The sequence below is a fragment of the Paenibacillus sp. Soil787 genome, assembly GCF_001429545.1.
Taxonomy (GTDB): Bacteria; Bacillota; Bacilli; order Paenibacillales; family NBRC-103111; genus Paenibacillus_E.
This window is the reverse complement of record NZ_LMSP01000022.1, coordinates 1-55,493: the sequence shown is the minus strand read 5'-3', so window position 1 is coordinate 55,493 and position 55,493 is coordinate 1. Positions and strand designations below refer to the sequence as shown.

Genomic DNA, 55,493 nt, shown 5'->3' with positions numbered 1-55,493 from the left:
CCTATTTGATCCGAACGCTCAAATTACAAGACAAGATGGTAGGTACCAACTAGGGTCATTAGCATTTGCTAATAACTGATCGGATAAAATATCTTTTACATGAAACATACTTTCCACACTCCTTCTTAATGATATGCGGCGGAGCTAACGTTTCCGTTAGCTTTAATCATTCATTGTGCTATCCAATCAATCTACTTATTTCTTGCTTGGCAACTTCTTCGACCCAAGCAACAAAGTTTGGGCAATCATTCATTCTGTATATAGTATATTCTGGATAACCATCAAGGGGTGATATGTGCTCAAAACAATGATCATGAGCAAGCATAATTATTGATGAGTTATTTTTATGATATAATGTCATATTGCCGTTAGCCTCAAAGGCGAATGCTATGTAGTCGTTGGGAATGATATAACTTTCGAACTCCTCATCATTACTCATATCTGCGATATAATCTTCCCATCCATGAAAACCTTCTTCTGCGTCTTCAAGAGTCAATGCTGAATTCAAATTTAACAGCCAACTTACTCCTGTCTCGTTCCATCTTTCAGTTATTCCCCCGAAGTATGTTAAAAGTAGTTTGTGTTCATTGCATAATGGCTTATTAATATTAAAGTCATTCCAATCATTTTTTGAAATTTTCAGTTCCACTTTTACACTTCCTTTAAGGGAAATATTCTTTGCAGGATATATATATTTCCATAAAAAATCCCATTTCCCTTCTTTTGAACTTTGTTCAACCACGCTAATCTGCCCGTTACTTCAACAAACGAAAATGCAGATCAAATTTACTCATGACATAACTTAAGAATTTCATTTGCTAATAATTCTGTTGTCAAGTCACGATTTTCTTCATTCATTGCATAAAGTTTTATCCCAGTCAGTTCTTTTATCTTGTAAATATCTGGATGTTTATCTACGCAGATTGTCCCTAGAATAATATGTTGAGAGCTCGAAACAACTTCATGGATCATTTCTTGAAAGGGAACGGATAACATTTGCATGAAACCAATTTCATCGATAACTGTAATCCTCTTCGTATCTAACGATAGCCTCACTGCCTTTAAAGCGATTTTCTCAAAAGTATCTACTTCAACCCCATATCTCCCTACTCTTACCGAACTTTCACTATCAACACTCGCAATACGTTGACTCTCACCACTAAGAGTTACACAATTAAATCCAATTCGATTCGTCGAGTTACGTACTTCTTCTGTGTAAAAACCACCAAAATAATCTGGACCAATTCGGTTAATAATTCGTTTTATTGCTGTTGATTTCCCCACGCGAGGTTTCCCAGTTAACAAATAACATGTATCCAAATCATCAACCCTTCCGTTATTTCAATATGAAAGGGAGCCCCCTTAACGGCAAGCTCCTTCACTAACGTTACTCGTTAGCGCAATGATAAGTTAGGCGAACTCAATCAGTTTCTTGTCTACCTCGCTAATCTTTCCAATATCCGATGTGCCATCCCATAAAATAATACACCTAGCTTCATCATTCTCAACAAAATCATCAAGTTGACTTAGTTGACCTGAAAACAAAGCTCCATACTCTGTCCTTTCAGGGCCATGGTAACTTGGTTGAAGTCTAAATTTCATTAAACCTTTGAAGTAAACTTCATCGATTTTTTGATTGGTTTCCTCAAATAATTCCCTAATTACGCATTGCTTAGCAGTTTCTCCATCTTCAATAATACCTCCAGGCAATTCCCAGCTGTTTCTCCATTTATTATGCATGAATAGGTACTTCCCTTGGTATTCCACTACAATTAATGCATGTGTTAATGGGGCATCGAGTTCGGTAGCATTGAGTTGATCCTCTTCGATTTCAAAGAATTCCAAGAAAATATTTCCTTTTGCATCTGTCATGATTGCCATTTCTGAATTCCTCCGTTTTCTATTTTTGCTGAAACAAAAAACGCGTAGACCCTTGGTCCTGCGCGTTGTATATCGCAGGATGGGAAGCGCGAAGAGCGTTAACCCATCCCTATTTTTTAGGAATGTGTTAACGCTTCTCATGATGATGTGATTGTATCAAACTTAAAATATACATTCGATTCTCTCCATATAACCAATATTATGGTAATAATAACCACCACCCTGTATTTCCGTCAAGGCTTAATTATCCTGCCCTTTAGCTTAATGAGGCTGCCGATCACCGTTAGATCAATCAATTTAAACGCTTTGACGCTTGTGACAATAAGGATTTGTAAGCTAATTGATATTCTTTTAGATGCCTCAAGGCAATTTATTTAATCAGTTTTTTGGCTTGTTTTAAAAGGATCAGTTAATACTTCCCCTTTAAGATCCATATACATAGTCCCTATTCCATCGGAAAACGACCAAACTAGCTCATTATTTATTTCAAATAAATGTAAATTTTCTTTCATTATATCTCTGTGTCCTTCCTCTTTAACTCGGGCAAGAATACTTTCGTAGGAAACAGGCAACTTCGTGGTGTCCACTTTTTCAGCAGAACGAAATACAACTGCATATTGCGCCCCTATCTCATCTTTAGCCACACAAATGAACGGTTTTGTGAAATACGGAAGTGCAGCAACCTCTGTTAATTTCAATCTTATTAGTTGCTGTTGATAACCTTCTTCAATATAGATTTTGTCTCCAGTTACAGCGCTTATATCCTTACATGCTGTAGAAATGAGGAGTAAAGTAAGTACGAAGATTAACATTCTAATCATATTCTAATCATATTTAATATCATCTATTTAACTCTCTCCTTCCATTTTAAAAAAACAAACGGAGCGACCATAATATTTAAAGACAGTATTAATTCCCAAAAAGTTTCTGTTACACATAAGTGCTGCCCGACTGAACAACTAGTCCTGTCAAAATTACCGATAGCCTTGTTCCACTACACAATTCTGCCCATTCGCGAAAACAGGCTGCCGCGATTAATTTCTACGGCAGCCTGTATGTTCACCTTCATTAAGAAATTTCATTGTAATTGATGGCCCCCCTGCTTTCTTCAAGGGAGTCGCGAATTTTCCGAAAAGCCGTAAAGCTGATGGAGCGCTTCTGCCGCAGCCGGGAAGTTCGAATGCTTTCGTCCCGTATCCGAGCATAACGGTTAAGTTACCGTCAGGAACGGTTTCCACTGGCAGATCCGGCACGCTTCCTTTTTTTAGATTCTCATAGAGCTTCCATAATTGACCAAGCGTTTCCCCCGCTTTTATAGCGTTAATCCCCTTTGGAGCACGGAGAAAAAGAACCGTATAGAACTTCCCAGGTTTCATTCCGGGTGCGTAAAAAATTCCCTCCTGTAAATCAGGCATCCTTTCGCACTCTCCTTATTCAACTGTTATTGGGCTTTGGCGCTGTTTCGTACTGATGAATTAGTTTACGGAAGCTAAGGCAGTCCTCCGACTTGACACAATGAATGCTGCCACTATAAGGCGTCAGCCTGACCCACTCTTGTTCGGTCACCGCGCTTGGTTCACTGAGAAGGACAAGTGGCCCGATTTCCATGTGCCGCAACAGCTGGTAACCTCCTGTCAATGGTTCTTTATTTTCGCCTATCAAGATAGAGATGTCATCTAAGAATATCTCTTCCTCATCGTCCGGACCGAACTCCAACCGTTGATAAATGCTCGGTTTTCCTCGACTCCAACGAACCCAACGATCGGAAACGGGCATATTCTGAAATAGGAACAACTGCCGGGCGAAGGAACGGATGTAAATACCGAGCGGATTTTCGAATGCCACCGTTCGCCCTTCCGTGGCGGCCGAATGTCCAGCCAGTACAACATTGGGATCCGCATGATGGCAAGCCAAATATTCGACTTCATAATAATGAAGAATTTCATCGCGTGTCGCAGGCTGTATTCCTTGTTCTTTTTCCACTCCATAGGGCTTGACGCCGAAAACAACGATATACATGAGATCAACTAACCCGTTGATAGGGCTCTTCATAAACAACGCCTGCTCTGTATTCAGTTGCCGACCGGATGAGACGGCACTTTTTTCTTAATGAGTGTACGATCATTTCCATGTCCGGCTGTGTATGTCGAAAGGAGATTTCTCTTTCCTCTTCGTTTAACGCGAAAGGATCTTTAGTGCCATAAAGTTCTTCCCAAGAAGGCTGTTGTCCTAGTATCTCTTGGGCCATTTTGCGCAGTTTGTTGGGGTCGTGTATAGCGACGCTTACCCAATACTCACGCATTTCCGTCGTCACTTGTACTCTTTTAGGGCGCAGTTGCCCGTAAGAATCCGGTTTATGAATCACGACGTATTCACAATATTCGTGATGTAGACTTCGCCGCCCTAGATCCCCCCAATCCGCCAGTCTCTGTGTCCATTCATCACCGATACAGCGCCTAGGCTGCAACGAATCTCCAAACCACTTCATAGGTGCGCGAACGGGATTATTGAACGAAGTTGCTTCCAACTGTATGAACCGGCTTTCTCCGAAACTTTTTATTAACCTATCAAAAGTCTTCCTAATCGTTTCATTCCACTTATCCACGACCAGCTCGCTTTGCTCGTCTGCCATTCCTGGTACGTCAAATGGCATATGTTCCACTCCTTTGTTGTCACACCACAATCTCTAACTTACTATAATACACCAGTAACTGTCATTTATTACTAGTACTAGTTCTACTTTTTCATAATTTCCCCTGCACTATTTTTTGATAAAAACTTCCAGTCCTTTAGCCTGAAGACGGCAGTCGATCATTGTGACCGACTGCCTTCGTGTATGGGACGTAATATATTCATTAGCGTAATCAGCTTCCCAATGCATTATTCCTCGAGTGAATCCATTAATTGGTCGCGCACCTCAGTCAGTGCAAACCCAAGCAAGTTTTTCCCACGCCATTTCAATGGATTTTCAACGCTTGGATCATCTTTTGCTAACCCAATGCCCCAGATTCGATCAATTTATTCTAAGTAATTTTTTTTACCAATAAAAAGCAATGCAGAAACCTTAAGTTTCGGCATTGTGTCGACGTCGCCAAACGGGTAGGCTATCAGAAGCACGTCATTTTCCGCAAATTTATTTCGCAAAAAGTACGGCCTGGCGCAAACGGATTATCGCCAGCAGATGTTGATCTTGATCGGTCCTTTTTCCAGAACTGCTTGATTTGCGCGCAGCAAATTGCCTAACACCGTCGAAGGTCGCAACTTAATTATTTCTAGACAATTTATCTTGTCGAATTATGGTATTACGAGGTGATCCAATGTACTATTGCATCCAGTGTAAAGAACTCCACTTGCGTTCTAAATCGAAACAAATCCTAATTTTTAGATCAGGGTTCTATTACTTTGATTCAACCCTTTATAATGCAGGAGTTTGTAATATTGAAAGAAAGTGAGTAACGAATTACTTAAGCTTAAGTTCAGATATACTTGATCAAACTGTACTTTGTTTTTAGGTATGGAGGACTGTGCACCCTTTTAAATCAATGATAATGACTATCTGCTTGAAAATGTGGAGGCAGCAATTATGATTTGCCAAGCTTGCAATGCTCATTATGATGCACTGTGGAAAGAGGGTAAGACTCAAGATAATCTTATACAATTGCCTTATTGCACGAATTGTTATGTAGACGAAATGATTAAGAAGCATTGTAATACATTTTTCAAACGTATATTTCACAAAGAGAATTATCGTAGAGAGTATGCAGCCAAACTAAGACGGATCTTAGAGAAACACAATCGTATACAGGCCAGGCGCGAAGAAGGGGTTTTTAATCATAATAGCTGGCATAAGGCACCAGAAGTAGCACATAGCAATGAGGTTCGGGAAAAAAGCGTTTTGAAAACTGTGGAACCCGCTCATGAATCTCAAAAACAAAACTATAAGAATAATAAAAAAAAGATAACAGATAAAATGCGAAAAAAAATGGCGGCTCGTATCGAACATACTCGTAAGGTTCACTTGGATAATAAAAGACTAGCATTTATTTAGAAAGTGAGCTCCATTGGTTTAAACAAGCTGCTGGAGGAAATGACTGGGAGGGAATTTGAAATGGCCTTGGAACAGCTATTTACCTATAAGGGATATCAAGTTGAGCTAACACCTCCTAGTAATGATCAAGGTTTGGATCTCATACTTACTCCCTTGTCGACGAGTTTAGCCTTATAAGTGAGCATACTAGGAATATCTCTAGCAGTGATAAAGCTTTCCCAACCATCCTTTGTTTCATTAACAAAGGCGCAAAAACGGTCGCCATATAAGCCATATGTATTAATTGTGCAAGTCTCCAAACTCTCTCCCGCAAACGATTTTACAGGATATCGGTTGATTTCACTGATTTGACCAACTAGTGATGTCAAGCTACTCCGAAAATAACAATATTTCCTTATTATAGATGATATTGCCTCTATTGAACATTACTGCCCGTGAGCACAGTAAGGCTGCCACCTAAACAGGCAACCTACCCTTGGTGTTATTGAACAAACGTTTCCGTTAGTGCAACGTTTTCATCTTGAATATTTAATTCTTACTAGCATTTTATCAATTGCTAAACCGACTAAACACCAAAACCCAATAGCCAATAAAACTGTTATTAACCTGAAATTATAGTTTACGATATCATCGTATCTAAGGAAAAATTTAATGAAAAACTCAATATTACTGACAAGATTGGCTCTAACTTGATTTACTCCCTCACCAAGTCCATGATTGAAACTTCGGTCTATTATTACGGACGCAATAGTCAAAATGATTTGGACACCTGGTAAAATAAATTTTAATTTGAAAATTTTACGCATACCATAACTCCTCACCAGTCTATTTCAATTTACTTATTTCTTACAATAATAGACGATCAACACAAGGCATTGTTGCATTATCCTGCCCTTAGTTCAATAGGCTGCCGATTTTGCCGGCAGCCTGTCGTTGATGTGCTCTTGTTCTCCGTTAGCGAGATACCTGGAAGTTACAGTTTTTCAAGTGGTTCTCTAAAACAATGGGTCCTAATGTATTTTCTTTTGAATTTGAAAGACGAACTTGAATAGAAGCATTTTCTAAGTATGGACCAGAAATTTCATCCAACCTTCCAGCCCATGTTAGATCGTTTTGATAATCAGATACTGGGAATAATGTGAATCTCCAACTGATAACACCCTGCACTTGAGCAAAGCCTTCATAACGGTCATAATTCCCCATAGAAGAGGGATCTGGCAAGTATTGGGCATGAATGCTTAAGCTTATTTTTCCAGAGCTAAACAACCTTTTGATGGGATAAGCAAGAGCCACGCCTTTTGCATTGATAGAAGGAACATTATCTTTAGCACTTAAAATAAGACTGCAAGCATTTGTTCCTTCGAGGGGCTGTGCGTGGGATATAGTCATACGTTCTGGCGACGGACGACAAAGAATAAGGCTTGTGGCGAATCAGATGCACGTTATCCTGAAGAATTGATACCCGAAGTTTTGTTGTTTTACCGCAGAAAAATAGCTGAATCGATTGAGATCTTGCCTAGATGACGAATTTTACGAATCGGCTCCGCATATTCAAAGCGGTCTTCTTCAAATAATGCTTCAAATTCCATATAATCCTCGATACCATCCACTTCAGTCAAATGTAGAAGATCCATTATAATCGGCTCTTTTACCGCACCATAAAGAATGACTCTTTAAAGGTTTAACATAATTTTTTAAGATTTACTTCTTCCAAAATTGTTGTTTACACACAAAAAAAATCAAAGGGGTGAACCCCTTTGATTTTCTATTTAGCCAGCCATGTTATTGACTGAATGTTTGGTATCAAAAACAGAAATGTGGTCTACTTTTCCGGTTGATTTGGGAATAATAAATTTAAGTTGAAACACATCGGATGCTTTATAAATATAAATCATGTCATCCCCATTTACCTTCGTATCCACTTGCTTTCCTAGCACTTGTTCAATTTGATTCAATGTTAGTACTTGCAGCTTTGGATCACTGGAACGAATATCAATGATTTGCTCACCCTTATTGAAGCCAATAACTGCATTTTTCTTGGTGTAGGTCGCATATATTCCGCTTCCCACCGCTTCTTTATGATCCGCATTCCCCCATGCTTTCTCCACATCTTCAATGACTCTTGTTTCTGCAGCAAATTCTATGCCAGCTACTTTACCTAATTTGGCTAGTTCAAAAATATCTTTAATTTGCTTTGTAACGGACGTTGTTTCTGATGATATTGGTTGTATATTGGTACTGCCACTAGGCGTTGATGCTGGCTTTGTTGAAGTAGTTGAAGTTGCACTAGCTGCAGCTGAAGGCGTTGATGAAGGTTCAATTACTGAGCTTGGTGTGTTACTAGCTATTGGAGCAGCTGCACTCGCGGCTGGTTTTTCAGTTGATGTACATGCTGTGAACATAAGCATACTCACAATTAACATTGGGAGTACCGTTGTTTTTTTACTTAAACTTTTCATAGTAATACCTTCTCTCCTATATGTTTGAGTACTTACAATATTCAAACGATTAAAAGAGATCTATTGTTGCAGTTTAATACGCATGGATAAACATAACAATGCAGCATTCATTTGCTTGTTTTTATACACAAGCATATTCAGCAAAACCGTAACGCTCTCTCTCCACATAACGTATCCCGTTAGATTGAATCAAACCAGTTGCTTAATTTGGAGGCAGCATATGATAAATAAAATCCACGCCACCACGCGTTTTGTGGAACGAGATGCCGCCGAGTCCATATTGATTGTTCATATGAGCGAATACGGCGTCGCACTCCGAACTCCATTTCGCGCCGCCTTTTTTCTCTTCATCAAGCTTAATAACGGATTGACCTGCACCTCTTTCACTGGATCTGGCAAAGTATCTTCGCGCTGAATGCTCGCCGGGGTACGCTGTACGACCGTTCTTGCATCCATGCATGGAGGTGAGCAGCTTGACTGAGGCCTGATTGCCGATCGTTCGCTGCAGCTGCAACACTTGAGAAGCGGAAGGCAAAATTCCTGAACCTCCGAACGCGCTTTTACGCTGGACGCTGCCGTTGAGCAAAGTCTGCTCAGATGAGGAGCCGCGGCTGGCAGGGTCCAATTTCGATGCCGAACCGTGTTCTGCTTCCTTGCGAGTTTGTGCGGTTATCTGGTATTTAATCGTCATCACCTTCTAATTCTAGTGTTACATACATATATATCCATTCATAAATCCATCATAATAAAGTAGAACCTAGCTTATAATTATTTACGAAGAATCAAGCGTTTTTAATGTCATAGGGGATAGACAAAGAGCAGATAGCCGCGGCATCTGCTCTTTGTCCTTTGATTTTGACTTGTTCCATCTATTCGGCTTTTTATTTCATAAGGATGCGATGTATTTGTTCCAAGACTTTTGGTAATAAATCAATACCCATAACTCGCTGATATTGCATCGCACCTTTAATAGCTGAGAGTATCATAAGAGCAGTGGATTCCTCGTCAACATCACGTTGTTGTTCATTTTCAGACACAATTTGTTTCATTAATGATATTTCGATTTGGCTTAGCTCAAGTACTTTTTCTTGAAGTGCTTTTGGTAATGATTCAAAATCAGTTTGCAGGGAAGAGACGGGACAGATTCCATCTGTTAATTGCTTGATTTGTGTTGTTGCGAAAAAAGTAATCTTATCTTCAATAGTTATCGAGGGATCGTTTATTTTTAGGAATAAAGATTGAAGTTTTTGTTTAACCCGGTCAGTAACGGCAACCCCTAAATCCTCCTTCTTTTCAAAATGATAATGGATACTTGCCTTGGTTACGCCAAGTTGTTTCGCAAGATCGTCGTAACTGATCGCGACGTAGCCCTTTTCTTGAATGAGTTTCAGCGCCAAATCCGTGATTTGTTTTTTTCTATTCTCCATGCCTACATTTTATCTGACCAACTAGTAAGGAGTCAACTTGTGCGAAGCTTTTCATTGATATGAATTTCTTTCGAGTAATCCATTGACACTTACCAACTAGTAGGTTAAAATCTAAATGCGGATGATCGAAGAATAGAAAGAGCTTTACATTGGAAATTTAATTATGAAATGATAGATGAGTTGCGGTACTTATCTACTAGTAAGTAATCTCACTTAGATAAAGGAGTGTGTTTTTATGAAAAGAATGCTTTGGGTTATTCTTATGATGTCCTGCGGGGCTACTTATATTTCCTCCTTGTTCCCTGTATATGGAAAGCATTATCAGCTAAGCAGTCTGGAAATCACCATCTTGTTTGCCGTATATGCCGCTATCTTGCTACCAACCTTGCTTGTTGTGGGAGCCAAAGGAAGCACCTGGGGTTGAAAAAGGTGCTTCGCATAAGTATATGGATATCCATCGCGTCGACGTTGCTTTTTATATTAGGTCAAAACGTCTGGATGCTTTATGCGGCAAGGATTTTGGAAGGCATTGCCTATGGTGCTTTTACAGGTACCGCCACGGCTTTTTTATTAAAACAAACCGCTCAAAATAAACTGGGTACTGCAATCAAATTTTCGGGTGTTGTTGCGTTGGTTGGTTTTGGCATGGGTCCTGCCATTTCTGGTTTAGTCGTGCAATATGTGCACGCACAACCGCTTCGTATGCCATTTTGGGTTCTGCTCGTTATGCTTTTGAGTTCCTTGGTTATTCTCGAAATCTTACCAAAGCACGAAGATTCACAGAAACCGGCACATACAAAAATTTCGCTTGGTGTTCCCGATAATATTCGATCCCACTTTTTTTCTATTATCGGACTTCCGGCCTTTACTTTTTTCATGATAGGCGGAGTTGTCTTATCTTTGATCCCGTCTTTCGTCAAAACCGTCATTCACTCTAATAATCTCTCTATAGCAGGATTGCTAACGTTTATGCTTTTAGGCGTGGCAGCCTTGATGCAGTTATTTCCTTGGGTGCAAAATCCCGTTACGCGCATGCGAATTGGCGTCGTGTGTATGGCCATTGGACCGTGGATCATTGTTTATTCGGGACAGTCAGAGAGTTTATTTTTACTCTGGGCTGGCATGCTTATTCAAGGAATAGGCGCCGGATGGTCATTTCAAGCTGCTTTACGATTTGCCAGTCAATTGCCGAAGCCAGAAGAACGTTCGCGTGTCATTTCTGCATTTTACTTTTGTGCTTACGCCGGATTCGTTATTCCTCCTATCGGAGTCGGAGTGCTGACTCAATTTTTCAGTTTGAACTTTTCCTTGATTATTCTAAATTCGGTTGCTGTACTAATCGTTACCTATGTATTGATTTATTCAGTCAAATTTAACCGTTATTATTTAAAATTGACATCCAAATAAGATTCGAGATTAAACACCAATCCTTACCCCTTTTATAGATCCAACTTGTATAAGACTTTACGTATAAATCAATTACAAAAAGTCAATACTTGGTAAGATCTCTATGGGGTAAGGAGCGTGTTTGTAGTTGCAGAAAATAGAAAAAATCACTGAAAATCAATTAGGCTTAGTCCTATTTACTTTTATTATTTCTACGATAATCTTAACCCTTCCCGGACTAATGGTGATGTTTGCCAAGCAAGATGCTTGGCTATCGGTTATTCCATCGATTTCAACAGGATTATTAAGTATTTGGGTAATGACAGCACTTGCGAATCGTTATCCTGGATTAACAATCATACAATACAGTTCAAAAATCCTCGGAAAATGGTTAGGAACCCTATTAGGGTTATATTATATTTATTTTTGGTTTATTTCTATTTCGGTTATGACGATACAGCATACTGTTTTTATTAATACGCTTCTCTTACCAAATAGCCCATCCTTAGTAGGAAGTTTGACGATGTTACTCTTATGCAGTGTAGTTGTATATACAGGAATAGAGGTTATCGGGAGATGTACAGAGTTCCATACCCCACTATACTTAGTCTTTGTGATTCCGCTCTTTTTATTGATGATTGCAGAAGCAGATCCAAACCAAATTAAGCCGATATTATCTGAAGGTATACAACCCGTTTTACAAGGAGCTGTCATTCCATCAGGAGCATTTATGAATCAAATGTTTATATTGGGCTGGCTCATTCCTTATTTAAATCATCCTGAAAAGGCCCGGAAGGTCTCACTGATTGCGCTCCTGGGCATTTCTGTTTTTGTTTTTACCATCGTTTTACTCACGATTATGATCCTCGGTCCGTTAACAGGTAAACTGAACTATTCTTTTTTGAGTGTTATTCAATATATTGGAGTTCAAGGATCATTTGAACGTTTGGAGGCAATTGCTGTTTCGATGTGGGTGATGGGATATTTCACGAAGGTATCGGTGTCGTTGTTTATATTATGTCTTAGTATAAGCCAAATTTTTGGTTTGCGAAATTACCGTGAAATCGTATATCCGACAGCACTTCTATCCCTTATTGGATCGGTTTGGGTTTTCAAAAATAGCGCAGAGCTTCAATCCTACCTAGCTTTCATTTACCCTAGTTCGGGTATTTTAACGCAAAGCCTCATCCCCCTGTTACTTCTAATGGTAGACACTATAAAAAGAAGAATGGGTTATTCACTGCATTAAAAGGATTTTACCAATAGGTTCAAATATCAATTTGAAAGGAACAACTGCGCTTGGTACGTCAACCCTAGCAATTAATAAGGAGCCGATAACAGAGGATACCCCCATTAAACCACCGTATACGGCTGCTTCTTTATTTTTATGCTTGCTAAGCAAGGATTGTATTCGAACAAATGACCAAACACACGTTATGAGTGAATATCCCACGACTTGAAAAATCATTTTTTGATCTCCTCTTCTTTTAGTTGTAGAGGCGGACCTGCCATTCCAGTTCCAACCATTAATTTAACTTTAATCGAAACGTCTACGTCTGGAAACTGATCTTCCCAATGTTCTTTCAACAATTTCCACTGTTTCGGGTTATTGCGGTAAATTTCTCGACCAAAACCCAGACTATCTACTTTGTATCGCTTTTGAACTTTCAATAATGCATCCCGGACTTGTTGTTCAATTGTTTCCTTGAGTACATTCTGAACAATCTCAAGATTCTTCGGTAGACTGACATCCAACGGAGAATTATTTTCGGACAGACTTCCTTCCCCAGAAAGCTGAATGAGCATTTTGATCTTAGAACCGTTTATTTCTGTTGTAATTCTTCTATTTGCGTGGTTTAAAAGAATACCTACATTACCATTACCATCTGGTAAATTGGCATTGATCCTGCCATTCTTCATTCGATCTGTGAGCCAATTATATCCACTTGTTTCTTTTTCGTTTAAAAAACCGACTAATTTTAAATCTTTAAAAATAGCTGATCCAGCGAGCTTAAATAGTTGTTTTTTGTTTTCTGAACCTTCAGAAGAGACATCTGATTCAATAACACCCATAACTGGGCTGATGCCTTGACTTGATGAAGCTATAAAAAAGTCTCGCAAAGTAACTGCCAACTCGTTCTTTAAATTTTCCATTTCCTTCACAGCCTCGATTGGCACCTGTTCAAAGGGATATTTGGTTCGCAGAATTTCTCGTCCCTCTCCTCCTTTTACAACCATAATATAGGTTTTCAATCGTTGACGCGGATCGTGAATATAAACATCAAGAATATCTTTAATCCCATATTTGGCTAATGATTCACCTATAAAGATAACGCCGCGATGTGCGGTGAATAACCTGCGGGAACTATTTTCTGTAGCTTTTGAAAGGCTTCGTTGGCATTTTTCCCTGTTGCTGATATGACAAAAAATTTCTCATTCTGGTTGCTCCCTCCACTTCCCGGGCCACCCTGACCTGAAGCGGGAATTGCGATTTGAAGCGATAACATATAGTTCCCGTTCTCCCTTAAGTCAAAGGCTGCACCCGAAATGAATGCAATGTCATTAATCTCCGTACGGTCCCAACAACCACTTATGATCAATACGATAAAAAGTAAGCCGATGTATAGGAATGGTTTCATTCTGATGCCTTTTCCTTTCCTCAGTCCTTTACCCACCTAATTGTTCTCAGATGTCTGCTTCCCTTGACTTGGGCCTGGTTTTTGACCTGCTGGTTGCCGGACCGAATTGCTAGATCCCGTTGCTTGTGGACGACGTGTTTTTGCCCATATTGGCGCCCGGATGATTACATCCTTTATATTCTTGATTGCAAGCGGGGCAATTGGTGTAAAATAGGGCACGCCAAACGATCGAAGTGCTGTGACATGTAACAAGATGCACATAAACCCAAGTACAATGCCATAAAGTCCAAGCGTTCCAGCCATGAATAGCATTGGAAAACGAAGCAATCGGATTCCATTCGCAAAGCTATATCGTGGAATTGTAAACGCGGCAATACCAGTGATGGATACGATAATGACAATCGGAGCTGATATAATCCCCGCTTGCACAGAAGCCTGACCGATGACCAATGCCCCTACAATGCTTATTGCTTGCCCTATCTGTTTGGGTAACCGTATCCCAGCCTCACGCAATGCCTCAAATATAATTTCCATTAATAAGGCTTCGATGAGAGCAGGAAAAGGAACAGGCTCCCTTGAGGAGGCAATACTCAGCACAAGATTAGTAGGAATCATTTCCTGATGGAAAGTCGTGATTGCAACATATAAGGGAGGGGCAAATATGGCGATGAAAATGAAAAGGAAACGTATCCACCGTACAAAAGTTGCGATGGGCCAGCGAATATAGTAGTCCTCACTTGCCTGAAGTCCATTCCAAAATGTCATGGGAGCAATTAAAACAAATGGACTAGTATCGACTAGAATACCTATTTTCCCCTCCAATAACTCTGCAGCTACAACGTCTGGTCGTTCCGTACTGTGCACAAGTGGAAAAGGAGAGTATGGATTATCCTCAATAAATTCCTCGATGTAACCTGAATCCAGGATCCCGTCAATTTGAATCCTTGTTATTCTATTTCGAACTTCTTCAACGACGGCCTTTGAAGCAATTCCCTCTATATATGTAATAACGACTTGCGTTTGAGAAAGCTCCCCAATGGTGTAGGACTCCATTTTGAGACGTGATGTTTTAATCCTGCTGCGTATTAAACCAATATTCATTGAAATATTCTCGATGAATCCTACCCTAGGGCCGCGAATAACTGGTTCTGACGGAGGTTCTTCAAGACTTCGTTGTGATTTACTGTTTACATTGACCAACATGGCATCGCTGCTACCTAGTGTAAGCACAGCGGCATGACCAGTAAGCACCTGATTAACAACATCAGTTATTTTACATGTAAGGTTAGTATTCCCTATGGAGATTATCTGATCATCTAGGTCCTCAGCTTTTTCATTCGTCAACTCATCTAGTTTTGTAGCTACAGATATTAATGGTTTCAATATATGATCATCAAGCATTTGCTCTTCAACCAGACTTGATATATAGATAACAAGCCAATGATTTTCTCCAGCCTGCCTTACTTTACGAAACACGATATCAAAACTATTATGAAATAGTTGTTTAAAGACCAATTCATTCTGTTCTAAATCCGAGGTTAATACTGTGTTTGCTACTTCTTCAGAATTATAATCATCCGGAATAGTTGGATACACGGGGCTAATATGCATCCATTTCTTAAAACAATTCACAGAATAGCCTCCTAAAGAAAACACTGATAGAACTATATTTCCATTTTGTATCAAAAAATATTCTTAAAGCTACACCTTTAGGAATTTCGATATTCAAAAATGAACCCAGCGCCTAAACGGCACTGGGTTATGAATAGTCATATTCAGAATAATCACTTCATTTTAGAAGCAAGCTTTTGACGGTAGTCTAATACAGGTAGTCCACCCCAACCCCAATTTTCTGTATCCACCTCTTCGATCACTACGAAAGTTGATTCTAATGGCTTGTTCAGGACATTAAGTAGAAGTTCGCTTACCCCTTTAATTAGTGCCGCCTTTTCTTCAGCAGTTATAGACGGACGTTCTGGTACACTTCCCTCTTATGCCAGTTTTTTCATAAATGTAGGATCTTTGTAGACTAACCATCCCAACAACTTTACCTTTAACTTCTGCAAGCAATGTACAATAGCTTGAATCAGAAGAGATATTATTGAAGCGTGCTTTCATATCCTCATAGCTTGTTGGGTAGTGTGCACCGAATTAAGTGGCAATTAGATGATTTGAATTTCCAAAAGCAACTCATCGAATTTTAGATGAACGCCCATAACTCCATGATCATAATTAGATAATACCGCTAAAGTATAACCGCTGTGCATATACATGGCTAGAACCGCACTGATACCCTCGAATCCGCCAATATGTCCGATGATCCTTTCTCCTTGCACTCTGTTTTCCATAAAACCATAACCTAATCTTTTTTGTTTATCCGGGTTTTCATATGGAAGAAGCTTGCCCGTTGTGGAAAGATCTGTATGCTCAGGGTTGAGTAACTTATTTGTTCGGAGAGCAATGTCGAAATTCAACAGGTCCTCTACGGTAGAGTATCCTCCCCCAGCTGAACCTCCTTTTACGACATGAATAAATATGTTGTTGCGCCAAGGTCCTCCATCCTCAGTACCTAGGCGGGTATATCCGGTTGCTAGATTCGGAACATCATATTCTAAATCGTAACAGTCCGTATTATGCATATTGGCAGGCGTGTAAACGTTCTCCCTAACGGCAGCCTCCCATAGGTGTGTTATTGAACAAACGTTTCTCATTAAGCTGGACGTTCAAACGACATCAGAAGATTACACGTATTCTATTTCTCCCCGGCCTTCTGTTCGCTCGTAGCGGATCCAACTCATCTCTTCAATCCCCAGCAACTCCTTGAACTTCTCGACCGCGACGAACTCATCCTCACCGAACGCCAGATTGCCGGCAAGTAGCGCTTCAATAGCCTTAATCTGCTCATCCTTCAGTGCGAACAGCCTGAACGCCTCCGCGCTCGGATTTTGATTCAAAAATCCACAGAGCATTTGGATCGCTTCCTCCTCATGGAAATAGGCATGATAGATCCTATCTCTTTTTTCCAATTACTTATCTTAATCAAGTACATTCTTCCATAAAGATAGAAGATCAAAATATTAAATAATCCAAGTTCAAATGGCAATTTAAAGGGAGTTAATAGTACGATTATGATTGTTAACACAGAGATTACTACTGTAAAAATTACCATAAAAAAAGATTACGAATATTTTTATTTTATGATATTTGCATTAGATGAGAAATAGTAGCAGATCATCTGGACGGCTGCCTTCATACTGTTGCGTACCACTGACAGTTAGGTGAGCAAAGACTGCCGACCGATCCACCGGCAGCCTTGTTTTGATCGTCTATTTAGCTATCGTTTCCGTTAGCTTATTTTTTATCTGGAACTTGCGTACTATGTTCTTCAATTGAACCATCTGTAATAACTGCACTTTTGTATCGAATAGTCCAAACCGCTGATTTTTCATCATAAACTACTTCATTGATAACAAGGATGTTGATACTTGAAATATCCTTGTTTAAGAGGGCTTTGCGTATTACTTCGTCTTGAGACAGGATTGCTTTTTCAGGTCTTTGTGTTTTGGTTATGGTGACCTTCGATGCTTTTCCTTGAGCAGGGTATGAAGTTGCTATGGCACCTTCAAACCATACATTAACGTATTGCCCAACCTCTACACCTAGGGGTATATTTGAAACCCATATTGCATCGTAGAACTCTTTTCTCGTTTGATTTATTTCTCTACTTATCGGACTAACTACTAAGGCTCTTTGATTTTCAATCTTGGTAATATAACCCACAAGTTCTGCTGAACTGGATTTATTAGTTTCCACTAATGGAGATTGCTTAGGTTCGACTTTGTTGGTATAAGCAGTTGAATATGCTTTTTTCAATGTGCTTTCGTTAATCCCAAATTGAGATACTAATCCGTTCTGCAAGTAATAACAATCGATACTTATTAATTTCCCTTCAGTGTCCCATGTAACAAAGACCTGCCCTTTTATGATTTGAGATTTCAGATTTTCTATATCGATTATGCCATTCTTATAAATGTCGTAGTCTGATTTATATCCATTTTTAGGTTCAATATCAAAACGCCATATTTTCCATTCGCCATTCATTGCATCCGTGACTTCTGTATATTGATCACCAAACATTACCTTTATCTGCGCTTTGGTTAATTGATATGCCAACGGATTTCTTGCATCATTACCGACTGTTTCATTTTCAACTGGCTTTTTCTCAGGTTCGGCAGAGGGGGTTGTAGTGTTTTGCGGTTGTTCTTTCATACCTTTAAGTATTTCTAATTGTTTTGAATAAAGTTCAATAAGTGCATCCAGGTTTTGAGGTCTAGCATCAGTACCAGTTGTGGGTTGCAAAATAGCGACCTTTTTAGAATTATCCCAATCAGTATTCAGGCTTAAGATGTTGGCTATTTCACGTATAGGTACATATTGAGTTCCTTGATAATTAATACTTTGAGGAAGTCCGACCTTATCGCTCTCACCATAATAATTATCGCCCTTCAGTGTGTCTCTGTTTTCACCAGCAAAGTGATAAGCAAAGGGAACAACTTTAGCTTCTATTTTGTATTCTAAGAATTGTGCTGCATAAACAGCAGTAGTGGTTATTAATGCAACACCACATGTCAAGCCAACGATCAACCTCTTCAACATTATCAACTCCCATTGTTTCTCTTATAAATTACAGACGCTTGGCGCAAGTACAAAGTTCCGCATTTTGGAAAATTTTTACTTGCAATAGTTTGTATTCACCATTTGCGTAACTTAACGGTGCATTATGGACGATATTAAATATTACAAGTAAATCATATTGCAGAAACCATGAAATAGCCGTTTACCACCACGCACTACTGCCAGTTACTTGAATGAAGAAAAAAAGGAATTGCTGCGAGGCAAGCCCCTCAACTGGTGTTCGCTGTTACGCACTTTTTACTTACTGTAACCACGATTATGTTTGTGCCGCCGAACAAGAAAAAAAACCCGCAGCATGAAGCATGCCGCAGGTCTCTAACTCGTATTACTTTGGATTATTCCATGCCGAAGCTCAACTTAGGACTGACATCCGTATCAATGATTTTATCCAGTTCTGAACTATGTTCGTTTGCGGCTGCAATAATTTCTTGATCGACCTTATTACTTCCTTGAATTTGCTCCGCGGCTTGGGCTTGATTGTTCAGTTGCTTAACAATTTGTCCTGTGCCATGAGCTCTTGATGTCCTCTACTGGATGTCATTGTATTTATCCTCCAAATTCGAAAGTTGAGCTCCCTACTATATTATGATGCTATTTTCCACCCTTATTCCACATAAGCCTCATTGGTTCGTTTTCGCCTTATGCAATTGTGTAATCAAATACCAACAGATTTAGTACTGTTAATTGAATGGTACGCTGAAATGTTTTTAAGCATCACCTGGTTGATCGTGTGTATTATTTTGTGCAGACTGGTCAGGCGATTTTCGAGTTCGAGATTGCAGTTCCTTTTCAACGGTTCGCTGAGATTTGGTTATCTTAGTTTTAGTTTTATCGGACATTGAGATTACCTCCTTTCTATCTTGATGAAATAAGCTATAAAATTCAGCCTGTTCTGTGGGAAAGTATCCTTAGGCTTTTTTAGGGCTTTATATGTGAACCATTTTGTTAACTAACCACCTTAATTAATATTTGCCTCATCAATTTTACCCTTTTGATTTGGTTTTTGGTTTTTTTGCTTTTCGGATTTCACGCTTTTCTTTTGATTAGTCATAACTTTAGCACACCCCTTTGAGTAATTTGAAACATATATATTGTACTCACTTGAGAAGTAATATAAGCATGACACATTGTGCCAATCACTTAGTTGGTCGGCGAAATTAAACAAAAATTTCTTACTGGGAACTAAAGCTTTTTAATTGAGATTATTCTTGCATAATCCTCCCTTAATCTTCACAAAATAAAGCACATTGAGAAAAGGAGTGATTTATCCCATGGCAAATAACAGCACTTTACTCGTACCACAGGCTAAAGCGGCAATTAACCAACTTTGGAATTTCAAATCGGCAGCCTTCGTAAACTTATTTTTATACAGAACCCAATAATAGAAACAGCAGTAGCCAAGGACAAGAGAATATAGTCCTAGACTGCCGCTGTTTTATTAACTATCGTATCCGTTAGTTTAATCTACTACGATCCTATGGCTTGGGTAGGTCTATAGAAAAAATTACTTGTTCTGCATCAAAACGAATAACTCTCTTTATTTCATAAAACCCAAGCTTCTTTATTAAGGCACATGACGAAGTGTTTGCGGATTGCGCCTCAGCAAATATCTTCTTATATGTTTTAACTTCAAAGGAATGGCATAATACTTGACTTACCGCCTCAAATGCAAAACCATTACCCCAAAAACTTGATAAAAACATATATGAAATTTGAGTATATTCTCCATCATAATGTGGTGTTAATAAGATGCTTCCTACGAATGCACCTGAAACTAATTCTCTAACTGTCCAATAATGGCAATTTTCTTGGGGATTTATCCATTCTGTAATTCTATCTTCAATTTGCTGTGAACTTCTTTGACCGCCCAAGTAATCCCATACTTTAGTGTCATTGTATAATTTCAACAAATCAATATAGTCAGCTTGATTTGTTATTTTAATGCTACAACGTTTTGTTTCCAATCTGTATTCTCCTCGTCAGAAGTTTAGCTTTCGATAAAATAGTTCAATAATTTATTCAATATCGAAACCACGCATCAAAATGTTTTGGTTATTCTTGGGAAACTAACTAACCTTGTCTTATTCTAACACGACTTACTCAACTATTGCCCGTTACTTTAATAAACAAAAGAGCAGCCCTGCCACGAAGCATGCTCCTCAACTAAAGTTCCTCAGTAGTTCATTGGTTAACCATCAGTCTAAATTGTTCTTTTTAGTTGAGTTGAGAAAAGATTCAGTTTCCGCGCCAAATTAATCGCATCTATTTCACTACAAGTACCATCTTGTTTAATAAAATCTATGCCTTTTGTTGAGCAATCGCTTTTTCGAGGAATAAAATGTGCATGAAAATGAGGAACACCATCAATTGTTACTAGTGAGTACACCCGTTCTGCTTCAGTGACCTCTTTGATTGCAGGNGCTTTTTCGAGGAATAAAATGTGCATGAAAATGAGGAACACCATCAATTGTTACTAGTGAGTACACCCGTTCTGCTTCAGTGACCTCTTTGATTGCAGGGTACAGCTTTTTTAGCAAAACTCCGTAAGAAGAAGCTTCTTCTTCTGTCATTTGTGAAAAGTCGAGGAAGTGGCGCTTTGATTCTAAAACTATCCTCCCTAAAATAGATTGCTGGGCAGGAAATTAGGGACCACTACCTGAACTAGCTATAGACCATCCTAATAATTTCTTTTGTTTCCTTTAAAACAATATAACTAATAATGCCTATTACCAGAATCATTACAAATAAAAATCGGGACTTCTTTGTTGTCATAAAAAAGCCGAGCCTCTTTTCTTCATTGAGATATCAGATTCTCCCCAACTTAATCATTCTGAAATATTAAAAAATAGGTAATTAATTGTGGGAAATTTCCTGAAAATGAGATTTATTACTCCGCTATTCAGCCCGTTAACGTAATGAGGCTGCCGATCTTACCGGCAGCCTCGTAGTTAGCTCAATAAATGTAGTTCTAGATTCCACAATGAATCAAATAAAATGAGCCAATCTTAAATTCTTGGAAAAGATTTATAAACGCTGAGTTTTCCCTTTTTATTTTCCATGTACAATTTTAAAAAAATAATTAAAAAAACAGTCTTGCTCACAAGACTGCTCCAGAAAATACACACTTATTTATCATTTTTTGCTTTAATATCCCCATCTAAAGATGGAAACCCAGCAAAGTAACCTACATATCCAGGGTTTTGTGAACTGTTCATTAGATAAGTAAATCCATCTAGATTATCGATCATTTGTAATCCAGTAGACTCCCCACCACCTGGAATTGAAAGGATGCGAGAAAGCTTCTTAGTATCCACATTGTAAGCCCATGTATAACAATTTTCATGCTTATCAGAATCTTCAGCAATAAATAAGGTTCTCATTTTTGGTGAATAGACAAGGTTGTCTGGGTTGGCAATTTTGTCTACGTTCGCTCTATTACCGTCTGCATCCGGGGTAGCCATATCCTCACCCATCACAAGACCAGCCATGCTTACAGGAACATAATGGCTATCAATCTTTTCGCCATCTTGGGTTTTACGGTTTGGTTGGAAGGAAAGCTCATAAACTCCACCTGCACTAATTTTTTGCAATTGAATGTCATCGGCAGGTGCTGTAGGTTCAGCTAGCATCGTGTTTTCCTGATAGGAAATGGCTAAGTATGCCTTATTATCTTTTTCGTTGAAATCAAGACCTTCCATTTTATTAAATTCTACCGTTGAACCAACGTAAGCTGCATACCGATGTGTTTCCAAGAAAACAGCCGCTTTTTCCATTCCTGACTTCATTTTCAGCCATTCCACTTTTTTTCCGTTAGCTGGTGTTTTTACTGGTGTGTATCCCTCAGCTTTCCCTTTAATAGGGTCATCCGTCACGTCGAAAATGTCACTGAATTTCTTGGTTTCCGCCAATTGCTGAATTTCTGCATCGCTTGCATGGCCAAGCTTGATCCATTCAAGATTTGCAGAAACTTCGTTGTCTGCACTAGTCTGAATCCACTTTGCGGCATACAATGTTCCTGCTGATAAATCTTGAGCTTTGTCGGCTACATACATAAAGAATCCACCCGGGTTGCTGTCAACACCATATATCACTGTTCGGTTATCAGGCATGACCTTAACACGCTCAAATGCCATCCGACCCATGCTGTAATGTTTGACAACACTTGCATCTCCATTCGCTTTCACCATAACTTCAGGTACATGTCCATAATAATAAGGATTTCCGATCATTGTCGGATCGTTATAATAGTTTTTCATATAATTTGTAACTGATGATTTAGAAGGATTCGCTTCATGAGCTCTAGCATCCGGATCCGTTTCTTCGGAACCAAGATGTGTATTCCAAGGAGTTAACAATCCAGCACATGGCTTCCAAATACCGTGTACGGCTGAAAAGTCGATGGGTTTGATATCCACAACCGTAAGTCTACCAGTAGCCGGATCCATTTTTACCGTACTCAAGCTCATTGTTCCTGGGTTTTCAAGCCCATTTTCATTCTTCGGCATCGATTCATAGTGACTGATCATATAATAGGTGTTTTCCTGCAACCCAGGCACCTTCATTAAACTATTCATATCCGGCGCAGTTGACACATAGGGAGTACCGTCTGCTTTAGTCATTATCTCACCATTTGCATTCATTGTGATACCGGCTGTTTTGCCATTAATCACATCTCCAGGTCTGAACAATGTTTCATAGCTTAGCGGAAGTGTTTTTTTGCTCCCATCTACATATGTAACTTCTACCGATGCTTTCGAATACATCAGATTATTCTTCTCTTGATCAGTTTTCGGTGCATCCATTCCTATGAAATCTACCGATTTGATTTTCTGCGGGTCATGAGGTGCAGCCAAAACAGAACCGACGGATGAAAGTACAAATGATGCTACAAGTGCAGGTACGATGAATTTCTTCACTCTCTTCACTCCTTTTATATTTGTGCCACAGTAAGTTGTTACAAATACTAGTTTAGACAACTACCATTAATTAAGTGTTTTGTAGAAGTAAAGTTTTGGTAAATACGAAAATACAGTTCTTTATTGTATCACCCATAGCATATGTAATTTTCTTTCTCAAGAAAAGTCACAAGGAGCATCGTATTATTCCATACTTTATTCCGCTATACTTCCCGTCGTGCAGTCTGCTTTCCATGTACATACCAAACAAGCGGATGATGCCCAGAAAAAGGCTAAGTCCGAGCAGAATAAAGCTAAGAGGCTGCCTCTAAGTGTTCAAGGGCTCATCAAGAATTTTACGCCGGTAACGCTGCAGTCTGTAGACAGTATGCTGATTGACATATTCGAATGGTTGTCCGAGGAAGCCAAGGACAAAGCGTATACATCTCCGAAAGTATTGCCGATATAGGAAACCATTATGAAAGTTGCCGAATTGGTAAGCCTTTCGTCGCTGCCTGAACCGGACAAGTCGTTTCCGAATTTCAAAAGAGTCACCCTATAACCAGCAATGGCACGTAAGAAACCTTTAAGATCAATTTGAGGTTTTTTTGCATGAGAAAAACAGTACTCCGTTCAGCACTCGCTGCTTTCCTAAAAAAATCTTCCGCAGTGGTTCCCAGTTTCTTTGGGTCCGAAAGTCGCATTTTTCCCAATGCACAATTTTTTTCTGTCAATCTTATGGTTGCTGACATAATCAAAAGCTGTTGTTCCAACGTCAGTCTGGACATCTGGATTGCACTCCTCAAAATAGAGTAAGTCCTGAAGTCGTCAGCTATGTTCGCTCCCTTCTGCTCGTTAGCGTGGAAAAACAAAAACGGCTGCCGAAGCAACCGCTATTTCACTAACGTTCCCAGTTAGTTCAAATAACACTCTATTTCTAATCGATACTGTAAAAAGCCCATAATCCGAGCCAGGCCTCTGACTTTTCAATTGAATATCTTTTTTTGATATCTACGTCTCCTTGTGAGCCTCGGTTTTAGACCATAACATAACAGCTCGATAGGTGATATTATGGCATATTCGCTTCTCCCACGATTTCTTTTGTAAGGGGGTCAATACCCTTTGGATGTATACCCAATAATTTAAGGCCTTCGTTTTCCATTGCTTGCGTCACAATCTCTAGCGTCAGCTCTTTTTCTACGATTCCTCCGCCCGAACAAGCGGATAGCACAATCAGAAAAGCTAAATACATGACTGCGATTTACCTTCATCATATAACCCTCCCCAATTGTTACTAGTTGTCTCTCCTTAGACGAATTATGTATATGAACTAGTTGCAATGAACAGTACGTAAGTTCTAATTCCTATGCTAATCTAGCCGTTAGCAAATCGAAGGGCTGCCACACGGCAGCCCTTTCGGAATTGAACTATAGTTTCCGTTAGCGTAATGAACTTATTGGAGTAGTAACAATCTAAACTTAAGCATCCATGCAACCTACTCGGTTAGCAGTCAGACATCTAAATATTGTTTCTTTATGAGTGATTTCGTTGTTAAATCATATATGATAATTCCTTCGTTTGAGTCATTAAGCTGATCAACTAAATGTCCTTGNACATCTAAATATTGTTTCTTTATGAGTGATTTCGTTGTTAAATCATATATGATAATTCCTTCGTTTGAGTCATTAAGCTGATCAACTAAATGTCCTTGATTATTCCATACTGCTGTTTGCCCAACACTATCAAAATTGTCACAAAGCCCAATACAATTCGTCATCAAAACCGTCATTGAATATGTTTTTGCAATATGAGGGTAATGGCTCATTGCTTTGCCAACTCCATTTTGAGACTTAGCTACGCTTGTAAGATAAACGTCTGCCCCCAGCTTATTTGCTTGTTCTGCATGTTCGATCTGCAGAGACTCATAGCAAATAGCAGGAGCAACCTTTGTACCATCTAGAGTCAAAACTATTTGTTCACRKCCACCAACGAAGTATGGGAATTCATCGGCATGTAATTTTTGCTTCGAATACGTTTGTCTGGGTTGGTTCGGTTGAAARATTACCATGCTGATTAGAATTCCTGAAATGGATTTCGTCGGTACGCCGAWCCCGATCGTAATAAGATCTTTATCGCTAATGTGCTGAAAATCATCAAATCTGTGATCATATTGGTCTGTTGCTAAATCCATTGCAAGTTCGGGTTCATAGCCCGTNTCGTAATCTGCATTGCCTGCTCCGGCGTAATAAACCAACGATGCAGCCGCTCAAAATGGATTTCGTCGGTACGCCGAACCCGATCGTAATAAGATCTTTATCGCTAATGTGCTGAAAATCATCAAATCTGTGATCATATTGGTCTGTTGCTAAATCCATTGCAAGTTCGGGTTCATAGCCCGTTACAGATAGCTCCGGAAAAAAGATTGCACTTGCTTGGCCAGATGCTGCAAGAGAGATAAGTGCTTTGTGTTTTTCGATATTTTTCAAGATGTTACCCTTTTGGGGCATCATTTGAGCAACCGCTATTTTCATGCGAAACTACCTCCGTTTTTCGTAACGTTGATGGATGTGCTCGAAAATAATAATCGTTATAAATATCCAACTTTCCCATACCAAGGTATTCGCCAAGTGACCAAACTATCCTGCCAGTTACTTCAACGGACAGCGGCAGCCGCAGTGCCAGTATTCAACTAACGTATTCGTTAGTTCAACAAAGCGATTTGAAAACTCATAGTTCATGAATTATATGACTAAATAATGACCGTCTTCTATTCTGGTTAATTTGATGTTCTCCTTCATTTCGAGATCTACCAATGTCTGCTCCCGCCCATGGTATCTGTTGTGATGCGGCAAAATGATTTCTTGAATTATTCCAATGGCATCAAAATCAGCTAATCCAATATTATTCCATTCAGGGTGCAAAATATTTGCATGTATTATTGTCTTCCCGAGTACAGCAGCTCCCGAACTGTGACCCATGACAATACTGCCACCTCTCTCTTTTATATCAATGAGAATATCGTCAACCTTAGCTTTCTTAATTTCATCCAATAAGTAAAAGGGATCGCCTCCGAAAATACATACGATGGGGTAATCATATAAAATTTGAGGATTCTCGCTTGTAATATCAATATAATCCACCGCCGAAAACCCTGCGTTAGTTAATTGTTTTGGATAAATACTGCATCGTCGTAAAGACCATTTGAAGTTAGAAAAACGGGTAGCATTTAAGTAAAGACACCTCCGTATATTTTTGTTGACCGTTAATAGACGGTCAGCAATGAAAAACTATTGTTTCAATGCAATATCCTTATATGAAATATACTTTAAGGGTTCAAATTCTTGATATACCCTAATTTGATCTACAACAAATGTTGGATAAGGTGTTAGTAATCTCCGCGCTTCTATTGCCATTTCATTAAGTTCATTTGAACTCATGCCAAAAAAAGTCTTACCTAAAGTTAGATGTGGTACAAAGTCTTGAAGTTCGAAATACTTCTTGATAAGTTCATTCGATGGGTTAATTAGTTTAACTATTTTATTGTGAAGTTGATACAACTCTTCAGATTGCATACTTAAATATACAACATAATCGCCAAAAAATTTTGGTTCTGTCAGAATAATCCGAAAAGGTGAGATTTCCCTACACAGTTTTTCTAAATCACCTAGCCATCTTATGTCTGGAGTTAATCCTCCTTGTGCTTTAAGAGTTATGTGAGGCTCTACAACATTAATCACACCATTACTTTTCCAATTTTTTTGAAAGCAAATGATTTTCTCCATATATTCCAGCGGTGGCACTACCCCAATGAAATACTGCATTTTCTTCCTCCTTTATACCTCTCTCGATTTCCATTTTTCATAAGTTAAATTTGACATTATTTATTACGCTATCCTGCCCGTTGTACGAAGGGCTGCCACGACACGTCAGCCCTTCTGTTATTTAACTATCGTTTCCGTTAACGAACTACACCTTAACTGCCCACTCACTTTTACCAAGCTTGTAATAATTATATCTCTCGTTATCTAACTCGATAACGCCTTGAAAAATAAACCCGCATTTTTGTATCACTCTATTTGACGGTACGTTCCGTATAAGTGCAATCGCATTGAGCATCTCAACGTTCGTATTCTCAAATAAATACTTGATTAACCCTTCTGTAGCTTGCGTGGTATAACCTTTGCCTCTATGTTCATTGGAGATTGCAAACATAATTTCTCGGTTTGGAGTCGGCAATTCCTCTTTAATTCCTGTACAGCACCAACCGATAAAATCTCCCGTTGCTTTCAATATGATTCCCAAACGAAGACGAATCTCACCTATGACCCCACCTTCGGATACGGTATTTAGAAACTGTTTGTTTCCAGGTATTTCATAATTCATTAACCAATCTTTCCGTTGTTCTTTAGATACGTTCCAACCAGGCAAATATTCATGTATTTCAGGTTGCCATGTTAAAGAATGAAATTGATCCAGATCATCAATTATGTACTCTCTAAGGTAGACATCCTTACAATCAATAGTAAAGATATTTTGTTCGCTCAACGTCTTCACCCCATCAACTGGTATTTGTATCCATGACTACTATAACATGTCGTGTTACTGTCGTAGTTGATAAGGATTAATTATTGCTAAACTATCCTACCAGTTATTTTACAAGAAAATGAGAACAATCTGCCGGTCGCGGCGAACTGTTCCCTGGTTAATTACACTATCGTTTTCCGTTACTTTAATAAATTGAATGAATTTTATCTGCTTATGATATTTCCATGCCGCGTCGTAGAGGCAATAATTGAGATGAAGTTCATATATTTCCCATCATCCGCTCTCAGCAACTCTAAATTCTCACGCGCATAATCGTTGTCGCACTGCAGCCATTCGTTCCATGCTTGCGAGAAGCAATTCATCTCCACTACCACTCATATTGTGTTGAGCACACATGCGAAGTTTTTCCTGATCCTCTAAGAACTTCTGACATGCCTCAGTTACCGTGGAGTGATTTTCCATAATAAATGATTTTCCAAGCCTCGCTACAAGGAGCTGCCGCAGCAGCTCCTTCTTCGTTTGTATAAGGTCATTCATTGAACTAACGTTTCCGTTAGCTTAATGATGTGATGCGGTTAGGTGGTGCAGGGTTATCTGCCCTGATTCGGCTTGGGCAGATCAAGGGGCGTTAGCCCCTCAGTTAATCCCGATACCTTCCATTCATTACCTTCCCTTACCCCATAAATAAATCTCGCATTAATGCCTTCATTCCAAGAACCATAATCAATAGGGGGCAATCAAAAACTTGATAAATTGATTGAACGCTTGAAAAGGCTATAGTCGGTACTCAGGGAAATATTGAACAGCTTGAAGAGATTAAGTCTGCTTTAGAAAATTAAAAAACAGTCGGTATTATAGGCAAATTACGATTTCTATGGAAAAGGACGCTATTGCATCGTTCTATTTTGCGTTGTCTGATACGTGAAGATTCCGTTACTCAATCTTAATACCTCCTGCTGCATTGTTGGTATGCGTAATGTGGTATATTTGTATGCAATCGGTATTTATAACAGGAGGAATAAAGCTGGAGAACTCAAACAAAGTGGTATCGATATCGTGCAAAGATTGCGACGTGTGGGGTTACATTGAAAATATTGCACCATCTGAAGTGTCCTATTGCCCAAAATGCGGAAGTAAGAATATTTCTGTTATTGAAGAATGAATTATAGGCTATAAAAGAAAAAGGACCCCTTTTGGAGGTCCTCTAAGAGAGAGAATCATTTATTATCCCTTACTGAACATAACTGCCCGTTTAGCAGAGAAGACTGCCGATCTATTACTTTCGGCAGCCTTCTGTTTATTGAACTATCGTTTCCGTTAGCTCAATTAATGAAACACAAGTTCTGCTACCCCAGCTCTTCTTGAGAAGGTGGCTCAAAAATCAATACCCGCTCTTTCAGCATAGTCTCGGGAATGCAAAATGCTTCCTGAGGAAGTTCAGCATTTCTTGCCACAAGACGTGCCAGAGTCACTTCTTAAGAAGCATCAGCAATGTGGATTTTAAACTCAGCTCCTAATTTCGCCGCTCGAACACGTATATCGTCTAGCTGGCTACTACGCACCCAAAATCCAAATCTATCCCCATGGTCATTTTCATCAACATCTAACTTTTAAATGATAAATCACAATCCCCAATTTACGGGAATATTAAAGCACCTATATTTATGTCTTCCGAAATCATTACAACATCCCGCCATAAGGCGGGCCTGCGCTGTGACGGGACTCTTGCCGCAAATTTACTTCCCTTTGCTCACCCAGAACGTGATGCGGTCGCCATTTTTGACGGCAGTTCCGGGAGTGAGGTCTTGCTTGAACACGACCCCTTTAACGGCAACGTTCGATTCCAGGAAAAACTGGTATCGAAGCCCAGAGGCAATTGTCATCTTTTCGGCATCCTCCCTTGTATGAGCGACCAAATCCGGGACGACGCCCGCCTTGGCTTGTACCGCGCCATCGTCTGCCGGCTGAACTTCGGCGTCTAAAGGTTTAGCCGTCGGTGCGGCCGTTCGAGTCGGCATCGCGGATGCTGATGCGGAAGGCTTCGAAGTCTCGGTACGATTCACCGATACCTTCGTGGAGTCTGGCGTCGGAATTGTCTGCAGCTTAGAACCGTTCACATGTTCCGAGTGCGGCAGTGACAGCCAGAGCAGCAGAACGAGCACACTGAAGCCAGCGGTAGCAAACAGATGCCATTTTCGCAGCTGGAATGACTCGAGGAACATCTCGCGTAGTTCCGCTATTTTGCGGTTAAAAGCCGCATTGATGCGCGCCTGAGGCTCCCCGGGCTTACGCCCTTCTGCCGTTCGGCCCTTGCCCTTTCTCTCCCCGGTTTTATGCTCTACAAACGCATGTGACTCAGGTACGGCGGATTTCCGCTTTCGCCCGTTTGAAGCCATCATATCGTAGGCCGGTAAAGCAGATGTAAGAAGTGGCTCCTTCCTCTCACTGCCGATACCGAGCAGTATTTCCAGCTCCTGCTGAAAATCGGCAAGCGTGCAAATCCCTTCATATGCCTTGCAGGCCAGAGCTACGGCACGTTCCCGAGTTACATCCGACAAATCCGCAAACGATCGGTTCAGCTCGAATGAGTAGGCACTAATAGAGGATGTCGGGATATCCGTTTTGGCACCCAACTGGTACAGAAGCAGAGCCAGCCCCGGCACACCGCGTCGTCCGTTCTTCCCTTCCGTCCAAAAGTTCATGATCCGCAACCGGCCGTTATCTTCAATCCACAGATTTTCCGCGTCAACGGAGCATTCCAGCAGCCGTTGACGGCGAGTTTCTCGAATGCCCTTGGCTAGCTCGTGCACATACGTGAGTGCCTTGTGACCGGTTATCTCCAAATCACTCAGCCGATCGGACAAAGGACTTCCCGTTACCGCCTGAAGAACGGCGAACAACGTTCCGTCTTCCGAACCGGCATCAAGAATGTGCATGAAATGCTCGTCGGACATCTGGGACGCTTTTCTCAGCCAACGCAATGCTTCCTGATGCGCTGATTCGTCGGTCTCTTGGAATGTATATAGAAGAACATCACGATTGCAGGTCAAATCCATACCTTTTAACAACAGCCCGTTCGTCAACCGCTTAAGCGGTTGATCGAGCATATAGCGGTTTCCGATGTTATCCATGGACGTGTTCCCCCTTATACTTATAGTGTATTCGCCTATTATCCATTTTTTGAGTCACTAATGGTTAAAATTCCCACAAATACCTTTAATAACATGAGTTATACAGTAGTAACGCAACTTTCGAAACTCTACCTCTCATGATTTACTTACAAAATCCCCTGCAATACTCTATCCACTATTACAACCACGATCGCATCAAGGAAAAGTTTCAGGGCATGAGCCCGGTACAGTACCGAACCCATGCCCTGAAGGCTGCCTAACTATATACTGTCTAACTTTTTGGGGTCACTTCACGAGGCAAGCTCCTTCACTAGCGGAATGGGCTAACTAGTGCATTTCGGTTTCCCCCTCTTCGTCTCATCGACTACTTGAACCTACTGTTACCGTTGAACTGGAATGCAACTTATTTTTTTGTTTTAACTTCCCAATTACTCACAAATGAGAGAATTTGGTTGTTTCTATTTCTCAATATCAGAACAGATAAAATCGTAGAAATCAATTAAAAAAACATAATTATGACGAAATTCAATTCCACACCTCCCTAGAATCTTGTTAAAAACACTGCCTTTAGTTGAATAGTAAAAAAGTGACCCACAGCAAGGGCTGAAGGTCTGAGTTTTATATATTTAAAAGGGGGTCGAGTTTTATTATAGGCTTAACTCATTAATGCCACATGAATATAAGATTTCAATTTTGTTACAATTACTTAACTCTCGTCTCCCATTAGTTTAATGAATTTGAGAAAATGGTTTTACTGCTGACACACATACCCTTATTAAATTCTAACTTAACAATGCCAATTTCAATAATCTTTGCACTCATTGGACTAAATCCGCCGAAACAATAATCGATCGTTTTGAGTACTTGCTCATGGTTAACATGGGTGGCTAAAGTACAATGCGGGTCCCATCTTTCAGGGAAATTGTAGCCATTTTCATTCTCAAAAGTATTAAACTCTGCTAGATCGGTGTAATATTTGCGATGTGTTTCAAAGAGATGTGAAGTCATTTTAGGAGGAAAAAACACGGTTCCCGATGTAGGAAAAGTAGAGATAATATCAAATTTAACATCAATTTGAGACATATTTTTAGTTGTGGAATCAAATCGACTAATAAAATGATCCAACGTAAGTTCCGAATCATATACTGCCAGTTAACGGAATAGGCACAACAAAACAAAACTGGATGATTTTTTTAAAATGAACGAATTAAAATCAATGTTCGTCTATCTGTAATAAAACGTTATTTTTTCTTCATCTAGGGTTAATCGTCAAGGGTTATAATGGGAACCCAAGACCACTTTTCAGCTAGGAGTGAGTTTATTATGAAAACCGTCAATTTACCGTTTGAGGATTATTTAATTGATACCGATGATGAAGAAGTCATTTGGATCAAGGACAGAGCTTTTGTAATTAGGCCAGCAACTGATGATGATATTGAGCGAATTGGAAAAGGGTATTTTACTTTGAATTATCCAGATGCAATCGAGGAAGGCAAGGCGGAAATAGGCACTACGGGAGTACGGCAAAATAAGGTTAAGTAATTTGAATTGAAAAGGGATTCCACCCTTGACAGAGATTTGAAAACACATATTCAAGGAGTCGTGATTTACCATGAGAATTGACGGGAAGCACACATGCGTTGATTGTTCAAAAGAATTCGAATGGATGTCGATAGTTGCTCAACCTATGAATTCGCCACGTTATACAGTTGCAACTATCGATAAGCATCAGGCCAGGATCCTGGAAAAACGGGGAAATACATATTTCATCAACATTTTTTGCCCACATTGCAGACAACTAAATTCATTCGAAAACATTGAGTAAGCACCTCAAACAATTGCGGTGCTTTTCTTCTCTAATGAATGCAAGCGTAGACATCTGCAATATCCCCGTTTTTTTGAGCATGCCAATGGGAGTTGATGTATCAATTCCTCGGCTCGATTTCATACAACCTTTTCGGTTACGTTATTACCGTTACTATTCGTCAACTATTAAATATATCCTTCGTGTCATTACCACGCTATTCTGCCGTTAACGGAGCGAAGGTCTGCCACGCGGCAGCCCTTCAAATGTTTAATTATCTAATCCATGGTCCTCATCAATTATCCATGAAAACTCTTTAACAATAGCGTTAGCGATGTCCGATATTACTAGTTCTAAGGTGTCATCAATGTTTATTGGGACATCAATTTCAATCAAATTTATTTCTTCCTTCATTTATTTCTTCGTATAATTTTCAGAATGGATTTTAGCTATCGTTCTTACGTTAGTATAATTACTCAGGTATTGAATCTATTCTTTTGCAACCATTTTCCCGCAAAATCAACACCTGCTTTTATATTAAATATTCTACATTTAGCATTTCCAATTTCACCTATTGTAACGTTACTATTTTCTTCAAACGCATTTCCAATCTGCTCAAAATCCTCAGCATCATAAGCATAATCCTCAAACCATTTCCAAAATCGTTTATTATTTTCTATTATGGAAGCTCCCATTTTTTTTCTTGGCATTTTTCCATTTAACGCTTCAGCAAGATGAAAGCTTGTGCATGAATAATAGTTGACACCTAATAAAAGAACTTTTGCATTTAATTCATACAATTTACCTAAAGGAGTATTCATCCCAAATTGAGGTGTTAACTGATGATTATCTATAACCGCATTTGCATATTTTCCACTTGCAGAAAAAGATACTTGCGGATGGTTGGACCTAATTGATTCTGGCAAGGTCCTAAATAACTCTGAAATACGTCCCATTCCCCTTGTTGGCGAAAGATCTATATCAAACGCTGGCATGCTTTCATATATCTTTTCTATCCATTCCTTCGGGACTGGAGGATTACTCCACTCAGCTGGGTCAGAAATTTCTCCACTATGTGAGGGCATTACTAAAGTCCCGCTTGTGCCTACAGCTTGTTTAAGAGCCATTAATACAGCTTGAGCACCTCCACAAACCCACCCTAAACTTGAAAGAGAAGAATGTACTAATAATATATCCCCCTTTCTAACGCCAAGTTTTAATAAATCATTATATATAGAATCTAAAGTATTCATATTTATTGTTAATTCAATTGTTCTTAGCTCACTCAATATTCTCATCTCCTTATAGTCGATATTGTCCTTTGATCAAAGCAGGTTGCCGTGGCGCCTGCTATATTTGTCTGTCTATATTCAGCTGAGATATCCGTTAGCGTAACAACGGAATGATACAAAGATGAATGAAACCCGTTAAGATCCATGCTTTTATTGTTCTTTTATACGTTCCTCAATTATTTTACTCATATCAGTTTCAATCCATCGTTTTAAATCTGGCGATTTTAATCGCATTATTTTATTATCATATGTAATAGTCACTTGATCGCTTACCGATACTCCAGTAGCCATCCATCCGTTTGTGACAACGATTGAAATGGGATCAACTGCATCGAAGATACTAATTACTTTTCCATCTTTGGTCTTCATCACAAACTCGTTTGGTCCGCCACCATGTGATGTAAATTGGTTACGGGTAGAACCTAAATATTCAGCATGCGAAAGCCAATATATAATCTTAGCGACTGTCATCTTTTGCATGTTATTATTCATTTCCATTTGAATTGGTTGTTTATTTGGACCTGGTGGTCCGCCAATATCTATTGCAGCTGAAACCACATCTTCAATGGCAGGAACTTTAACCATGTGTTCCTTCTTTTTTTGACTATCTTGATACACCGCTGCCCCAAAAGATAAGGCAAGAAATATTACGAATAAGATTGAACCGATTTTATATTTCATAAATATCCACTCCTCTTAAATTTTAGACGGATAAAACATGGATATGTTTCAAAATATTTACTTAGTTAACTACTTCCCAATCTGGCACTTTCGTTGCGTGTTCTAGTGGATCAACAGATTTGCATGTAACTGCTTCAGTTGGATGCTTTTTCAATATGGGACGAAAAACCAAAATGTATACACTTGAACCACCAACTAAGATGGTCTTTCCTTTAGGATTAATTTCCATTACAATTATCTCTTTCTATTTATTCTTTAATTGAGCAAAAGCTAGTTCAACGATATGAGAACTATCCCTCGTTAAATAATATCCTTTGTATTCATCTAACCCCATATCTGCTATTTTATCTTTCATATAAGCTTGCCTTAAACTTTTATTCGTGCAATTCAATAACATTGGATCTTCTAGCATTAATTGCTTCAATTGTTCTTGAAGCTGTTTCAACACATTTGCAGAAGGTGGTTTCATTTCTTCACTATCTTCTTTTTCATCTATCTTAAAAGTATCTAACTCAAAGAATTTAATTTCACTTAATACACTATAAAAAACCTGTTCCGATATAATAACGACCAACTAAGGTTGACACAGTTATTTGAGTTAAATCATTCACTTTTATATCTTTTAAAATTGTTTCGTATTCTTTTATTTTCTTTTTTACTAATTCATAATTATCGCCTAAAACTTCTGTTGTAATTTTACTTTTAGATAACAAACAAACAAAGTCCTCTTCATCAAATGTGCTTAAACCATCACGAGAAAAGGACTATCAGATTGTCCAATTTGTTTAAACTTCACCCCATTCAAAATTAGGATCGGTGTCAACTTTAATAAAAGTATTTAGTTGTATTTCAGCATCTAGTTCAACCATCCCATATGTTTTTTCACAATCCCCCAAAGAATCCTACCTGTTAGCACCATAAAAAAGGAGTTGCTGCACCCGCAGCAACCCCCATTCTTATACTCAAGTACCTGTTAGCGAAACATGTCCCCTGATGCTGAGAAATATCATCTTAACTTTATCGCCACTCAACAATCTCATCGAGATGTTGTCTTGTTTGTGGACGTTTGGGATCCTTTTGACGATATCCGAAAGCGACCATACAGGCTAAACCGAAATCGTCGCCGTTAATAATACCCTCATTTTGTAAAATAGCGGTTACCTGCTTTTTATCAAAACCTTCGATCGGACAGGAATCAATACCGATTTGAGCCGCGGCTGTCATCATGTTTCCCAATGCTATATAGGTTTGTCTGATTGACCATTCAAAAATGAGACGGTCATTATCTTCAAGTTCTGTTTCGACGAAGGATTTGTAGAAATCGTACCAATCTTGCACAACTTCTTCAGGCATATGATGAATGTCTTTCCATATTTTGTTTACGTGAACCGAGTCAGGCCGTAAGCCTTCTTCTCTTCTGGCCAATATAACTACAAAATGGCTGGCAGTGGGCAGTTGTCCCGTGGCACCGCCAGATACAGGTTTCAATTTTTCGCGAAGAGCTGCATTNCACGACAAACTTCCACGGCTCGAAGCCAAATGAACTTGGAGACAATCTTCCAGTCTCCAAAATAAAGTGAAAATCTTCATCCGAAATCTTTTTGTTGGTATCAAATGCTTTGCAAGCATGTCTGAATTGGTAAGCTTTTAAAATTTCTTGTTTTTTACTCTCGGTTCCTATCATATGGAATCAATCTTCCTTTCTATTTTACTCTTTTTGATAACTTTTGCGAAGTCCATACTGGCCGTCAAAGGGATCAGTGCCATTTCGTTAGCTGGTATTCTTGGGGAGGCTGGCGATTTAAGCGGCTTTATGCACCGAAATGCCCTACTGCGTCATGCGGGATGAATCTCGCCGAAGCTAGTTCCGGCAAATGGACCGGACAAATGAAGATCAGCAAGCATGATATGTCAGGTCTTATCGTACGGCAAGATAATTATACATATGATATCCAATTTAAAGCCTCGCTTCGTCAGACTTGTTCTTACCATAATCGATTATTCTGCTCACAAATGAATGATGCAAAAAAAATCGTTACAGCTTTTTTAGCTCTCGCAAAATTTCCTCCGGACTTTGACGCTGCATAAAATTCGGACTGACATAAGCGGAGCGGATAATGGCCCTCTCATCAATCATGAAAGTAGCAGGAACCGGCAAAATCCATTTGGAGGTATTGTTGTACTCCGCAAGATCAAGTCCGATACCTTCCGTGACTTCCCTTACTCCCGGCGGAACATCGAAGAGCAGATTGTACTTGGCCGTTACCAAGCCGTTCGGATCGCTAAGGACTTGAAATTCCAATCCTTCCTTTTCCTGAAGGGATAACGAATGATCCGGGTTTTGCGGGCTAATCGCTATAAGCTGCGCTCCTATCGCCCGGATTTCCGGCAATATCTGCTGGTAAGCCTTTAATTGCATATTGCAAAAAGGACACCATCCTCCGCGATAGAAGACCAGCACAACCGGTCCTTTCGCGAGCTCTTCAAATAAAATTACATCCCGGCCTAGTGCGTTTGTTAATTTAAAGTCCACCGCCTTCTCGCCTGCTTGCTTCCCAGAAGCGATCCCCGATTTCTGAAGTTCCTCAATCATTTGGCCGATCTTGATCTGCGCTTCAATCGGTGCATTGGCCTTAAACTGCTGTGTGGCCGTTTCCAGTTGTTCGGTTAAATTTTGGTTGCTCATCGTTCTGAAACCTCCAATATCGAATGTAGCTTGATTATAATTCTAAAAAAATCTGAGAACTGTAATGTAGATTACAGTTCTCCATTATATTTTTGAAATCGTGTAAAACGACTGAACAATGTAATGTAGATGACAGATGCCGATTCGGTTGGCATGTGAATCTGTAAACTAAACCGCCAAGTACCATTGAATTATCAGTCAATTTTCCGCACTATCTTTCTGCGTGGAGCCTTCCATTGGAAGTTGGCTGCCCTTTACTCCTGTTCTGGTAGCTTTCATTGACTCAGACCTCCTAAGGTTCAGCCCTTCCCATGTCGCCAAGCTACATGAGGTACTATGGCCTCTGCTGACTTCGCATGGCAAATCCTGTTTCAACCGTGTTTCGACATCTCTATCTCCTCACGTCCATGAGATCTCCCACAGTAAGGCGATTTACTTTCCTACCATGTACCCACATCATTTACAATGGTATGACCGTGTAGTTGATTGGACTTCGTTTTGTAACGTTAACTCATCCCATATCCCATGCCATGCCTGATGATGTTCGTGTTCCTTGGGTCGGAATTTTGCCTCCAACTTCCTTCAGATTCCACTAGTTAATCGTCATGCGTGGCGCACGTAAAACAGGCTGCCTATTTGGCAGCCTGCTCATGATATTCCATATGTCATTGCAATCAGGAGTGCGCGAGCCAATCCGCGCACCATTCCAAAGGACGTCGTAAGTCGTTTAGGCTTAGCAATCGGGCCCCCGAAACATCAATTATATGGTGCTATGCCAATGATGCTCTTCAGGTTTGATACGGACAATAATCATTAATTGTGAAATGACTGCTGTCCGGTCATCCCTGATTCCAGATAGATTGAAAATTCACGAAGGAAAGGTAGTAAACAAATCTCTTAATTCATGAAGCATAACTTCCTGATATTCGTTGCTAGCATGATAGAGCTCGCCGATCTCCTGATATGTTTGGTTCAATTTCTCCTTATAACCGGCTTCCTGTTTATCTGGATTGTTCTTTTTAAACCGATTCATTACGGCCTGAATATAGGCTGGACGCGCTCCCCATCTGCCTAGAACATCTCCGGACCCATTCAAGAAAACCGCGATCGGCTGCGCTCGCCCGCCATCCGTGAGAAAGAGATCCATGGTTTCCATATGCTCTTCCATGAGCAACACTTCAGTCGAAATGCGGCTCTGCTCCATCACTCGAAACAGTATGGGGACGTTCCAGATGACGTCCGGGCACCAATCCGTGCATAGAATCAAACAGTGCAGGTCGGAGCGATTGTTTAAAGCGGTAAAGAATGCTTTCTGGTCTTCTTGCGTCCATGTGAAATTCTCGTAAACGGAGATAGACTGCTCTTTGGTATTCGGGATATTACTGTTTTCTATCGCCCGAATCTGCATGTCATCCATGAACTGTTGAGGAGAAATCCCTTGACCGATTTTGTGTGTTAAGTTCAATCGTGCTTCCATTTCTTCACGCACCTTCTTCATTATTTTTGGGATACTGCGGACTGCGGATCTCATAAAACTTAGTACTTCGAAGAATCATTTTCAAACAAGTGAAGGTATTCCCCGTATCCTTCCTTCTTCAGATCCTCCTTCGGAATAAAGGGAAGCGCTGCCGAGTTAATGTAATAACGTAACCCGCCTTTTTCTTGCGGTCCATCGGCAAAGACATGGCCCAAATGTGAATCACCTTCCTGGCTCCTCACCTCGGTACGAATCATGCCATGGCATTGATCCAGCTTTTCCGTCAAGTGAGACTCCCCGATCGGTTTGGTAAAGCTGGGCCATCCACAACCCGAATCAAATTTATCCAGCGAAATGAAGAGGGGCTCTCCCGAAACAACGTCCACATATATCCCTTCTTGTTTATGATCCCAATATTCGTTATTAAATGCTGGCTCTGTGCTGTTATTTTCGGTCACTTCATATTGCATTGGCGTAAGTTTGCTTTAATTGATCCGGATCCTTCCTGAGCTTCCAATGCTGTTCAATAAATTGATTGCTTTGATCAACATCCGCATAGCCGGCTGTGCGCCGTTCTGATTTATTATATAAGTTGCCGTAGAAGGCAGGTCAAATGAATCGTCACTATAAATTCTTCAAGTATCATACCCACGTTACGAAGAAAATCATGCATGTAATCTGGCAACTTATATTTCAAAGTGTAATCGGGTTACCTCTTAATGTCGCTACTCCTGTGCGTTCTTGTAATTGTGTCATGTACGCTGCCATTAAGTGGAATATGGTGTATGGGTGTTTTTTTTAACTCTCAGGCCTACTCGATAGCCGCCTTCAATCGATCTTTCGGTTGCACCCCGACTAGTTGTTTCACGACTTGCCCGTCTTTAAATATTAACAGGGTGGGGATACTCATGACGTTGTATTTGGCCGCGGATTCCGGATTATCGTCCACATTGATTTTTACGATTTTGGCTTTATCGCCGATTTCGGCGGACAGTTCGTCCAGCATCGGAGCGATCATTTTACAAGGTCCGCACCAAGGCGCCCAGAAATCGACGAGCACAGTGCCCGCTGCGGGCTCATTTTGGAAAGTAGCATCTGTTATCGGTTGAACTGACATGGCATATGCCTCCCTTAAGAATGATTGGTTAATTCGTTATGCGAAAATATTAAGCGTGCTGCTCGGACAAGAACCTTTCCGCATCCAGCGCGGCCATACAGCCGCTGCCTGCCGACGTAATGGCTTGGCGGTAAATGCGGTCCTGCACGTCGCCGCAGGCGAAAACGCCGTGTATGGCGGTTTGGGATGTGCCCGGAATGACTTTCAGATAACCGAGCTCATCGGTTGGCAGTTGCCCGCCCAAGAAGCCCGTATTCGGCGTGTGGCCGATCGCTAGGAAAATCCCGTCGGCTTCCAGCAGCTCCTCCTCGCCCGTTTCGTTGTTACGTACTTTCAGTCCGCTTACGCCCATCGGCCCCGCCGTTACTTCGAGCGGTGTCCGGTTCAGGCTCCAAGCAATCTTCTCGTTGCCGCGCGCGTGATCCTGCATGATCTTCGAAGCCTTCAGTTCATTGCGGCGATGCACGACGCGAACTTCGGACGCGAACCGGGTCAGGAATTGCGCCTCCTCCATCGCGGTATCTCCGCCGCCAATCACGATGATTCTCTTGTTGCGGAAGAAGAAGCCGTCGCAAGTCGCACAGGTACTGACACCTCTACCTATATTCTCGGTTTCGCCGGGGATGCTCAGCTTCTTGGCCGATGCGCCTGTCGAAATAATCAGCGAATCAGCCGTCAATTGACCGCCGTCCTCCAAGAACAGCGTGAAGGGTCGCTTGGACATGTCCACTGCCGTCACCCGTCCCGGCTGAATCGTAGCACCGAAGCGCAGCGCTTGCTTGCGCATGTTATCTATCAGCTCAGGACCCATAATCCCGTCCGGGAACCCCGGGAAGTTATCGACCTCGGTTGTTGTCGTCAATTGGCCGCCGGGTTGAATTCCTTCAATAACAAATGGAGCAACATTCGCTCTTGCCAGATAGATCGCCGCCGTTAGACCGGCCGGACCTGTACCGATAATAATCGCTTTATAATGCATAGGAAGGCCTCCTCTTCTGTTTTTAATACAAATTTCGTTCATTCCTATTTTAAATTACCACTCAATTCTTTTATTATCTGTAACCCAGATTACAATTGGCCAACACAATCGCGGCTATTCAAAACTTACTGTCAAATATCCACTCATTGAAAACGCTTCGTTGACGAGTCGCGTTCAGTATGTCAGGAACGCCTTAACTAGCGGTTCAAAAAATGTGAAGAATATTGAAGTGATTGTAAACTCGTTTTTATCATGAAGAAGTTTTAGCAACACTGCGGTTATCAGCAGAACATATCTCTACGCTATTAGCGTAATGAATTCAAGTGAAATCAACAAATATGCGAATTTGGATTTCAAGTTCCATTGAAGTTCAAATCGGGTATTTGATTTCCAAAGAGAATACTCGATTCATTTTGAAGCCTGGAGGTCGGATGGCCTTCGCTTACCAACAATTTCCTCAAGTGGGCATCAATGAACCAAAAAGCGCAAGTTCTGAGGTGAATTCCCCTTTCGAACTTACGCTTTTTTTTCATGACTATGATCATGGACTGCTCATTTAAGCTGTTCCTACGTAGTATAAACTACTTATGGGACAGCCCCTTCTCACATCAGGCTTATGCCTGACGTGAGGTCGTCTCGGGCTCGGATTTGCATCAACGGCGGCAGAAAAGAAACAGCTTGGGAACTTAGTTCAGACTACCAAGAGTCATGTGATGTTAAGGTACAATTGGACCAGATTTTAGAACCACTGAAAAATAAAGCAACGATAATAAATCATTTAAAATCGAAGTTTAGGGTTTGATCGTTGCGAAAATATAGTGCTTTTTGTTTCAAGGATCGCAACCTAAATGAAAGCTTGGCATACCGCTCAAACACGGAATGCTCCCTTTCACTGTGCGTCTCGCCTCCATATTTCTCATTGCTGGGACCGAATAGACGGAATTAAAACCAATAATCCTAATAACTATTTTCCAGATTTTATCTAACAATGAAGAGGAAGCGATCATTTCCTTCGGAAACGATTGTTTTATTTTATATTCGACTATCGCGATGGTCACAAATGGCATTAGGCACGGCTAGACAGTTACTTTCTTTGCCAGACGCGCTGCCGCTTCTTGGGCCTCATTTTTTGCTTTATCCAACACGTCTGCTTTGTCAAGCTTGCTTGTACCTTGAGCTCGGATAATTTGGTAATCCTCTATACCGAGGAAGTTAAACATAGATTTGAGGTACTTGTGTGAGAATTCGTTATCTGTATACCAATCGTTATTCGTGTAGATAGCGCCACTTCCTTGAATCACGAGTAGACTACGTGCGTCGATTAGTAAACCTACTCCGCCATTTTCCGTATATTTGAAGGTTTCGCGGGCGATCATGATGTTATCAATGTAATCCTTAAGCCGGGAGGGGATATTGAAGTTGTGAAGCGGCATGATGATCACGTATTTTTTCGCGCTCTTGAATTGCTGCAAAATTTCGTTCATTTTGCTGGTAACGCGGTTCTCTTCGTCCGTCAACTCTCCACCCGATTCAAATTTCTCCCAAGCGCTCAGAACGGTGCTGTTTATTTCCGGAATCCATTCGCCATAAAGATTAATTTGCTCAATCAATTCGTTCGGATTCATCTTGCGGTAGTTCTCAATAAAATATTTGCCGACTTCAAGACTAACTGAATCAAGGGCATCAACATAGGCATGCGCATTGATAACAAGTAATTTTTCCATTTTTCCACTCCTAAATTTGTTTTAATAGCGACATAATTAATAGCCGATAAATTTCAACTCCAATATACTGCAATGCTTGTACCCTTTGGCTTCGATTTAGTTGAATTTTCACACTGCTATGTGAACCTCACACTCCAAGGTATTTGCTCAGGCAGGAGACACTGCATGTAGATGAGACGACACTGCAGGTGCTGCGCGATCCGGGAAGATCGGCTGAATCCAACAATCGGCGCATTGGCCTTAAACTGCTAAGTGGCCGCTTCCAGCTGTTCGGTTAAATTTTGGTTGCTCATCGTTCTGAAACCTCCAATATCGAATGATAGCTTGATTATAATTCTAAAAAAATCGGAGTTATGTAATGTAGGTTACAATTCTCCATTTTATGTTTTTGGAAATTGTGTAAAACGGCAGATATAGTAGATTACTGACCCGATTCGGCCGGCATGTAAATCTGCAAGAATCAGGCAGCCTGCCATGGACAATAGGTTATCAATTAACCGCATCTTTTTTTCCTGGCGGGAGAAAATTCTCCAATTAAAAAATAAGAATGCAAACGTGAAACTGCTTTAATTGCGCTAGGTCCTTCCTGGGCTTCCAATGCTGTTCAACAAATTGATCCCTGCCGGATCCTCTGCGGTACATTTGATAACGGAACGAATTGGTTCTATGGTAGTTCTGATGATAATCCTCTGCAGGATAGAACGTTTGTGCCGGTAAAATATCCGTCACAATCGGTTTGTTGAACTGGCCGCTCTTGGCGATTTTTCGCTTCGATGCTTCCGCCTTGTTCTTCTGTTCCTCATTATGGTAAAAAACCGCTGTCCGGTAGGATTCTCCTTGTGACCGCCTGTATAGCCGGAAACGACCCGGCATTTCCTCAAACGGCGATACCATACACCAGAAGCACCCTCCAGTGAACGTAGCCAATTCATAATGTTTATCGTTACGGCTTGAGAGACAACACAGGAATCTATGGAATCTATGTCCTGATCGTGATAAAACTCAGTCAGAGGAATGAACGCCTCCTTCGAATCGTCAAATACTATGAGGCGGTATTTACTGCTCACTCCCTCCGGACAGTTTACATGAAAAAACGAAGCCATTTCCTTCCCTCCTCCCCATCTTCATCTTCATCTTCACAAAAAAATGGACTTTCCGTTCTCTAAAACGGATGTCCATATATGGTGTGTAAGACTATATGAAAATACAGTAGATTATAGCTCGTCAATAAAAGTTATCATTTAATATTACATTGTATTTTTTATATATGTCTTATTCGTTAAAGCATAATAGCGCTATAGTCTGCCGCCCGCCAAGTAGTGGACAAGAACATACATCGTTAAAGGACAAGAACTTACATCGTCGCTGATTGCCCGATGGAACCGTAAGGGATCGCTTTTACGTTAACGATATTTTCAAGGAAATGCTGGCCATTGAATCGCAAGAGATTTTGCCTCGGAAATGGCTACAGTTACATGTATTTTTTCCGAATGGAACCAATAATCCACAACAGTAAAGGAATGCCGACGAGATTTATAGGAAATATCACATCACGCCAAAACTTCGCGAATTTCATGACTTCGTTCGTGTTTCGCGGCAGCAGTGAAATGACAAAAACAATAGGCGCTATCAACCAAATGGTGTGTCTCCATTTTTTTATGTGAAAAAATTGCGCAGTACCGTAACTGGTAATAAAGAAATAAAGGGATGCTTTTATAAATATGCCGATGATCCAAACCAAGACAGTCAATACATCAACGTTTTGGATAAATTCCATTACAGAAATATACGTTACAACAGAGTACATAGGATAAATAAATTTAGCCGGCAAATTCGGCCCTATGACCATAATGATGCTCAATGTCATGGCCAAAACGGCGAATGAAGCGGCTGCAACCCCGGCTAAGGAAGTGGCTAGAGCTCGCTCGGGTTTGGTCATAAAAGCGATTAACATGACTACCATAAAGGATTCGGCTAGGAAGGAGGCCGGAGATAAACCTCCTTTAACAATAGGCAACAATCCCGAGTTGGAGTAAACCGGCAGTATTCTAAGCCAGTTCCAATCCTTAACGCTTAATAATATGACGAGAATAGCGCTTAAAACGCTAATAGGACCGATGATTTCGCTGCAACGGCTGATACTTCTAAGACCTCCGGAATAGGTGACATATACGATAGCGCCTAACATAATGAGAATGACAATCCATAGCGGCGTCGAACTGAATAAAGCAGCGAAAACAAAATCCGCATATTCCCTTAAAATGATTCCGGTCACGGAGACCCACATCAAAAAGTAAGGAACCAGTATGATTTTTCCCAGCCATTTTCCGAGAATCGACTGACTGTATTGAATAAAGGTTTGCTCCGGGTAAAGGAGGCTTAATCTGACTGCGACAAATGTAGTGAATAAGCAGATCAGGGTTGCGACGATGATTGAAATCCATGCGTCTTGTTTGGCAACAAAAGTGGCGGACGAGAGGCTGTAAATGGCCGTCATCCCGAATTCCATCGTGAAAATCAGCCAAAACAGCTGATATCCGGAAATTTTCATTTTTTAATATCACCTTCCTTTAATTGGAGCGGCGGCCCGACCAAGCCGATACTTTTTAAATTTACCTTTACATTGACCGTGACTTTTATGTCCTGAAATATCGTATCCCACTGTCCTTTTATTTTGTTCCATTCTCTTGGATGCTGACGATTCAGAGTTTCATTGAAACCAAGTACATCGGCACCATATTGTTTTTGAACTTTAGTGACCATTTCAAGAACATGCTCGCTGGTTTTCTTATTGATCGTGTTCTGCACAAGTTTCAAATTTTTCTGCCCTCTTAGATCCAAATTCGTATTGTTTTCTGATACATGTCCCACTCCGCTTAGTTCAATCTCCATCTTCACCTTATTTTCCGAGGATATTCTGCTTTTTAGCTTGCTTCCAAAATTCGTAACGATGACGCCGACGGTCCCGCCTGCTTCAGGAATATTTTCCTCTACTTCCAAGTAAGATATTCCTTTGAGAATCCACTGTCGATAAGCGCCTTCTACAAAATTTAAATAACCGGCTAATTTATAATCGTGGTTAAAAATAGCGCGACCATAAAATCGGATCGTTCTTTGCGAAGAGTCTCCCTGTACGATGTCTACTACAGGCAAAGTCGGGCAGCTTCCTTCGGTATTGGAGGCCATCATAAAATCGAGATAGGATGTGCCTGAAGTACCTCCAACCGCTTTATGTATTTTGAGTGATGCGACGGCAGGAATTTTCTCCAGAGGGTAGGGCACTTGCAAAGCTTCCAAGCCTGTATTTCCCTTGACCACCCAAATGTCCATTCGAATTCGATTGCTCGGATCTCGGGAAAACGCATCCAGCACATCTTTGATTCCATGTTTAGCCAGATCCTCCCCAATGTAATAATTGCGCCGGTGACTGCGGGTTATGATTCGGGAAATCTTTTGCCGCGCTTTTTGAATGGCTTCGAGAAGACTTTTACCGCTGCCCGTTTCAATAAAATAAGGTTTTTCGCCGCCGGTTCCACCTTTTGAGCTTTGTTCGATTCTGGAGGGAATAAAAAATTGAGCGGCAGTTAAATACGTCCCATCCTTGTTAAGATCAGTCGATGCGGCAAGATCGAAGACTCTGTCCGAAAGTTCTTCACGATCCCAACAACCTGTCGTTAAAGCGATACAGAGTATCAAAAATAGGAAAGCTGTAGGGCGGTGTTTCATTATGCTTCGTCTCCTTGGTTGCCGCCTGGTTTTTGTCCTTTGGGGATTCGCAAATGATTTTGGGTATTACCGGATAACGGGATGGTATGCATATTCCATCTTGGCGCGCGAATCAATACATCCTTTAATTCCGTTCTTGATAACGGGGCTATCGGACTTAAATAGGGGACTCCGAATGACTCCAAATTCGTAAGGTGTATGAGAAGGAATAAAGATGCCATAGTGACTCCATATAACCCGAACATTCCTGAAAAAAGGAGCATCGGAAAACGGAGCATTCGAAATGCCACTCCCATGTTGTATCTAGGGCTAATGAGAGATGCAATTCCTGTAAGGGAAACTACGATGACCATCGGAGCCGATACGATCCCTGCCTGAACGGCAGCTTGGCCAATAACGAGAGCCCCGACAATACTGACTGCCGAACCGGTTGGCCTCGGCATTCGTATGCCGGCCTCGCGTAAACCCTCGAACACAAATTCCATCAAAAAGGCTTCAATGACCGCCGGAAAGGGAACCCCTTCGCGAGCAGACGTGATGCTGAGCAAAAAATTCGTGGGTAACAATTGCGGATGAAACGTCGTGATTGCAACATAAAGAGAAGGCAAGAATAGCGAAGTGATAATCAATACCATTCGCAGCCAACGGATGAGGGTAGCGTATAAAAACCGTTCGTAATAATCATCAGCCGACTGAAATGCGTTCCATAAAGAACAGGGGACGATCAGTGTAAAAGGTGTGCCATCGATGAAAATCGCTACTTTTCTTTCCGCAAGGCATGAGGCGACAATATCAGGGCGTTCGGTATTCTGCACTTGCGGGAATATTGTGAACGGGTGATCTTCTATGAACTCCTCAATAAAATTCCCGCCAAGCACGGTATCGATTTGAATCCGACTGATTCGTTTTCGAACTTCTTCAACGATCGAATCTTTTGCGATGCCTTCAATGTAGGCGATGACAATAGTCGTTTTAGAAAGATTGCCGACGGTCATGGACTCCATTTTAAGTTTCGTGCTCTGAATTTTTCTGCGAACCAGGCTTGTATTCACATTAATGTTTTCCGTAAAACCTTCTCTTGGTCCCCGAATCGTCGTCTCATTGGCGGGCTCTTCAACGGCTCGCTGTTCGAAGCCTTTCAATTCGGCAATAACGGCATGGCTTAATCCATCCGATAGGATAACGACATTAGCGGATAAAATACTTTGTACAATATCGCCTATTGTCTCCGTTGTTTTTGTTTTTGCGATGGAGACCAACTGTTGTTCCAATATCAAATCTACAGCGATTAACTCCCCCAATCCGGGACGGGGAGTTTCTAACATCCAAGGTTTTAGTAAAATGTTATCTAATGCCTTGGTATCCACCAAACCATCCAAATAAACCAATAAAGTATTGATTTGTCCGAAAATTTGGATACGCCGAAAGACGATATCATAACAACTTTTAAACGTATTTCTGAGAATCAGTTCATTCTTTTCTAAAGATTTGCTTATCGGATCATGGAGTGCTTCATCAGGCAGGTTACCGTTAGAACTTGTATTTTGTGTAGTAGACATGGCATACCTCAGTCATTTAACGGATGTTTTGAACGGCGACTCTGCATGTCGTAATCGCCAAGTTTCATTATTTCCTTATCGCTGGGATTTTAGCCGTAGTGTAGCCCACACAATATCGGATGAGGAGAGGTTGCTCGAAATTTATCTCATTTCCGTTTCCTCCTAACAGGAGCGCGAAAACGGAAACCCTTCGCGATGTTGGCTACCGCGTTTCTATGCCCTGTTAGAGCCTCGCGAACGAGATAGACTTGGACAGGCTCTGCCGATTCGATCCGAAAAATATCCATCACTGATTGAATGTGACGATACTATTGAAGTGACATCAAGGTCATAAATATTACTGTTCGTTACAAGTGCACCTTTGGCTGTTTCACTAAATTGTCCGCCGGGAGCTAACGATCCCATAGGTATTGCCGGCGCCATACAGTGGCCGTCTGGATCTTTGGAGACGTATTTCCAATGTCCTCCATCCCGCACTTCGAAAGCGATGACCTCCGTCGTCAGGCGATCAGGACCCGACTATTGCGTGAACAGATCGGCGTCCGTGAACACCTTGAACACCAGTTCCCGGGGAGTATCAAATTCCCTTTCGATGAACTCATTTGCGAGCCTGGTTCGTTTCGTTCAATTTGGTCATTGTTCGTCATTCTCTTCATTTGGTTTAGGGTTCAGCTTCTTCATGCGCTCTCTGGAGCAAAATGTCCAACTTTTCAAACTTGCGGCTCCACATCAAATCGATACTTTCTGGTCCACTCTTCCACTTTGGAAATCGCCACAGGATTCAGTCGATAGATGCACTGCTTCGCCTGCTTCTCCATCGTGACGACGTTCACCTCGAGCAGCACCTTGAGATGCTGCGACACCGCAGGAGCGCTGATCTGAAAATGTCCGTCGTGCAGCCCTTGACCGCGAAAAACCATGTGACGTATTGTCTTAAATCGCTCCTGTTCCCTAATTAAATTAAAACATTTCCCTTATACACTAAGATCGATTCAAGTATGTAATTTACTTCACATAACTTTTTTTTTGTAATGGTTATAATAAATTTGTCTCCCGTGGACACAGGAACTTGGAAGATTGAAAATCGAAAAATATGGTAAGGAGAGGTATCATGGAAACCTTGGAGAAAGATTTATTCACTGCACTACGCGAACGGCGCTCCATTTATGGAATTAGCAAAGAATCACCAATTTCGGATCAAAGTATCCAAGAAATAATCGAGGAAACCGTTAAACATACACCATCGGCGTTTAACAATCAAACTACCCGCGTTGTTCTGCTCTTGGGTGAACAACATAACAAGTTATGGGATATTACGACCGAAGTTCTCAAAGCAGACGTTCCTGCCGAACAATTTTCTTCTACTCAGGAAAAAATGAACGGATTTCGGAAGGGATACGGTACAGTGCTTTTCTTTGAAGATCAGTCAATTATTTACGATTTTATGAAACAATATCCATCTTACCAAGAACACTTCCCGATTTGGTCACAGCAAACAAATGGAATGCACCAATTGGTGATCTGGATGGCACTGGAGGCTGAAGGGCTGGGTGTAAACTTACAACATTATAATCCATTGATTGATGAACGGGTAAAAGCAGAATGGAAGTTGCCGGAAAGCTGGAAACTGATTGCCCAAATGCCGTTCGGTAAACCGTCTGCCGCAGCAGGTGAAAAGAAATTTAATCCGGTACAAGAACGTATAAAAGTTTTTAAATAAACTTAACCTTGTGGCTGTCTCAATGACAGTCTCTTTGTTTAATAACATGATATCCCATTTTATATAAATAAGGATATCCGCGCTAGCTTCGGCCAATTTCCGAAAATAGACATGATGGAGCTGTGAACGATTTCCCTAGGCGAACCCGAATCGTCCGCTGGGAAGTTCACGATTCCAATCGTTCTGATCTAGCGATTTTAGAGCTATTGTAGCTAACGACAAGTTAATCTGCAAAACAAAAAAAGTGAAGGTGAAAAATATGGTGAAATATAAGGCTTGGATATTTCTGATCGGGGCTAATCTGTTTTGGGCCGGTAATATCATTTTTGGAAAATTGATTGTAGCTGAATTTCCTGCTGAATGGACAGTCTTTCTAAGGTGGGTCGTCGGACTGATTCTTCTTATTCTCATTGCCCAATTTATTGAGAAGCCTTCATGGGGTCAAATATGGAGGAATAACTGGGTGTTGATCATTTTGCTAGCTGCTTTATCCATTGTGCTCTACACCTATCTCTCGTATGCATCATTGCAGTTCACATCTGCGACAAACAGCGCTCTATTTACTACCCTTGCGCCTGGCTTGATTATGCTCTTTTCGTTGATTTTCCTGAGAGAAAAAGTAAGTGCCTTTCAGTTCATTGGATTAATCACCTCGTTTATTGGTGTTATGATTGTGTTGACGAAAGGCAACCTGTTGCAGTTGTTTCATACTCAGTATAACGAGGGCGATGCGATCATGCTGTTGGCCGTCTTATGTTGGGCTGCTTATTCATTGCTTTTAAAAAAAGCAAAAGGCATTCCGCCTGTGACATTGGTTGCGATGATTGCGCTGGTCGGTGCTATTCTGATGATTCCTTTTTTATTTTTCCAGCAGATTCACTCCGACAAAATCACTTCTTTGGGGATCGTAGGGGTTATATACATGGGGGTGTTCCCGTCAGTCGGTTCGTTTATCTTTTGGAATCAAGGAGTTAAGATACTAGGTGCGAGCAAGGCCGGCATAACGATGAATCTGATTCCTGTCTTTACAGCAATTATTTCAGTTATCTTGGGGCATGCTTTGGAGATGTCGCAGATGCTCGGGGGAATCATGACGATTGCCGGTATGTTATTGATTGCAATAAAACGGAAACAGGTATCACAGATTAGCGCTCCTGTCGCTCAACAGCTAGGCCTAAAAGAAAAAATTTAAAATCCGTGACCATCTTCAATTCCGGTTTGCAACAGTCTGGCACTATCTGCCCTATCCTTAACTTTCAACACTTTGTTTGGCCGTTGATCCAAACCTTAATTTGGTTTTTTAATGAAAGCCGTAACTTAATTGAAGGCAGCGCCATTACCAATTAAAGGCATATGAGCGTATCATGAACGATATTAAAGCTACTGGTGCTAAATTGATTGGCCAACAAACACTGGATCATCCATGCTTGCCGACGGTTTAGGTTAACGGCATGGATAATACGATGTCATTTACGAAGGAGACGAGTCGGTTTGAAAAATAATTTCATCGAATACTGTCTAAACAAAAAAGGAGCGATTAAGGATTATCCCTCTGGACCCGATCCACTCGCGATAAAAATTGCAGGTAAAATATTCGCTCTGTTTTATGAGGAAAAAGGGTACTTGATCCTAAAATGTGACCCGGTGATTGCGGAAAACTTGAGAGAGCAGCATGAGGACGTTCGACCGGGGTATCATATGAACAAACAGCACTGGAATACGATTATTCTCGAGGGTTCTTTACCAGAGTCGGATATCTTTGAAATGATTGACCACTCTTACGATTTAGTTGTTAAAAGCCTTCCTAAGAACATCCGGGAGTCTATTTAGATTTACAATTGTTGGATATCTATCATACAAATGTGTTTCTTATTCGAAAGAGCCCATTTGGATGGGTTTGTCGTTACAGGGACAGTATGTCGACGTCATTGAGTTGCCGCCGAATAGTGAAGTTATAAGAGCATTTCATGCTATCTCAAAACAAATCGTAAAATGCGAAAACAAGGATTGGATCTTCTTGGACCCTGTATTAAGCTGCCAAGTTAAATTTCAATGTTGCACAATAGAAGGAATCGATCCCCTAAGTTTGAGAAATTCTGTACACACCATTCTGTACAGCGAGAAATCGATTGAACTATTTCATTGCCTCTTCATCACCATGATTAACTGCAGCTCGATGCATAGGCGATTACAAGTCTGAAGTGATGCGCCTACAGGTTCATATAACCTGTCATATATAAAAACGACCGGAGGCCCGCCCGCTTCCGGTTTTTATATGCCCAAATTTGATATTGAAATCGGTCCCGCAAAAATTTCCTTTGATAAAACCGAATGAAGTGCCATATGATACAAAAACAGAACATACGTTCAGTTTGCGGAGGTGGTCAATGTATTTTGACGTAAAAAATCTTCCAATGCTGGGTAGAAGAGCGATTAATTTTCTAGGGCTGACTCGCTGCGCCTAGCCGGTTCGCGGTTGTTCAGACGAATAAAGCAACTGATTGGCAGTATCACAAGACCGATTAACGTTGCGATCAAATAGACGTCGTCAATGCTCATCGTGTAGGCTAGGCCGAGTATCTGATTTTATCGTTATTACCGCAGGCCACCAATTCAGACTAATGCTTGCCGGCTTGCGAGGCAAGCAGTGACGTGAAGAGAGCAAGCGCTAAGGATATGGAAACGTTACGCATCCAGTTCGAAATGCTGGTGGCATGGCCGCTGAGCTGCGCTTGGACTTCCTTCATACCGGCATTGCTTGCGGGCATGATAAGCAGCGCTATGCCGATATTGCGTACGCACATCCATAAGAGAATATAGCGATGCGAGATGTCAATACTGAGCCAGCTAAGCGGGAAGCTTCCGTGCTCCAGCAGCGCCCCGCCGGCAATGATGAGTTTCTGCGCCTACACCGTAGCGCTTTCTATTCGAGTACTAATCTTCCTCATTGAATGGATCTATGAAACACAACGATAGGGGGGCGTGTCTAATTGAAATTTTATTTATTAAAAAGAACGACTGCAGTCTGCAGCCGCCCTTTGTTGAGGTTATTTGGATCGGGTTAGCATCGCAGCATCTACCTGAACAGACTTTCGAGACGTTTTGATAACTCCATCCTTCACAAGCCCACTCATGACTCCACTGACGGCTTCCCGAGTTACACCAAGCATATTGGCTATCTCTTGGTGCGTAAGAGGGAGATCGATTATAGCATAACCATCTACGATGATACCAAATTTTGAACTAAGCATCGTCAACAGATGAATCACCCGTTCACGGAGACCGTTAAATGCAATTTGTTCTAACTGTTCTTCTCTTTCCATCAACCGTTCACTGACCGCTTTTAGAAATTTCAACGCCAGACTCGGTCTGCTTATCATAAGCCGGTCGAATTGTGCTTCGGATATTGAGCAAACCAGTGTTGGTTCCATGGCTTCAATGTAAACATCTTTAGTACCAAACGAGAAGGAATTGATTTCCCCAAACATGTTCCCATGAGTCAATATACCTAGAGTGAACTGTTTCCCACTGTCGTTTAATTTGTATACTTTAAGCTTGCCTTCTTTGACGAAAGAAAAACCTTTGAGAGTGTTATCAGGTGTTTGAACCAATGCGTCTTTCGGTACCCAATTGAAATGACGAATAGTATTTAGTAAATCAATTTCCTTCATTTCTTCACTGGTCAATTCTTCAAAAATGCTGATTTGAGATAAATACCATAATTTATTCATTTGGTTTTCCTCCATGTAACAATCCTCCATTTTAGGAAAAAGGTAACTCAATCTTATAGAAGTCTTTGTCCATTCATCATGCTTTATAAGGATCATGATGTCAATGCATCCTTTATAGAGACTTGACGATTTCCAAAGTTTCTGACGGTTCCATTCTCGTTCTGTGATTAATATCTGAAACGCCGGCAATGATTCGGCTGTTCTGATCGATGACATAAGTCGCAGAGACAGGCAGTTCAAACGAATCATCTCCATATGATGCGTTCATAGGCTTATAATTGCAAATTACAAAATGGACACCATTCTCCTCTGTAGAAAATGAGAATATGATAGGACGACCTTTCTTCAATTCCTCTGATAACGTGATCCATTTTCCAGTCGCGTCTTCCAATGTGAAATCCAGTGACACATTCCCGATGTTTAGTCCCTTGCCTACATTCGCTTCGATTTTCTAACGTTGTGCATGAAAAAAAGCGGAGCAAGGATTCATCTCCCCCTACGCCGCTACACATGACACCATATTATATTTATTTGACCCACTTCACAACATCATTAAACGGTCTGCGTGTTTTCGGACGCGGCTCTTTTTTGCGATAACCGAAGGCAATCATGACCGAGATAGTAAAGTGTCCGTCCTCCAGCAGCCCTTCCTCGTCCAACAGCTGATTCATTTTCTCAATGTCAAAGCCTTCGATCGGACATGAGTCAATGCCAATTTGCGCCGCAGCCGTCATCATGTTCGCAAGCGGTATATATGTCTGCTTGATGGCCCAATCGGTAAGAAAGCGTTCATGATCCAGGAGCTTGAAATCATGTCTCTGGAACTCTTCAATTATTTCAAGCCGCCTTGTCAGGTATTCCGTCGGAACGTCTCTGACCTGCTGCTCCCTCAGGTAGGCGGAGTCATATCTTATATCCAGCGGGGTCCGGGCCAGAATAATGACGAAATGACTTGCTTCCGGCAGTTTGCTTGCCGCTCCATACGAAGAGTTTTTTATTTTGTCCCGAACCTGTTCGTTTTGAACAACAACAAATCTCCACGGCTCAGTGCTAAACGAGCTGGGCGAGAGCCGGCCCGTTTCCAAAATAAATTCAAAGTCGCCGTCGGAAATAGTTTTGCTAGGATCGAATTCTTTGGTTGCATGCCGAAAACGATAAGCTTCCAAAATTTCTTCCTTTGTCATTGTCATGATATATTCTCTCCTTCTTAACTTACATTTAATTTAGATGCATAACTGCCTCATCGCGTTGCTCACAAATGAATGACGCAAAAATCGTTACAGCTTTTTTAGCTCTCGCAAAATTTCCTCCGGGCTTTGACGCTGCATGAAATTCGGATTGACATAGGAGGAGCGAATAATGGCGCTCTCATCAATCATGAAAGTAGCCGGTACCGGCAAAACCCATTTCGAGGAATTGTTGTACTCCGCAAGATCGACTCCGATACCTTCCATGAGTTCCCTTACTCCCTGCGGAACATCGAAGAGCAGATTGTACTTGGCCGTTACCAAGCCGTTCGGATCGCTAAGGACTTGAAATTCCNTACCTTCCATGAGTTCCCTTACTCCCTGCGGAACATCGAAGAGCAGATTGTACTTGGCCGTTACCAAGCCGTTCGGATCGCTAAGGACTTGAAATTCCAATTTTTCCTTTTCCTGAAGGGATAACGAATGATCCGGCTTTTGCGGGCTAATCGCTATATCGCGAGCTCTTCAAATAAAATTACATCCCGGCCTAGTGCGTTTGTTAATTTAAAGTCCACCGCCTTTTCGGCTGGTTGCTTCCCGGAAGCGATCCCCGATTTCTGAAGTTCCTCAATCATTTGACCGATCTTGATCTGCGCTTCAATCGGCGCATTGGCCTTAAACTGCTGTGTGGCCACTTCCAGCTG

The 55,493-nt window shown here is 40.9% G+C and carries 68 protein-coding genes and 7 pseudogenes; 14 read left to right on the top strand and 61 right to left on the bottom strand.

Annotated features, from left to right (window positions below; all coding sequences use genetic code 11):
- Window positions 1-39: 39 nt before the first annotated feature.
- From ASG93_RS35240 to ASG93_RS34300, 9 genes and pseudogenes are all read right to left on the bottom strand, one after another.
- A pseudogene (locus tag ASG93_RS35240) lies at window positions 40-108 on the bottom strand (DltD domain-containing protein); the annotation flags it as partial.
- Window positions 109-178: 70 nt separating this feature from the next.
- Window positions 179-742: a hypothetical protein gene (locus tag ASG93_RS19335; protein ID WP_156410972.1), complete on the bottom strand. Its 564-nt coding sequence runs from the start codon at window positions 740-742 to the stop codon at window positions 179-181.
- 44 nt (window positions 743-786) lie between these two features.
- Window positions 787-1,305 (bottom strand): nucleoside-triphosphatase, encoded by a 519-nt coding sequence (locus ASG93_RS19330; RefSeq protein ID WP_056834316.1) that lies wholly within the window; start codon window positions 1,303-1,305, stop codon window positions 787-789.
- Between the two features lie 105 nt (window positions 1,306-1,410).
- Window positions 1,411-1,881, bottom strand: a complete 471-nt coding sequence (locus ASG93_RS19325; protein ID WP_063891908.1) for an NUDIX domain-containing protein — start codon at window positions 1,879-1,881, stop codon at window positions 1,411-1,413.
- Between the two features lie 374 nt (window positions 1,882-2,255).
- Entirely contained in the window at window positions 2,256-2,693 is a 438-nt protein-coding gene (locus ASG93_RS19320; protein ID WP_156410971.1) for a hypothetical protein, read from the bottom strand.
- A gap of 222 nt (window positions 2,694-2,915) precedes the next feature.
- The gene (locus ASG93_RS19315) at window positions 2,916-3,296 is read right to left on the bottom strand and encodes a hypothetical protein (RefSeq protein WP_056834313.1); all 381 of its coding nucleotides are present in this window, start codon (window positions 3,294-3,296) and stop codon (window positions 2,916-2,918) included.
- A gap of 19 nt (window positions 3,297-3,315) precedes the next feature.
- On the bottom strand, window positions 3,316-3,933 hold the full coding sequence (locus ASG93_RS19310; RefSeq protein WP_056834311.1) for a hypothetical protein: 618 nt from the start codon (window positions 3,931-3,933) through the stop codon (window positions 3,316-3,318).
- Window positions 3,905-4,534: a hypothetical protein gene (locus ASG93_RS19305; protein WP_056834309.1), complete on the bottom strand. Its 630-nt coding sequence runs from the start codon at window positions 4,532-4,534 to the stop codon at window positions 3,905-3,907. The genes ASG93_RS19310 and ASG93_RS19305 overlap by 29 nt, the downstream gene beginning before the upstream one ends.
- A gap of 227 nt (window positions 4,535-4,761) precedes the next feature.
- Window positions 4,762-4,896, bottom strand: a pseudogene (locus ASG93_RS34300) (NADAR domain-containing protein); the annotation flags it as partial.
- Window positions 4,897-5,177: 281 nt separating this feature from the next.
- Between ASG93_RS34300 and ASG93_RS37215 the strand changes: the two are divergent.
- From ASG93_RS37215 to ASG93_RS37210, 3 genes are all read left to right on the top strand, one after another.
- Window positions 5,178-5,333, top strand: coding sequence for a DUF3973 domain-containing protein (locus ASG93_RS37215; RefSeq protein WP_156410970.1), 156 nt, complete (start codon window positions 5,178-5,180; stop codon window positions 5,331-5,333).
- Between the two features lie 131 nt (window positions 5,334-5,464).
- Window positions 5,465-5,929 (top strand): hypothetical protein, encoded by a 465-nt coding sequence (locus ASG93_RS19300; RefSeq protein WP_056834307.1) that lies wholly within the window; start codon window positions 5,465-5,467, stop codon window positions 5,927-5,929.
- A 39-nt stretch (window positions 5,930-5,968) separates the two neighbouring features.
- Complete coding sequence (locus ASG93_RS37210) at window positions 5,969-6,106, top strand: restriction endonuclease (protein ID WP_082614973.1); 138 nt, start codon at window positions 5,969-5,971, stop codon at window positions 6,104-6,106.
- Here ASG93_RS37210 and ASG93_RS34290 read toward each other — a convergent pair.
- From ASG93_RS34290 to ASG93_RS19280, 7 genes are all read right to left on the bottom strand, one after another.
- Complete coding sequence (locus tag ASG93_RS34290) at window positions 6,055-6,297, bottom strand: MOSC N-terminal beta barrel domain-containing protein (protein ID WP_156410968.1); 243 nt, start codon at window positions 6,295-6,297, stop codon at window positions 6,055-6,057. The genes ASG93_RS37210 and ASG93_RS34290 overlap by 52 nt on opposite strands.
- 147 nt (window positions 6,298-6,444) lie before the next feature.
- The gene (locus ASG93_RS19295; RefSeq protein ID WP_056834305.1) at window positions 6,445-6,735 is read right to left on the bottom strand and encodes a hypothetical protein; all 291 of its coding nucleotides are present in this window, start codon (window positions 6,733-6,735) and stop codon (window positions 6,445-6,447) included.
- A 148-nt stretch (window positions 6,736-6,883) separates the two neighbouring features.
- The gene (locus tag ASG93_RS35230; RefSeq protein ID WP_156410967.1) at window positions 6,884-7,318 is read right to left on the bottom strand and encodes a hypothetical protein; all 435 of its coding nucleotides are present in this window, start codon (window positions 7,316-7,318) and stop codon (window positions 6,884-6,886) included.
- A gap of 89 nt (window positions 7,319-7,407) precedes the next feature.
- Complete coding sequence (locus ASG93_RS35225; protein ID WP_156410966.1) at window positions 7,408-7,563, bottom strand: hypothetical protein; 156 nt, start codon at window positions 7,561-7,563, stop codon at window positions 7,408-7,410.
- A gap of 135 nt (window positions 7,564-7,698) precedes the next feature.
- On the bottom strand, window positions 7,699-8,388 hold the full coding sequence (locus ASG93_RS19290) for a YjgB family protein (protein ID WP_056834304.1): 690 nt from the start codon (window positions 8,386-8,388) through the stop codon (window positions 7,699-7,701).
- Between the two features lie 202 nt (window positions 8,389-8,590).
- Complete coding sequence (locus ASG93_RS19285) at window positions 8,591-9,079, bottom strand: hypothetical protein (protein ID WP_056834302.1); 489 nt, start codon at window positions 9,077-9,079, stop codon at window positions 8,591-8,593.
- A 190-nt stretch (window positions 9,080-9,269) separates the two neighbouring features.
- Window positions 9,270-9,815, bottom strand: a complete 546-nt coding sequence (locus tag ASG93_RS19280) for a TetR/AcrR family transcriptional regulator (protein WP_056834301.1) — start codon at window positions 9,813-9,815, stop codon at window positions 9,270-9,272.
- Between the two features lie 235 nt (window positions 9,816-10,050).
- On the opposite strand from ASG93_RS19280, the gene ASG93_RS36435 reads away from it, so the two are divergent.
- The 3 genes from ASG93_RS36435 (at window position 10,051) to ASG93_RS19270 (ending at window position 12,450) form a co-directional block, all read left to right on the top strand.
- Window positions 10,051-10,239 carry a hypothetical protein gene (locus ASG93_RS36435; protein ID WP_235550893.1) on the top strand — a complete coding sequence of 63 codons (189 nt, stop codon included), beginning with the start codon at window positions 10,051-10,053 and terminating at the stop codon, window positions 10,237-10,239.
- Window positions 10,240-10,244: 5 nt separating this feature from the next.
- Window positions 10,245-11,222, top strand: a complete 978-nt coding sequence (locus ASG93_RS19275) for an MFS transporter (RefSeq protein WP_235550905.1) — start codon at window positions 10,245-10,247, stop codon at window positions 11,220-11,222.
- Between the two features lie 127 nt (window positions 11,223-11,349).
- On the top strand, window positions 11,350-12,450 hold the full coding sequence (locus ASG93_RS19270) for a GerAB/ArcD/ProY family transporter (RefSeq protein WP_056834299.1): 1,101 nt from the start codon (window positions 11,350-11,352) through the stop codon (window positions 12,448-12,450).
- Here ASG93_RS19270 and ASG93_RS19265 read toward each other — a convergent pair.
- The 11 genes from ASG93_RS19265 to ASG93_RS19220 all read right to left on the bottom strand — a co-directional run bounded on the left by ASG93_RS19265 (window position 12,439) and on the right by ASG93_RS19220 (window position 23,451).
- Window positions 12,439-12,669 (bottom strand): hypothetical protein, encoded by a 231-nt coding sequence (locus ASG93_RS19265; protein WP_056834297.1) that lies wholly within the window; start codon window positions 12,667-12,669, stop codon window positions 12,439-12,441. The two genes, ASG93_RS19270 and ASG93_RS19265, sit on opposite strands and share 12 nt — an antisense overlap.
- Complete coding sequence (locus ASG93_RS19260) at window positions 12,666-13,619, bottom strand: Ger(x)C family spore germination protein (RefSeq protein WP_235550904.1); 954 nt, start codon at window positions 13,617-13,619, stop codon at window positions 12,666-12,668. The genes ASG93_RS19265 and ASG93_RS19260 overlap by 4 nt, the downstream gene beginning before the upstream one ends.
- Window positions 13,523-13,840, bottom strand: coding sequence for a hypothetical protein (locus ASG93_RS34285; protein WP_156410965.1), 318 nt, complete (start codon window positions 13,838-13,840; stop codon window positions 13,523-13,525). Before ASG93_RS34285 ends, ASG93_RS19260 begins: the two co-directional genes overlap by 97 nt.
- Window positions 13,841-13,876: 36 nt before the next feature.
- Window positions 13,877-15,472 carry a spore germination protein gene (locus ASG93_RS19250; protein WP_156410964.1) on the bottom strand — a complete coding sequence of 532 codons (1,596 nt, stop codon included), beginning with the start codon at window positions 15,470-15,472 and terminating at the stop codon, window positions 13,877-13,879.
- A 152-nt stretch (window positions 15,473-15,624) separates the two neighbouring features.
- Window positions 15,625-15,804 (bottom strand): tautomerase family protein, encoded by a 180-nt coding sequence (locus ASG93_RS34280; protein WP_156410979.1) that lies wholly within the window; start codon window positions 15,802-15,804, stop codon window positions 15,625-15,627.
- Window positions 15,805-16,002: 198 nt separating this feature from the next.
- Window positions 16,003-16,551, bottom strand: a complete 549-nt coding sequence (locus ASG93_RS19245; protein WP_082614970.1) for a serine hydrolase domain-containing protein — start codon at window positions 16,549-16,551, stop codon at window positions 16,003-16,005.
- 30 nt (window positions 16,552-16,581) lie between these two features.
- Window positions 16,582-16,809: a hypothetical protein gene (locus tag ASG93_RS19240; protein WP_056834289.1), complete on the bottom strand. Its 228-nt coding sequence runs from the start codon at window positions 16,807-16,809 to the stop codon at window positions 16,582-16,584.
- Window positions 16,810-17,191: 382 nt separating this feature from the next.
- Entirely contained in the window at window positions 17,192-18,496 is a 1,305-nt protein-coding gene (locus ASG93_RS34275) for a DUF3221 domain-containing protein (protein ID WP_056834287.1), read from the bottom strand.
- A gap of 746 nt (window positions 18,497-19,242) precedes the next feature.
- The gene (locus ASG93_RS36815; protein ID WP_268796033.1) at window positions 19,243-19,374 is read right to left on the bottom strand and encodes a hypothetical protein; all 132 of its coding nucleotides are present in this window, start codon (window positions 19,372-19,374) and stop codon (window positions 19,243-19,245) included.
- 636 nt (window positions 19,375-20,010) lie between these two features.
- A complete protein-coding gene (locus tag ASG93_RS19230) occupies window positions 20,011-20,499 on the bottom strand; it encodes a GNAT family N-acetyltransferase (protein WP_056834285.1) in 489 nt (162 codons plus the stop codon).
- Window positions 20,500-21,660: 1,161 nt separating this feature from the next.
- The gene (locus tag ASG93_RS19220) at window positions 21,661-23,451 is read right to left on the bottom strand and encodes a PhoX family protein (protein ID WP_235550892.1); all 1,791 of its coding nucleotides are present in this window, start codon (window positions 23,449-23,451) and stop codon (window positions 21,661-21,663) included.
- A 217-nt stretch (window positions 23,452-23,668) separates the two neighbouring features.
- On the opposite strand from ASG93_RS19220, the gene ASG93_RS35220 reads away from it, so the two are divergent.
- Window positions 23,669-23,899, top strand: a complete 231-nt coding sequence (locus ASG93_RS35220) for a hypothetical protein (RefSeq protein ID WP_156410963.1) — start codon at window positions 23,669-23,671, stop codon at window positions 23,897-23,899.
- An 82-nt stretch (window positions 23,900-23,981) separates the two neighbouring features.
- On the opposite strand, the gene ASG93_RS19210 is transcribed toward ASG93_RS35220, so the two are convergent.
- The 9 genes from ASG93_RS19210 to ASG93_RS19170 form a co-directional block, all read right to left on the bottom strand.
- A complete protein-coding gene (locus ASG93_RS19210) occupies window positions 23,982-24,218 on the bottom strand; it encodes a hypothetical protein (RefSeq protein ID WP_056834279.1) in 237 nt (78 codons plus the stop codon).
- A 281-nt stretch (window positions 24,219-24,499) separates the two neighbouring features.
- The gene (locus ASG93_RS19205) at window positions 24,500-24,682 is read right to left on the bottom strand and encodes a hypothetical protein (protein WP_056834277.1); all 183 of its coding nucleotides are present in this window, start codon (window positions 24,680-24,682) and stop codon (window positions 24,500-24,502) included.
- Between the two features lie 361 nt (window positions 24,683-25,043).
- A partial coding sequence (locus ASG93_RS19200) for a carbon-nitrogen hydrolase family protein (protein ID WP_235550902.1) occupies window positions 25,044-25,621 on the bottom strand: 578 nt, incomplete at its 3' end.
- 25 nt (window positions 25,622-25,646) lie between these two features.
- Window positions 25,647-25,961: nitrilase-related carbon-nitrogen hydrolase (locus tag ASG93_RS19195; protein WP_162262867.1), on the bottom strand; the 315-nt coding region annotated here is incomplete at its 3' end.
- A 210-nt stretch (window positions 25,962-26,171) separates the two neighbouring features.
- Window positions 26,172-26,609, bottom strand: coding sequence for a Type 1 glutamine amidotransferase-like domain-containing protein (locus tag ASG93_RS19190; RefSeq protein WP_268796034.1), 438 nt, complete (start codon window positions 26,607-26,609; stop codon window positions 26,172-26,174).
- 108 nt (window positions 26,610-26,717) lie between these two features.
- Window positions 26,718-27,251, bottom strand: a complete 534-nt coding sequence (locus tag ASG93_RS19185; RefSeq protein WP_056834270.1) for a 2'-5' RNA ligase family protein — start codon at window positions 27,249-27,251, stop codon at window positions 26,718-26,720.
- 145 nt (window positions 27,252-27,396) lie between these two features.
- Window positions 27,397-27,975 (bottom strand): GNAT family N-acetyltransferase, encoded by a 579-nt coding sequence (locus tag ASG93_RS19180; protein ID WP_235550891.1) that lies wholly within the window; start codon window positions 27,973-27,975, stop codon window positions 27,397-27,399.
- Window positions 27,976-28,178: 203 nt separating this feature from the next.
- On the bottom strand, window positions 28,179-28,337 hold the full coding sequence (locus ASG93_RS35215) for a hypothetical protein (RefSeq protein ID WP_156410962.1): 159 nt from the start codon (window positions 28,335-28,337) through the stop codon (window positions 28,179-28,181).
- 1,374 nt (window positions 28,338-29,711) lie between these two features.
- Complete coding sequence (locus ASG93_RS19170) at window positions 29,712-31,106, bottom strand: PASTA domain-containing protein (RefSeq protein ID WP_056834265.1); 1,395 nt, start codon at window positions 31,104-31,106, stop codon at window positions 29,712-29,714.
- Between the two features lie 158 nt (window positions 31,107-31,264).
- Between ASG93_RS19170 and ASG93_RS34265 the strand changes: the two are divergent.
- A pseudogene (locus ASG93_RS34265) lies at window positions 31,265-31,366 on the top strand (IS3 family transposase); the annotation flags it as partial.
- A 463-nt stretch (window positions 31,367-31,829) separates the two neighbouring features.
- On the opposite strand, the gene ASG93_RS19165 reads toward ASG93_RS34265, so the two are convergent.
- Entirely contained in the window at window positions 31,830-32,231 is a 402-nt protein-coding gene (locus ASG93_RS19165) for a 2'-5' RNA ligase family protein (protein ID WP_056834263.1), read from the bottom strand.
- Window positions 32,232-32,429: 198 nt separating this feature from the next.
- Here ASG93_RS19165 and ASG93_RS19160 point away from each other — a divergent pair, with 198 nt between their 5' ends.
- Window positions 32,430-32,648 (top strand): hypothetical protein, encoded by a 219-nt coding sequence (locus ASG93_RS19160; RefSeq protein WP_056834262.1) that lies wholly within the window; start codon window positions 32,430-32,432, stop codon window positions 32,646-32,648.
- A gap of 738 nt (window positions 32,649-33,386) precedes the next feature.
- Here the strand turns inward: ASG93_RS19160 and ASG93_RS19150 are convergent.
- The 7 genes and pseudogenes from ASG93_RS19150 to ASG93_RS36430 all read right to left on the bottom strand — a co-directional run.
- On the bottom strand, window positions 33,387-34,208 hold the full coding sequence (locus tag ASG93_RS19150; RefSeq protein WP_082614967.1) for an AAC(3) family N-acetyltransferase: 822 nt from the start codon (window positions 34,206-34,208) through the stop codon (window positions 33,387-33,389).
- A 144-nt stretch (window positions 34,209-34,352) separates the two neighbouring features.
- Window positions 34,353-34,883 (bottom strand): hypothetical protein, encoded by a 531-nt coding sequence (locus tag ASG93_RS19145; protein WP_056834256.1) that lies wholly within the window; start codon window positions 34,881-34,883, stop codon window positions 34,353-34,355.
- A 61-nt stretch (window positions 34,884-34,944) separates the two neighbouring features.
- Complete coding sequence (locus tag ASG93_RS35210) at window positions 34,945-35,112, bottom strand: hypothetical protein (protein WP_156410961.1); 168 nt, start codon at window positions 35,110-35,112, stop codon at window positions 34,945-34,947.
- A gap of 15 nt (window positions 35,113-35,127) precedes the next feature.
- Complete coding sequence (locus ASG93_RS19140) at window positions 35,128-35,457, bottom strand: hypothetical protein (RefSeq protein ID WP_056834254.1); 330 nt, start codon at window positions 35,455-35,457, stop codon at window positions 35,128-35,130.
- Window positions 35,423-35,596 carry a hypothetical protein gene (locus ASG93_RS35205; RefSeq protein WP_156410960.1) on the bottom strand — a complete coding sequence of 58 codons (174 nt, stop codon included), beginning with the start codon at window positions 35,594-35,596 and terminating at the stop codon, window positions 35,423-35,425. The genes ASG93_RS19140 and ASG93_RS35205 overlap by 35 nt, the downstream gene beginning before the upstream one ends.
- A 304-nt stretch (window positions 35,597-35,900) precedes the next feature.
- Window positions 35,901-36,392 (bottom strand): annotated as a pseudogene (locus ASG93_RS19135) (nitroreductase family protein); the annotation flags it as partial.
- A gap of 1 nt (window position 36,393) precedes the next feature.
- Window positions 36,394-36,567 (bottom strand): nitroreductase family protein (locus ASG93_RS36430; RefSeq protein ID WP_235550901.1); only part of this gene is annotated, 174 nt, incomplete at its 3' end.
- Between the two features lie 36 nt (window positions 36,568-36,603).
- Between ASG93_RS36430 and ASG93_RS36425 the strand changes: the two are divergent.
- Window positions 36,604-36,803, top strand: a pseudogene (locus ASG93_RS36425) (transposase); the annotation flags it as partial.
- A gap of 115 nt (window positions 36,804-36,918) precedes the next feature.
- Here ASG93_RS36425 and ASG93_RS19130 read toward each other — a convergent pair.
- From ASG93_RS19130 to trxB, 5 genes are all read right to left on the bottom strand, one after another.
- On the bottom strand, window positions 36,919-37,569 hold the full coding sequence (locus tag ASG93_RS19130) for a peroxiredoxin-like family protein (RefSeq protein WP_056834252.1): 651 nt from the start codon (window positions 37,567-37,569) through the stop codon (window positions 36,919-36,921).
- 868 nt (window positions 37,570-38,437) lie between these two features.
- Window positions 38,438-39,046, bottom strand: coding sequence for a thioredoxin family protein (locus ASG93_RS19125; RefSeq protein ID WP_063891907.1), 609 nt, complete (start codon window positions 39,044-39,046; stop codon window positions 38,438-38,440).
- Between the two features lie 59 nt (window positions 39,047-39,105).
- Window positions 39,106-39,516 carry a peptide-methionine (R)-S-oxide reductase MsrB gene (gene msrB / locus ASG93_RS19120; protein ID WP_056834249.1) on the bottom strand — a complete coding sequence of 137 codons (411 nt, stop codon included), beginning with the start codon at window positions 39,514-39,516 and terminating at the stop codon, window positions 39,106-39,108.
- A 341-nt stretch (window positions 39,517-39,857) separates the two neighbouring features.
- A complete protein-coding gene (trxA, locus tag ASG93_RS19115; RefSeq protein ID WP_056834247.1) occupies window positions 39,858-40,163 on the bottom strand; it encodes a thioredoxin in 306 nt (101 codons plus the stop codon).
- 49 nt (window positions 40,164-40,212) lie between these two features.
- Window positions 40,213-41,142, bottom strand: a complete 930-nt coding sequence (trxB, locus tag ASG93_RS19110) for a thioredoxin-disulfide reductase (protein ID WP_056834246.1) — start codon at window positions 41,140-41,142, stop codon at window positions 40,213-40,215.
- A 616-nt stretch (window positions 41,143-41,758) separates the two neighbouring features.
- Between trxB and ASG93_RS34255 the strand changes: the two genes are divergently transcribed.
- Window positions 41,759-41,944 carry a DUF4279 domain-containing protein gene (locus ASG93_RS34255; RefSeq protein WP_082614966.1) on the top strand — a complete coding sequence of 62 codons (186 nt, stop codon included), beginning with the start codon at window positions 41,759-41,761 and terminating at the stop codon, window positions 41,942-41,944.
- Window positions 41,945-42,218: 274 nt separating this feature from the next.
- Here the strand turns inward: ASG93_RS34255 and ASG93_RS19100 are convergent, their stop codons facing one another.
- The 7 genes and pseudogenes from ASG93_RS19100 to ASG93_RS19075 all read right to left on the bottom strand — a co-directional run bounded on the left by ASG93_RS19100 (window position 42,219) and on the right by ASG93_RS19075 (window position 49,071).
- Window positions 42,219-42,866, bottom strand: a complete 648-nt coding sequence (locus ASG93_RS19100) for an FMN-dependent NADH-azoreductase (protein ID WP_056834240.1) — start codon at window positions 42,864-42,866, stop codon at window positions 42,219-42,221.
- Between the two features lie 561 nt (window positions 42,867-43,427).
- Window positions 43,428-43,760 (bottom strand): annotated as a pseudogene (locus tag ASG93_RS19095) (peptide-methionine (S)-S-oxide reductase); the annotation flags it as partial.
- Window positions 43,761-44,337: 577 nt separating this feature from the next.
- On the bottom strand, window positions 44,338-45,417 hold the full coding sequence (locus ASG93_RS19090) for a GerAB/ArcD/ProY family transporter (RefSeq protein WP_056834237.1): 1,080 nt from the start codon (window positions 45,415-45,417) through the stop codon (window positions 44,338-44,340).
- Window positions 45,414-46,592 (bottom strand): Ger(x)C family spore germination protein, encoded by a 1,179-nt coding sequence (locus tag ASG93_RS19085; RefSeq protein WP_056834235.1) that lies wholly within the window; start codon window positions 46,590-46,592, stop codon window positions 45,414-45,416. The genes ASG93_RS19090 and ASG93_RS19085 overlap by 4 nt, the downstream gene beginning before the upstream one ends.
- Window positions 46,592-48,151 carry a spore germination protein gene (locus tag ASG93_RS19080; RefSeq protein WP_056834233.1) on the bottom strand — a complete coding sequence of 520 codons (1,560 nt, stop codon included), beginning with the start codon at window positions 48,149-48,151 and terminating at the stop codon, window positions 46,592-46,594. The genes ASG93_RS19085 and ASG93_RS19080 overlap by 1 nt, the downstream gene beginning before the upstream one ends.
- Window positions 48,152-48,364: 213 nt before the next feature.
- Complete coding sequence (locus tag ASG93_RS35200) at window positions 48,365-48,628, bottom strand: hypothetical protein (protein ID WP_156410959.1); 264 nt, start codon at window positions 48,626-48,628, stop codon at window positions 48,365-48,367.
- A 233-nt stretch (window positions 48,629-48,861) separates the two neighbouring features.
- Complete coding sequence (locus ASG93_RS19075) at window positions 48,862-49,071, bottom strand: ArsR/SmtB family transcription factor (protein ID WP_056834230.1); 210 nt, start codon at window positions 49,069-49,071, stop codon at window positions 48,862-48,864.
- Window positions 49,072-49,271: 200 nt separating this feature from the next.
- On the opposite strand from ASG93_RS19075, the gene ASG93_RS19070 reads away from it, so the two are divergent.
- The 3 genes from ASG93_RS19070 (at window position 49,272) to ASG93_RS19060 (ending at window position 51,701) form a co-directional block, all read left to right on the top strand.
- On the top strand, window positions 49,272-49,871 hold the full coding sequence (locus ASG93_RS19070) for a nitroreductase family protein (RefSeq protein WP_056834385.1): 600 nt from the start codon (window positions 49,272-49,274) through the stop codon (window positions 49,869-49,871).
- Window positions 49,872-50,130: 259 nt separating this feature from the next.
- Entirely contained in the window at window positions 50,131-51,063 is a 933-nt protein-coding gene (locus ASG93_RS19065) for a DMT family transporter (RefSeq protein ID WP_063891906.1), read from the top strand.
- 299 nt (window positions 51,064-51,362) lie between these two features.
- Window positions 51,363-51,701: an MmcQ/YjbR family DNA-binding protein gene (locus ASG93_RS19060; protein WP_056834229.1), complete on the top strand. Its 339-nt coding sequence runs from the start codon at window positions 51,363-51,365 to the stop codon at window positions 51,699-51,701.
- 788 nt (window positions 51,702-52,489) lie between these two features.
- Here ASG93_RS19060 and ASG93_RS35195 read toward each other — a convergent pair.
- From ASG93_RS35195 to ASG93_RS35750, 5 genes and pseudogenes are all read right to left on the bottom strand, one after another.
- Window positions 52,490-52,639, bottom strand: a complete 150-nt coding sequence (locus ASG93_RS35195; protein WP_156410958.1) for a hypothetical protein — start codon at window positions 52,637-52,639, stop codon at window positions 52,490-52,492.
- A gap of 279 nt (window positions 52,640-52,918) precedes the next feature.
- A complete protein-coding gene (locus tag ASG93_RS19055) occupies window positions 52,919-53,602 on the bottom strand; it encodes a Crp/Fnr family transcriptional regulator (protein WP_063891912.1) in 684 nt (227 codons plus the stop codon).
- A gap of 112 nt (window positions 53,603-53,714) precedes the next feature.
- Window positions 53,715-54,011: a hypothetical protein gene (locus ASG93_RS35755; protein WP_056834225.1), complete on the bottom strand. Its 297-nt coding sequence runs from the start codon at window positions 54,009-54,011 to the stop codon at window positions 53,715-53,717.
- A 118-nt stretch (window positions 54,012-54,129) separates the two neighbouring features.
- The gene (locus ASG93_RS19045; protein ID WP_056834223.1) at window positions 54,130-54,792 is read right to left on the bottom strand and encodes an NAD(P)H-dependent oxidoreductase; all 663 of its coding nucleotides are present in this window, start codon (window positions 54,790-54,792) and stop codon (window positions 54,130-54,132) included.
- Window positions 54,793-55,298: 506 nt separating this feature from the next.
- A pseudogene (locus ASG93_RS35750) lies at window positions 55,299-55,493 on the bottom strand (AhpC/TSA family protein); the annotation flags it as partial.

Coding starts and splice junctions, on each gene's coding strand:
- ASG93_RS37215 (WP_156410970.1), top strand. CDS start 5,178: ATGGTATTACGAGGTGATCCAATGTACTATTGCATCCAGTGTAAAGAA.
- ASG93_RS35230 (WP_156410967.1), bottom strand. CDS start 7,318: ATGACTATATCCCACGCACAGCCCCTCGAAGGAACAAATGCTTGCAGT.
- ASG93_RS19130 (WP_056834252.1), bottom strand. CDS start 37,569: ATGAGCAACCAAAATTTAACCGAACAACTGGAAACGGCCACACAGCAG.
- ASG93_RS19075 (WP_056834230.1), bottom strand. CDS start 49,071: ATGGTTTTTCGCGGTCAAGGGCTGCACGACGGACATTTTCAGATCAGC.
- ASG93_RS19055 (WP_063891912.1), bottom strand. CDS start 53,602: ATGAATAAATTATGGTATTTATCTCAAATCAGCATTTTTGAAGAATTG.
- ASG93_RS19285 (WP_056834302.1), bottom strand. CDS start 9,079: ATGACGATTAAATACCAGATAACCGCACAAACTCGCAAGGAAGCAGAA.
- ASG93_RS19065 (WP_063891906.1), top strand. CDS start 50,131: ATGGTGAAATATAAGGCTTGGATATTTCTGATCGGGGCTAATCTGTTT.
- ASG93_RS37210 (WP_082614973.1), top strand. CDS start 5,969: ATGACTGGGAGGGAATTTGAAATGGCCTTGGAACAGCTATTTACCTAT.
- ASG93_RS34255 (WP_082614966.1), top strand. CDS start 41,759: ATGCCTGACGTGAGGTCGTCTCGGGCTCGGATTTGCATCAACGGCGGC.
- ASG93_RS35195 (WP_156410958.1), bottom strand. CDS start 52,639: ATGCCCGCAAGCAATGCCGGTATGAAGGAAGTCCAAGCGCAGCTCAGC.
- ASG93_RS19145 (WP_056834256.1), bottom strand. CDS start 34,883: ATGAAATATAAAATCGGTTCAATCTTATTCGTAATATTTCTTGCCTTA.
- ASG93_RS19305 (WP_056834309.1), bottom strand. CDS start 4,534: ATGCCATTTGACGTACCAGGAATGGCAGACGAGCAAAGCGAGCTGGTC.
- ASG93_RS19280 (WP_056834301.1), bottom strand. CDS start 9,815: ATGGAGAATAGAAAAAAACAAATCACGGATTTGGCGCTGAAACTCATT.
- ASG93_RS19210 (WP_056834279.1), bottom strand. CDS start 24,218: ATGTCCAGACTGACGTTGGAACAACAGCTTTTGATTATGTCAGCAACC.
- ASG93_RS19245 (WP_082614970.1), bottom strand. CDS start 16,551: ATGAGAAACGTTTGTTCAATAACACACCTATGGGAGGCTGCCGTTAGG.
- ASG93_RS19315 (WP_056834313.1), bottom strand. CDS start 3,296: ATGCCTGATTTACAGGAGGGAATTTTTTACGCACCCGGAATGAAACCT.
- ASG93_RS35210 (WP_156410961.1), bottom strand. CDS start 35,112: ATGGAAATTAATCCTAAAGGAAAGACCATCTTAGTTGGTGGTTCAAGT.
- ASG93_RS19160 (WP_056834262.1), top strand. CDS start 32,430: ATGAAAACCGTCAATTTACCGTTTGAGGATTATTTAATTGATACCGAT.
- ASG93_RS34285 (WP_156410965.1), bottom strand. CDS start 13,840: ATGAAACCATTCCTATACATCGGCTTACTTTTTATCGTATTGATCATA.
- ASG93_RS35215 (WP_156410962.1), bottom strand. CDS start 28,337: ATGAATTGCTTCTCGCAAGCATGGAACGAATGGCTGCAGTGCGACAAC.
- ASG93_RS19045 (WP_056834223.1), bottom strand. CDS start 54,792: ATGACAATGACAAAGGAAGAAATTTTGGAAGCTTATCGTTTTCGGCAT.
- ASG93_RS19325 (WP_063891908.1), bottom strand. CDS start 1,881: ATGGCAATCATGACAGATGCAAAAGGAAATATTTTCTTGGAATTCTTT.
- trxA (WP_056834247.1), bottom strand. CDS start 40,163: ATGTCAGTTCAACCGATAACAGATGCTACTTTCCAAAATGAGCCCGCA.
- ASG93_RS19170 (WP_056834265.1), bottom strand. CDS start 31,106: ATGGATAACATCGGAAACCGCTATATGCTCGATCAACCGCTTAAGCGG.
- ASG93_RS19310 (WP_056834311.1), bottom strand. CDS start 3,933: ATGAAGAGCCCTATCAACGGGTTAGTTGATCTCATGTATATCGTTGTT.
- ASG93_RS19090 (WP_056834237.1), bottom strand. CDS start 45,417: ATGAAAATTTCCGGATATCAGCTGTTTTGGCTGATTTTCACGATGGAA.
- ASG93_RS36435 (WP_235550893.1), top strand. CDS start 10,051: ATGAAAAGAATGCTTTGGGTTATTCTTATGATGTCCTGCGGGGCTACT.
- trxB (WP_056834246.1), bottom strand. CDS start 41,142: ATGCATTATAAAGCGATTATTATCGGTACAGGTCCGGCCGGTCTAACG.
- ASG93_RS19150 (WP_082614967.1), bottom strand. CDS start 34,208: ATGAGAATATTGAGTGAGCTAAGAACAATTGAATTAACAATAAATATG.
- ASG93_RS36815 (WP_268796033.1), bottom strand. CDS start 19,374: ATGTCCGATAAAACTAAAACTAAGATAACCAAATCTCAGCGAACCGTT.
- ASG93_RS19080 (WP_056834233.1), bottom strand. CDS start 48,151: ATGTCTACTACACAAAATACAAGTTCTAACGGTAACCTGCCTGATGAA.
- ASG93_RS19125 (WP_063891907.1), bottom strand. CDS start 39,046: ATGGAAGCACGATTGAACTTAACACACAAAATCGGTCAAGGGATTTCT.
- ASG93_RS19240 (WP_056834289.1), bottom strand. CDS start 16,809: ATGCTCTGTGGATTTTTGAATCAAAATCCGAGCGCGGAGGCGTTCAGG.
- ASG93_RS19295 (WP_056834305.1), bottom strand. CDS start 6,735: ATGCGTAAAATTTTCAAATTAAAATTTATTTTACCAGGTGTCCAAATC.
- ASG93_RS19300 (WP_056834307.1), top strand. CDS start 5,465: ATGATTTGCCAAGCTTGCAATGCTCATTATGATGCACTGTGGAAAGAG.
- ASG93_RS19320 (WP_156410971.1), bottom strand. CDS start 2,693: ATGTTAATCTTCGTACTTACTTTACTCCTCATTTCTACAGCATGTAAG.
- ASG93_RS19205 (WP_056834277.1), bottom strand. CDS start 24,682: ATGTATTTAGCTTTTCTGATTGTGCTATCCGCTTGTTCGGGCGGAGGA.
- ASG93_RS35225 (WP_156410966.1), bottom strand. CDS start 7,563: ATGGATCTTCTACATTTGACTGAAGTGGATGGTATCGAGGATTATATG.
- ASG93_RS19100 (WP_056834240.1), bottom strand. CDS start 42,866: ATGGAAAAATTACTTGTTATCAATGCGCATGCCTATGTTGATGCCCTT.
- ASG93_RS19185 (WP_056834270.1), bottom strand. CDS start 27,251: ATGCAGTATTTCATTGGGGTAGTGCCACCGCTGGAATATATGGAGAAA.
- msrB (WP_056834249.1), bottom strand. CDS start 39,516: ATGCAATATGAAGTGACCGAAAATAACAGCACAGAGCCAGCATTTAAT.
- ASG93_RS19265 (WP_056834297.1), bottom strand. CDS start 12,669: ATGATTTTTCAAGTCGTGGGATATTCACTCATAACGTGTGTTTGGTCA.
- ASG93_RS34275 (WP_056834287.1), bottom strand. CDS start 18,496: ATGTTGAAGAGGTTGATCGTTGGCTTGACATGTGGTGTTGCATTAATA.
- ASG93_RS19085 (WP_056834235.1), bottom strand. CDS start 46,592: ATGAAACACCGCCCTACAGCTTTCCTATTTTTGATACTCTGTATCGCT.
- ASG93_RS19290 (WP_056834304.1), bottom strand. CDS start 8,388: ATGAAAAGTTTAAGTAAAAAAACAACGGTACTCCCAATGTTAATTGTG.